Annotated in this window: 44 protein-coding genes and 2 pseudogenes (1 of these 46 running past the window's edge); 28 read left to right on the top strand and 18 right to left on the bottom strand. The window is 60.4% G+C overall.

All coding sequences use genetic code 11. The annotated features are described in order from the left end of the window. A partial coding sequence (locus tag ACEUKI_RS08070; RefSeq protein WP_374156693.1) for a transposase occupies window positions 1–618 on the top strand: 618 nt, incomplete at its 5' end. 142 nt (window positions 619–760) lie between these two features. Beyond that, the gene (locus ACEUKI_RS08075) at window positions 761–1,240 is read left to right on the top strand and encodes a helix-turn-helix domain-containing protein (protein WP_179133573.1); all 480 of its coding nucleotides are present in this window, start codon (window positions 761–763) and stop codon (window positions 1,238–1,240) included. Between the two features lie 69 nt (window positions 1,241–1,309). On the opposite strand, the gene ACEUKI_RS08080 is transcribed toward ACEUKI_RS08075, so the two are convergent. The 3 genes from ACEUKI_RS08080 to ACEUKI_RS08090 form a co-directional block, all read right to left on the bottom strand. Next, window positions 1,310–2,395, bottom strand: coding sequence for a DUF3039 domain-containing protein (locus ACEUKI_RS08080; protein WP_374156711.1), 1,086 nt, complete (start codon window positions 2,393–2,395; stop codon window positions 1,310–1,312). Window positions 2,396–2,535: 140 nt separating this feature from the next. Next, the gene (locus ACEUKI_RS08085) at window positions 2,536–2,712 is read right to left on the bottom strand and encodes a hypothetical protein (protein ID WP_179133575.1); all 177 of its coding nucleotides are present in this window, start codon (window positions 2,710–2,712) and stop codon (window positions 2,536–2,538) included. After that, a complete protein-coding gene (locus ACEUKI_RS08090; RefSeq protein ID WP_374156694.1) occupies window positions 2,709–3,584 on the bottom strand; it encodes an IclR family transcriptional regulator in 876 nt (291 codons plus the stop codon). Before ACEUKI_RS08090 ends, ACEUKI_RS08085 begins: the two co-directional genes overlap by 4 nt. 252 nt (window positions 3,585–3,836) lie before the next feature. On the opposite strand from ACEUKI_RS08090, the gene hutH reads away from it, so the two are divergent. The 4 genes from hutH to ACEUKI_RS08110 all read left to right on the top strand — a co-directional run bounded on the left by hutH (window position 3,837) and on the right by ACEUKI_RS08110 (window position 10,665). Further along, on the top strand, window positions 3,837–5,390 hold the full coding sequence (gene hutH / locus ACEUKI_RS08095; protein WP_374156695.1) for a histidine ammonia-lyase: 1,554 nt from the start codon (window positions 3,837–3,839) through the stop codon (window positions 5,388–5,390). 213 nt (window positions 5,391–5,603) lie between these two features. Then, the gene (clpB, locus tag ACEUKI_RS08100) at window positions 5,604–8,273 is read left to right on the top strand and encodes an ATP-dependent chaperone ClpB (protein WP_374156696.1); all 2,670 of its coding nucleotides are present in this window, start codon (window positions 5,604–5,606) and stop codon (window positions 8,271–8,273) included. A gap of 147 nt (window positions 8,274–8,420) precedes the next feature. Then, entirely contained in the window at window positions 8,421–9,530 is a 1,110-nt protein-coding gene (locus ACEUKI_RS08105) for a glutamyl-Q tRNA(Asp) synthetase (RefSeq protein WP_181896206.1), read from the top strand. Between the two features lie 25 nt (window positions 9,531–9,555). Continuing rightward, a complete protein-coding gene (locus tag ACEUKI_RS08110; RefSeq protein ID WP_144169331.1) occupies window positions 9,556–10,665 on the top strand; it encodes a glycerophosphodiester phosphodiesterase family protein in 1,110 nt (369 codons plus the stop codon). Window positions 10,666–10,860: 195 nt separating this feature from the next. Here ACEUKI_RS08110 and rlmH read toward each other — a convergent pair whose 3' ends face one another. The 4 genes from rlmH to ACEUKI_RS08130 all read right to left on the bottom strand — a co-directional run bounded on the left by rlmH (window position 10,861) and on the right by ACEUKI_RS08130 (window position 15,779). Further along, entirely contained in the window at window positions 10,861–11,340 is a 480-nt protein-coding gene (rlmH, locus tag ACEUKI_RS08115) for a 23S rRNA (pseudouridine(1915)-N(3))-methyltransferase RlmH (protein ID WP_003829688.1), read from the bottom strand. Window positions 11,341–11,387: 47 nt separating this feature from the next. Then, window positions 11,388–12,029, bottom strand: a complete 642-nt coding sequence (gene upp, locus ACEUKI_RS08120; RefSeq protein WP_007053093.1) for a uracil phosphoribosyltransferase — start codon at window positions 12,027–12,029, stop codon at window positions 11,388–11,390. A gap of 171 nt (window positions 12,030–12,200) precedes the next feature. Further along, a complete protein-coding gene (locus tag ACEUKI_RS08125) occupies window positions 12,201–14,735 on the bottom strand; it encodes a TIM-barrel domain-containing protein (RefSeq protein WP_374156697.1) in 2,535 nt (844 codons plus the stop codon). Window positions 14,736–14,789: 54 nt separating this feature from the next. After that, window positions 14,790–15,779 (bottom strand): LacI family DNA-binding transcriptional regulator, encoded by a 990-nt coding sequence (locus ACEUKI_RS08130; protein WP_115770275.1) that lies wholly within the window; start codon window positions 15,777–15,779, stop codon window positions 14,790–14,792. Between the two features lie 211 nt (window positions 15,780–15,990). Here ACEUKI_RS08130 and ACEUKI_RS08135 point away from each other — a divergent pair, with 211 nt between their 5' ends. The 4 genes from ACEUKI_RS08135 to ACEUKI_RS08150 all read left to right on the top strand — a co-directional run bounded on the left by ACEUKI_RS08135 (window position 15,991) and on the right by ACEUKI_RS08150 (window position 21,373). Further along, complete coding sequence (locus tag ACEUKI_RS08135) at window positions 15,991–17,244, top strand: extracellular solute-binding protein (RefSeq protein ID WP_374156698.1); 1,254 nt, start codon at window positions 15,991–15,993, stop codon at window positions 17,242–17,244. Between the two features lie 67 nt (window positions 17,245–17,311). Then, window positions 17,312–18,487 carry a carbohydrate ABC transporter permease gene (locus ACEUKI_RS08140; protein ID WP_115770277.1) on the top strand — a complete coding sequence of 392 codons (1,176 nt, stop codon included), beginning with the start codon at window positions 17,312–17,314 and terminating at the stop codon, window positions 18,485–18,487. Beyond that, a complete protein-coding gene (locus ACEUKI_RS08145) occupies window positions 18,480–19,361 on the top strand; it encodes a carbohydrate ABC transporter permease (RefSeq protein ID WP_115770278.1) in 882 nt (293 codons plus the stop codon). Before ACEUKI_RS08140 ends, ACEUKI_RS08145 begins: the two co-directional genes overlap by 8 nt. 32 nt (window positions 19,362–19,393) lie before the next feature. After that, window positions 19,394–21,373, top strand: a complete 1,980-nt coding sequence (locus ACEUKI_RS08150; RefSeq protein ID WP_374156699.1) for a glycogen debranching N-terminal domain-containing protein — start codon at window positions 19,394–19,396, stop codon at window positions 21,371–21,373. A 459-nt stretch (window positions 21,374–21,832) separates the two neighbouring features. Here ACEUKI_RS08150 and ACEUKI_RS08155 read toward each other — a convergent pair whose 3' ends face one another. From ACEUKI_RS08155 to ACEUKI_RS08165, 3 genes are all read right to left on the bottom strand, one after another. After that, complete coding sequence (locus ACEUKI_RS08155) at window positions 21,833–22,654, bottom strand: hypothetical protein (RefSeq protein ID WP_374156700.1); 822 nt, start codon at window positions 22,652–22,654, stop codon at window positions 21,833–21,835. Continuing rightward, window positions 22,644–23,843: an NUDIX domain-containing protein gene (locus ACEUKI_RS08160; protein WP_374156712.1), complete on the bottom strand. Its 1,200-nt coding sequence runs from the start codon at window positions 23,841–23,843 to the stop codon at window positions 22,644–22,646. The genes ACEUKI_RS08155 and ACEUKI_RS08160 overlap by 11 nt, the downstream gene beginning before the upstream one ends. Before the next feature lie 157 nt (window positions 23,844–24,000). Then, on the bottom strand, window positions 24,001–26,238 hold the full coding sequence (locus ACEUKI_RS08165; protein ID WP_144169328.1) for an RNA degradosome polyphosphate kinase: 2,238 nt from the start codon (window positions 26,236–26,238) through the stop codon (window positions 24,001–24,003). 474 nt (window positions 26,239–26,712) lie between these two features. Between ACEUKI_RS08165 and ACEUKI_RS08170 the strand changes: the two genes are divergently transcribed. Further along, the gene (locus ACEUKI_RS08170) at window positions 26,713–28,116 is read left to right on the top strand and encodes a metallophosphoesterase (RefSeq protein WP_115770453.1); all 1,404 of its coding nucleotides are present in this window, start codon (window positions 26,713–26,715) and stop codon (window positions 28,114–28,116) included. 235 nt (window positions 28,117–28,351) lie between these two features. On the opposite strand, the gene ACEUKI_RS08175 is transcribed toward ACEUKI_RS08170, so the two are convergent. Continuing rightward, window positions 28,352–29,152: an IclR family transcriptional regulator gene (locus ACEUKI_RS08175; protein WP_008783385.1), complete on the bottom strand. Its 801-nt coding sequence runs from the start codon at window positions 29,150–29,152 to the stop codon at window positions 28,352–28,354. A gap of 293 nt (window positions 29,153–29,445) precedes the next feature. On the opposite strand from ACEUKI_RS08175, the gene leuC reads away from it, so the two are divergent. Both leuC and leuD read left to right on the top strand, forming a co-directional pair. Beyond that, complete coding sequence (gene leuC, locus ACEUKI_RS08180; RefSeq protein WP_374156701.1) at window positions 29,446–30,849, top strand: 3-isopropylmalate dehydratase large subunit; 1,404 nt, start codon at window positions 29,446–29,448, stop codon at window positions 30,847–30,849. Window positions 30,850–30,933: 84 nt separating this feature from the next. Further along, window positions 30,934–31,626, top strand: a complete 693-nt coding sequence (gene leuD / locus ACEUKI_RS08185) for a 3-isopropylmalate dehydratase small subunit (protein WP_374156702.1) — start codon at window positions 30,934–30,936, stop codon at window positions 31,624–31,626. Window positions 31,627–31,848: 222 nt separating this feature from the next. Here the strand turns inward: leuD and ACEUKI_RS08190 are convergent, their stop codons facing one another. Continuing rightward, a complete protein-coding gene (locus ACEUKI_RS08190; protein ID WP_260847413.1) occupies window positions 31,849–31,977 on the bottom strand; it encodes a hypothetical protein in 129 nt (42 codons plus the stop codon). A 97-nt stretch (window positions 31,978–32,074) separates the two neighbouring features. Between ACEUKI_RS08190 and ACEUKI_RS08195 the strand changes: the two genes are divergently transcribed. The 3 genes from ACEUKI_RS08195 (at window position 32,075) to ACEUKI_RS08205 (ending at window position 34,792) form a co-directional block, all read left to right on the top strand. Beyond that, window positions 32,075–32,383: a hypothetical protein gene (locus ACEUKI_RS08195; protein ID WP_374156703.1), complete on the top strand. Its 309-nt coding sequence runs from the start codon at window positions 32,075–32,077 to the stop codon at window positions 32,381–32,383. Between the two features lie 201 nt (window positions 32,384–32,584). Beyond that, on the top strand, window positions 32,585–33,625 hold the full coding sequence (locus tag ACEUKI_RS08200) for a CPBP family intramembrane glutamic endopeptidase (RefSeq protein WP_260847412.1): 1,041 nt from the start codon (window positions 32,585–32,587) through the stop codon (window positions 33,623–33,625). A gap of 39 nt (window positions 33,626–33,664) precedes the next feature. Then, window positions 33,665–34,792, top strand: coding sequence for a diguanylate cyclase (locus tag ACEUKI_RS08205; RefSeq protein WP_374156704.1), 1,128 nt, complete (start codon window positions 33,665–33,667; stop codon window positions 34,790–34,792). 204 nt (window positions 34,793–34,996) lie between these two features. On the opposite strand, the gene ACEUKI_RS08210 is transcribed toward ACEUKI_RS08205, so the two are convergent. Beyond that, complete coding sequence (locus tag ACEUKI_RS08210; RefSeq protein WP_374156705.1) at window positions 34,997–36,343, bottom strand: FAD/NAD(P)-binding oxidoreductase; 1,347 nt, start codon at window positions 36,341–36,343, stop codon at window positions 34,997–34,999. A gap of 249 nt (window positions 36,344–36,592) precedes the next feature. Between ACEUKI_RS08210 and murA the strand changes: the two genes are divergently transcribed. Next, on the top strand, window positions 36,593–37,918 hold the full coding sequence (gene murA / locus ACEUKI_RS08215; RefSeq protein WP_144169324.1) for a UDP-N-acetylglucosamine 1-carboxyvinyltransferase: 1,326 nt from the start codon (window positions 36,593–36,595) through the stop codon (window positions 37,916–37,918). 48 nt (window positions 37,919–37,966) lie between these two features. On the opposite strand, the gene ACEUKI_RS08220 is transcribed toward murA, so the two are convergent. The 4 genes and pseudogenes from ACEUKI_RS08220 to ACEUKI_RS08235 form a co-directional block, all read right to left on the bottom strand. After that, window positions 37,967–39,220 carry a MalY/PatB family protein gene (locus ACEUKI_RS08220; RefSeq protein WP_144169323.1) on the bottom strand — a complete coding sequence of 418 codons (1,254 nt, stop codon included), beginning with the start codon at window positions 39,218–39,220 and terminating at the stop codon, window positions 37,967–37,969. A 93-nt stretch (window positions 39,221–39,313) separates the two neighbouring features. Then, window positions 39,314–40,246, bottom strand: coding sequence for a LysR family transcriptional regulator (locus ACEUKI_RS08225; RefSeq protein ID WP_374156706.1), 933 nt, complete (start codon window positions 40,244–40,246; stop codon window positions 39,314–39,316). A 76-nt stretch (window positions 40,247–40,322) separates the two neighbouring features. After that, window positions 40,323–41,369 (bottom strand): annotated as a pseudogene (locus ACEUKI_RS08230) (MFS transporter); the annotation flags it as partial. Continuing rightward, window positions 41,354–41,794: pseudogene (locus ACEUKI_RS08235) on the bottom strand (TetR/AcrR family transcriptional regulator); the annotation flags it as partial. The pseudogenes ACEUKI_RS08235 and ACEUKI_RS08230, both read right to left, overlap by 16 nt. 213 nt (window positions 41,795–42,007) lie before the next feature. On the opposite strand from ACEUKI_RS08235, the gene argS reads away from it, so the two are divergent. The 7 genes from argS to ACEUKI_RS08270 all read left to right on the top strand — a co-directional run bounded on the left by argS (window position 42,008) and on the right by ACEUKI_RS08270 (window position 52,364). Beyond that, entirely contained in the window at window positions 42,008–43,870 is a 1,863-nt protein-coding gene (argS, locus tag ACEUKI_RS08240; protein WP_115770443.1) for an arginine--tRNA ligase, read from the top strand. A gap of 2 nt (window positions 43,871–43,872) precedes the next feature. After that, entirely contained in the window at window positions 43,873–45,465 is a 1,593-nt protein-coding gene (locus ACEUKI_RS08245) for a diaminopimelate decarboxylase (protein ID WP_374156707.1), read from the top strand. Between the two features lie 159 nt (window positions 45,466–45,624). Continuing rightward, window positions 45,625–46,941: a homoserine dehydrogenase gene (locus ACEUKI_RS08250; RefSeq protein WP_374156708.1), complete on the top strand. Its 1,317-nt coding sequence runs from the start codon at window positions 45,625–45,627 to the stop codon at window positions 46,939–46,941. Window positions 46,942–47,047: 106 nt separating this feature from the next. Then, complete coding sequence (locus ACEUKI_RS08255; RefSeq protein WP_374156709.1) at window positions 47,048–48,160, top strand: homoserine kinase; 1,113 nt, start codon at window positions 47,048–47,050, stop codon at window positions 48,158–48,160. Window positions 48,161–48,296: 136 nt separating this feature from the next. Beyond that, on the top strand, window positions 48,297–49,745 hold the full coding sequence (locus tag ACEUKI_RS08260) for a Maf family nucleotide pyrophosphatase (protein WP_374156710.1): 1,449 nt from the start codon (window positions 48,297–48,299) through the stop codon (window positions 49,743–49,745). A 223-nt stretch (window positions 49,746–49,968) separates the two neighbouring features. Further along, on the top strand, window positions 49,969–50,919 hold the full coding sequence (locus ACEUKI_RS08265) for an ABC transporter ATP-binding protein (RefSeq protein ID WP_115770511.1): 951 nt from the start codon (window positions 49,969–49,971) through the stop codon (window positions 50,917–50,919). Beyond that, window positions 50,916–52,364, top strand: a complete 1,449-nt coding sequence (locus ACEUKI_RS08270) for an FtsX-like permease family protein (protein ID WP_144169318.1) — start codon at window positions 50,916–50,918, stop codon at window positions 52,362–52,364. Before ACEUKI_RS08265 ends, ACEUKI_RS08270 begins: the two co-directional genes overlap by 4 nt. On the opposite strand, the gene ACEUKI_RS08275 is transcribed toward ACEUKI_RS08270, so the two are convergent. Continuing rightward, entirely contained in the window at window positions 52,346–53,374 is a 1,029-nt protein-coding gene (locus tag ACEUKI_RS08275) for a LacI family DNA-binding transcriptional regulator (protein WP_144169317.1), read from the bottom strand. The genes ACEUKI_RS08270 and ACEUKI_RS08275 overlap by 19 nt on opposite strands. Window positions 53,375–53,553: 179 nt before the next feature. On the opposite strand from ACEUKI_RS08275, the gene ACEUKI_RS08280 reads away from it, so the two are divergent. The 4 genes from ACEUKI_RS08280 to ACEUKI_RS08295 form a co-directional block, all read left to right on the top strand. After that, window positions 53,554–54,837 carry an enolase C-terminal domain-like protein gene (locus tag ACEUKI_RS08280; RefSeq protein WP_144169316.1) on the top strand — a complete coding sequence of 428 codons (1,284 nt, stop codon included), beginning with the start codon at window positions 53,554–53,556 and terminating at the stop codon, window positions 54,835–54,837. Between the two features lie 140 nt (window positions 54,838–54,977). Continuing rightward, on the top strand, window positions 54,978–55,769 hold the full coding sequence (locus tag ACEUKI_RS08285; RefSeq protein ID WP_115770515.1) for an SDR family oxidoreductase: 792 nt from the start codon (window positions 54,978–54,980) through the stop codon (window positions 55,767–55,769). Window positions 55,770–55,956: 187 nt separating this feature from the next. Beyond that, window positions 55,957–57,219, top strand: coding sequence for an MFS transporter (locus ACEUKI_RS08290; protein WP_144169336.1), 1,263 nt, complete (start codon window positions 55,957–55,959; stop codon window positions 57,217–57,219). 1 nt (window position 57,220) lies between these two features. After that, window positions 57,221–57,671: the 5' portion of an amidohydrolase gene (locus ACEUKI_RS08295; RefSeq protein WP_144169315.1), read on the top strand. 317 nt of this gene lie beyond the right edge of the window; 451 of the gene's 768 nt are visible here — the first part of the coding sequence; it begins with the start codon at window positions 57,221–57,223; its stop codon lies off the right edge, out of view.

Raw genomic sequence — 57,671 nt, forward strand, 5'->3', positions numbered from 1 at the left:
GTCGTCACCGGCGACGGGGCCCGCTGGATCGACCCGTGCGTCGCCGAGCGCTGCCCGAACGCCGAACGCGTATTGGACGGGTTCCACATCGTCTCCTGGATGACCGACGCGCTCGACAAGGTCAGGAAACGCCTGTGGAACCAGGCGAGGCGCGACGGGGACGAGAAGACCATGAAGCGCATGCGCGGCGTCAAATACGCCGTCCTGAAGAACCCCGGCGACCTGACCGGCAGACAGGAGGAGGCGTTCGAAAGCCTGCGGGACACGGACCCCAAGGGCCAGCTCTACCGCGCATGGCAGCTCAAGGAACTCCTGCGCACCCTGCTCAAGCACCCGATCGGCCAAGCCACGACGGAACTGAACCGTTGGGTGTTCCGGGCGTCCCACTCGCGCATACCCGAGATCGTCGAACTCGCCAAGAAGATCCGGCGGCGCCGGCCCGACATCCTGCGCACGATCCGGCTGGGATACTCCAACGCCAGGCTCGAGGCGTCCGACAACAGGATCAAGGTCACCATCCGCATGGCCTACGGCCTCCACCACGTCACCAACCTCATCGCCCTGGTCATGCTCCGATGCGGCGGACCCGACATACGACTGCCACAACCCGCAATCTAACCCACGAAAACAGCAGAAGCCTCTCATATATTTCATCTATATATGCATCTGTCTAATGTACAGATGATTTTTCGCGAAATCTAAGTGTTGAACCAAGCTATATGTTACACTTATTTCAGTTATGAAATGAGGTATGTGCATTATGACTGCAGTAATAGAACGTGAACAGCTTACAGAACGCGATTTGGATCAGGCGAAGGCGTGCCGAGAGCTGGTGCAAAAAGGCTCTGTACTCGCTGCAATTTTGGATGGCATTATTGACGATAATGTACTGGTGGTTCGCAAGGACGAAGAATTATCCCCTGCTCAAGCTGCTGAGATTCTTGGCGTGAGTCGGCCCTATGTGACTCGTTTGCTGAAGTCAGGACTGCTCGAATCTCATATGGTGGGCAGTCATCATCGGATTACGGTACTTGCTTTGCGGACGTACATGGTTAATCGTGATGCGGGACGTAAGGAATACGCCCACGCAATCAATTCTCGGGCAAAGGATATTGCCGATGCGGTTGACGAAGTCGCTCCGGTGTCTGAGACAAGTCGAAATCGTATGCGTGATTTAGTTGCAGAGCATCGCCGTGAAGCGATCAAAGCGAGTAGTGCCGCAGTTTCTCCTGCAGAGTGAGGATTGTCTCAGACGAATCGTAGTGAATCTATTGTCTGTGCGATTTACCCGGTATGCGTCAAGTCATGACTATTGCTCAGGCGTGTAATTGCGTCTCAGATACTCCTTGACTTCCAGTATGTCTTGGCAATCGGGGCATACAGGAAGTCCTGAGTATTCATCTCTGGTTGGCACGAACCATTTCCCGCACAGAGAACGGATGAGGGTGCCTTCAACATATGCGTCGGGCAGAGTCTCTTTGGGTACGCGATGTAGCATAGATTCTGGCTCGGTGTCGCCTATCGTCTTGTATAACGATTCGGAATCATCGAGGAAGTTCGGGCTTGTGATGCGCTTGATGTCGTCTGGTTCCAGCAGCACGAATGCTGACATAGTTGCGCGTCTTTGCTGACCGCCGCTGTATGTTTTCAACGACGTTTCTGCTGGCTGATTGGGGTCTTTGGGCTGGCAGATGGCGTTAAAGCATCTCAAGAGGATGCGGTGAAGTCGGGCGTATGGAGAACTGTTGTCCTGTTCCTCGACCGGAAAATCAAGGGTCAATTCAACGAATTGATTGACAGTTGCTGAGTCGTCATCGTCATCTTGCTGAATCTGAATACTGGCCTTTGCGAGGGCTCCTGAAATCTGATAGGGGATATCCAGCGCTGAGAGGGCTTCGGACTGGGAAGTTGTTTGGCCCGCATAAATTCCTGCACGAATTTTGTTAAGCATCTCCTGAACGACTCGTCGCTCGAAATCCAGAAAATGCTGACGTTCTTCTTCTCGTTTCCGAACCAGATAATCTTCTTCGCTGGGCATATAGTTGCCGGCGTTGGAAGCCTTAATGATTGATTTGCAATTGCCTGAATGGAAATCCCCATGCGATCCGCAATAGACCATCCACGGGTCGCCATATTGGTCAAGAATGACGATGCCTCGCCAGCCGGTTTGCTTGTTCCTTATTTCATAGACTGGGCGCTTTGCCACAGCGCTAAATTCCGAATGCTTGGTGGCAGCGATTTTGTCACCAGCGAAAGCCTGACGAGCCATATTGAGCAGTGTGACGTCGAATGCGGTGAAATCAAGACCTTCGAACGGCGTTGCTGCTTCCGTCCGCATGTTCTGTTCAATGAGTTGTTGAGGGTTCTCTGAGTTGAAGAGATGATTGTCAATCATGCTCAACAGAACTTGAATTGTAGGGCGAACTGGTCTCATGATGATTAACCATAGTCGGTGATGCAGCTTAGTCAGTGATTGATATCACATAGAAGTATTGCTCTTTTTGGCTCCCCTCGTGTCTGGACCCGTAATTCCCCCTACGCTCCCGGCAATACCGCATGCAGCACGGTCGTCACCACCAAGCTGATGATGGCCGTCACTGTCAGCGAGAAGCCGGCGAGCTTGGCGTTGCCGGTCAGCGAATCGGTGAACTTAGTTGAGAAGATCGTGATTGGGGCGAAGGAGCCCAACACGATGATCTCGCGAATCCTCATGTCAAACTGCCGACCGCGCCGAGACGCCGGGACAGTTCCGTGCCGGCAAGCCGCAGCTTGGTCTTAAGCGACCGCTCCTGTTCGGGGCGCAGCGATCCGCTCACGAAAGTGAGAGCCAGCCCGGCGATGGGAAAGTCGTTGTAGTCGCGCACGGCGACGGCGTATGAATCAAAGCCGGGCGTCACGTCGCCGTGTTCCTCGGCAAAACCGATGCGCCGGGTTTCGGCGAGCGTTGCCTCCAGCTCCTTGGGCGATTTGGGGCCGATGCCGGTGCGGTCGGTGAACGCCTGACGATTGGGATATAGCGCGCGGACCTGATTGCGGGGGAGTGCGGCCAGAATGGCCCGCCCGGTGGCGGTCAGATGGCTGGGCAGGCGTACGCCCACGCCTGACACTAGCGGCGGGCGATGCGCGGCGCGCTCCTCAATCACATAAATGATTTCGTTGCCGTGCAGCACGGCCAGATGTCCGTTTTCGCCGGTCTCGTCAACAAGACGCGCCAACACCGGATGCGCGACCTGCGATACACGATGTTGGCGAGAATAGGCCGATCCCAGCTCGAAAGTCTTGAGTCCGATGCCGTACGCGCGCTGCTCGGCAAGGCGGGTGACCAGTCCGTGACGCTCCAAAATCTCCAACAATTGGTACACCGTGGAGCGCGGAATGCCGAGTTCGCGAGCGAGCGTGGCGGCTTGCGTCTGCCCATTGCTCGCGATGAACTCGAGGATGTCGAGCGTACGGTCGGCCGCCGGAGCCAGCGAGACACATGGCGCGGATGATGATGTCTGATGTTCCCGTTCTGATGGCTTCACCTGCGCCCGCTTGACGGTACGTGGCTCGGTGAAGGCGTATTGCTGCGAGGCATGGCTCATATTTCCATCACCTTACATGTCTGAGATTTCAGACACAAGATGGACGAAGTGGCTTATGGCGGGCATCCGACTGAGGTGAAATGGCCAAGGTTTGATTACTCGGGGAGCGATTGGTCGCGTTTGCGTCGCCTGCTGTTGGTGGGCAGGTGCGGTGAGCGAATGCGGGCAGTCGCGGATCCCCGGCGAAGTATATGCCGTATATGCCGTATATGCAGAATGCGGAATGCGGCACATATATAGAAAGGTATGAGCATGGCAGAGCAGACGGTCACCGTAGGTGTTGGAGCGCTGAGCATCGAGGACGTTATCGCCGTAGCGCGCGGCGGTGCCAAAGTGGCGATTTCGGACGAATCGAAGCATGAGATGGCGCTGAGTCGCGCGGTTATCGATCATTTGGCCGACAACACCGTGCCGCATTACGGTATCTCCACCGGATTCGGCGCGCTCGCCTCCACTTCCATCCCCAAGGAACAGCGCGCGCAGCTGCAGAAAAGTCTGATCCGCTCGCATGCCGCCGGTGCTGGGCCGGAAGTGGAGCGCGAGGTGGTGCGCGGCCTGCTGGTGCTGCGCCTGAGCACCCTGTGCACCGGACGCACCGGTGTGCGCCCGGAAACCGCGCAGGTCTACGCCGATATGTTGAACGCCGGCATCACCCCGGTGGTCTACGAATACGGTTCACTCGGATGCTCCGGTGATTTGGCGCCGCTCGCAGCCTGTGCTTTGGTGGCGATGGGTGAAGGCGAGGCCCGCAACGCTGACGGCCTCAAGATCGGCGGCGGCGAAGCGCTGCGTGCGGCCGGCATCACGCCCGTCGATTTGAAAGAGAAGGAAGGACTGGCGCTGGTCAACGGCACCGACGGCATGCTCGGCATGTTGTGTATGGCCATCACCGATCTGCGCCTGCTACTCAAGACCGCGGATGTCGCCGCCGCGATGAGCGTGGAAGGCATGCTCGGCAACGACCGCGTATTCGCCGCCGACTTGCAGGCGCTGCGCCCGCATCGCGGCCAAGGCGATTCCGCCGCGAACATCGCCCGCATGCTCAAGGGCTCTGGTCTGATTGAGGCCGGCCGTCCGGGCTCCACCGTGCGTGTGCAGGACGCCTACTCGCTGCGCTGCACCCCGCAGGTGCACGGCGCCGCCCGCGACACCGTGGAATACGCGGCCTCCGTGGCGGGCGTGGAACTCGCCTCCGCCATCGATAACCCGTGCGTCACGCTGGACGGCCGTGTGGAGTCCAACGGCAACTTCCATGGCGCGCCGCTGGCCTATGTGCTCGATTTCCTGGCGATTCCGACCGCCGACATAGCCTCTATCTCCGAGCGTCGTACCGACCGCTTCCTCGACGTGGCGCGCAACCGCGGTCTGCCGGCGTTCCTGGCTGGTGACCCGGGCGTGGACTCCGGTTTCATGATCGCCCAGTACACCGCCGCCGGCATCGTCTCCGAAATGAAGCGTAACGCCGTGCCCGCCTCGGTCGATTCGATTCCAAGCTCCGCCATGCAGGAAGATCACGTGTCGATGGGCTGGGCCGCCGCCCGCAAGCTGCGCCGGTCGATTCCGGCCTTCGCGCGCGTGCTGGCCGTGGAACTGCTGTGCTCCTGCCGCTCCTTCGACTTCCGCAAGCCGTACCGTCCGGGTGCGGCCGGTGCCGCCGTATACCGCGTGGTGCGCCAGTATGCCAACGAAATCGGTCCCGACGTGCGCGACACCTGGACCACCCCGCAGATTGAGGGCGTGGCCGAGGCGATTCTCTCCGGCGAAGTCCTCGCCGCCGCCGAATCCGCCGTCGGCGCGCTGAAGTAGCGGTGAGCTCCCTCATCAGAGGGAGCTACTGTTCACCCTCCCCACCAAAATCCAAAACTTGAGTCACATGCACTCAAGTTTTGGGAATAGAATGGGTTCCAGGTCGGTTGACCATATCAGACAACGACAAGCTGCGGTTTGCCGCAATGCTCGCAGAGCTTTCGAAGCCTGCGAGCCGCACTGCGCAGACCGCATGATATGGAGGAATACGATATGGAACAGAAGTTCACCACTATGGCCCAAGAAGCCGTCGGCGACGCGATTCAGAGTGCGTCCGCCGCAGGAAACGCGCAGGTCGAGACTCTGCACGTCATGGATGCGCTGCTGCGCCAGGAAAACGGCGTGGCGCGCTCTCTGATTGAGGCCGCGGGCGGGGACCCGCAGGCCATCGGCGCGGCGGTGCGCAACGCTTTGGTCGCGCTGCCGAGCGCGTCCGGATCCAGCACCTCGCAGCCACAGGCCAGCCGCCAGTTGACCGCTGTCATCGCCCAGGCCGAAAAGGAAATGCAGCAGATGGGCGACGAATACGTCTCCACCGAGCACCTGCTTATCGGCATCGCGGCCAGCAAGCCGAACCAGTCGGCCGAAATCTTGGAGAAGAACGGCGTCACCGCAGCCTCCCTGCGCAAGGCCGTACCCGGCGTGCGTGGCGGCGCGAAGGTCACCAGCCCGGACGCGGAAGGCTCGTACAAGGCCCTGGAGAAGTACTCCACCGACCTGACGGCCGCCGCCAAGGAAGGCAAGCTGGACCCGGTCATCGGCCGTGACCAGGAAATCCGCCGCGTGATTCAGATTCTCTCCCGTCGTACCAAGAACAACCCGGTGCTGATTGGCGAGCCCGGCGTCGGCAAGACCGCCGTCGTGGAAGGCCTGGCCCAGCGTATCGTGGCGGGCGACGTGCCCACCACCCTGCAAGGCAAGAAGCTCATCTCCCTTGACCTGGGCTCCATGGTGGCCGGCTCAAAGTACCGTGGCGAGTTCGAGGAGCGCCTAAAGAGCGTGCTCAATGAAATCAAGAACGCGGATGGTCAGATCATCACCTTCATCGACGAGATTCATACCATCGTCGGCGCGGGTGCGGCCGAAGGCTCGATGGACGCCGGCAATATGCTCAAGCCCATGCTGGCCCGTGGCGAGCTGCGCCTGATCGGCGCGACCACGCTGGACGAGTACCGCGAGAACATCGAAAAGGATCCGGCGCTGGAGCGCAGGTTCCAGCAGGTGTTCGTGGGCGAGCCGAGCGTGGAAGACACCATCGCCATCCTACGTGGTCTGAAGCAGCGTTACGAGGCGCACCATAAGGTGACGATCGGCGATGACGCGTTGGTTGCCGCCGCGACCCTCTCGAACCGTTACATTTCGGGTCGTCAGCTGCCGGACAAGGCCATCGATCTGGTTGATGAGGCCGCCGCCCACCTGCGTATGGAGCTCGACTCCTCGCCTGAGGAGATCGATGAGCTGCAGCGCAAGGTGACCCGTCTTGAGATGGAGGAGATGCAGCTCAAGAAGGCCGAGGACCCCGCGTCCAAGGAGCGTCTGGGCAAGCTGCAAGCCGAACTCGCGGACACCCGTGAGAAGCTCAGCGGTCTCAAGGCGCGTTGGGATGCGGAGCAGGCCGGCCACAACAAGGTCGGCGACCTGCGTGCCAAGCTCGACGACCTGCGCGTGCAGGCTGACAAGTTCACTCGTGAGGGTAACTTGGCCGAGGCCTCGAAGATTCTGTACGGCGAGATTCCGTCCATTCAGAAGGAGCTTGCCGCCGCGGAGAGCGCGGATGCTGAATCTGCTGATGCCGGCGCGGCCAACCCGGCCGATGAGCCGATGGTTCCGGACCGCGTGGATGCCGACTCGGTGGCTGAGATCGTCTCCGACTGGACTGGCATTCCCGTCGGCCGCCTGATGCAGGGCGAAAACGAGAAGCTGCTGCACATGGAGGACTACCTCGGTAAGCGTGTGATCGGCCAGAAGGAAGCCATCGCCGCCGTGTCCGACGCGGTGCGCCGTTCGCGTGCCGGCATCTCCGACCCGAACCGTCCGACCGGATCGTTCCTGTTCCTCGGCCCCACCGGTGTGGGCAAGACCGAGCTGGCCAAGGCGCTCGCCGACTTCCTGTTCGACGACGAGAAGGCCATGATCCGCATCGACATGTCCGAATACATGGAGAAGGCTTCAGTCTCGCGCCTGATTGGCGCGGCGCCGGGCTACGTGGGCTACGAGCAGGGCGGCCAGCTGACCGAGGCCGTGCGCCGTCGCCCGTACTCCGTAGTGCTGTTCGACGAGGTCGAGAAGGCCAACCCGGAGATCTTCGACGTGCTGCTGCAGGTGCTTGACGATGGTCGCCTGACCGATGGCCAGGGCAGGACCGTGGACTTCAAGAACACGATTCTGATTATGACCTCTAACCTCGGCTCGCAGTTCCTCGTGAACGAGGACATGGACGCCGACGCCAAGAAGAAGGCCGTGATGGATGCTGTCCACATGAACTTCAAGCCGGAGTTCCTGAACCGTCTGGACGACATCGTCATGTTCCACCCACTCACGCGTGAGGAGCTTGGCGGCATCGTGGATATCCAGGTGGCTGGCGTGGCTCAGCGTCTGACCGATCGCCGCATCACGCTGGACGTCACCGACTCGGCTCGCGAATGGCTGGCCAACACCGGTTACGACCCGGCCTATGGCGCTCGTCCGCTGCGCCGCCTGGTACAGACCGAAGTCGGCGACCAGCTGGCCCGTATGCTGCTGGCCGGCAGGGTTCACGATGGCGACACCGTGCTCGTCGACCAGACCGGCGGCGAACATCTGGAGCTCTCCGCTTGGGCGAGCGACCAGATCGTCTCCGACGATCCGGACGTGAGCGTGGACAACGTCACCGAAGATAAGTGACAATCACTGGCTCCCCTCTCTGAGCGAAGCTGTCAGCGAAGCTGACTGAGGGGGAGTCCGGGCTGGCGAGCTTCACTATATTGGCTCTCCTCTGAGGAGGAGGGCCTTTTCGCTACCATGGTGCTGAACTTCATACGAGGAGGGCCAGTGACTGGACGATTCGCGCCGACGCCGTCGGGGCGCATGCATATCGGCAACGTGTACGCCATGTTGGGTGCATGGCTTTCGGCCCGCTCGCGTGGCGACCGCATGCTGATGCGTATCGAGGACGTGGACAAGCCGCGTGTGGTCGCCGGTGCGGACCAGCTCATGATGGATGACCTGCATTGGCTCGGCCTCGACTGGGATGGCGAACCGATGTTCCAATCCCAGCGCACTGAACGATATGAATACGCTCTCGAATGCCTGCGCTCGCAAGGTGTGCTGTACCCCTGTTTCTGCTCGCGTGCCGACATTCGCGCCGCCTCGGCCCCCAACGAGGGCGACGGCTTTATGGTGTACCCCGGCACATGCCGCCGCCTGCTGCACGACCATCCCGACGAGGTCCGTGCCCGTCTGTCTCGCGGCGACCAGCATTCCATCCGTATCGCCATGCCGAAACCGGCAGTGGGAGAAAAGCAACGTACAGTGCCTGACGATTCCGCTGCGCTGTCGGGAGCCGTGCCGCCGGAACAGCAGGGCGATGCCGGAATCGTTGATGGTGTCGCATGCTTTAACGACCGTGTCTATAGTCCACAGCACTACGATTTGGCCCGCGAGGTAGGCGATTCCGTGATTCGCCGAGCCGATGGACTGTTCGGCTATCAACTGGTCGTGGTCGTGGATGACCTCGATATGGGTGTTGACGATATCGTGCGCGGCCGTGATCTGCTGCGCTCCACCGCGCTGCAAATGTGGATTCGCCAGTGTCTGTTGGCTGGTGGCTTTGAGCCGGAATGCGGCAACACGGAAAAGCCTCTCGCCGAGCACCCCGAGTATGCGCACCTGCCGCTTATCGACAATGCGGCCGGCCGGCGTTTAGCCAAGCGCGAACGTTCGCTAGATATGGGAGCCTTGCGCGCCCGTGGCGTGACCCCTGAACAGATCATCGGATACTGCGCCTGGCTGCTGCGTCTGCAACCCACTCCAATTCCTTGCAAACCCGCCGATCTGCTGACAGATTTCAGCTGGGAGCCACTGCGCGCCAACCACCCGGATCGCGCACTGAGACCGGATGATCCAACCACTCCACAATGGCTGGCAGAAGCGTTAGGCTAGAGGCAGCCCAACAGGAAGGATTCCAATGTCGTCGAAGCTCTGGAGAAACGTGGCGCTGGCAGGCGTGGCCGCCGCCGGTGCTGCCGTGTGGGCCGTGGCCCCGCGCACGTTCAATGACAAGCGTCGTAATTTCGTGCCCTCCATTCCGGAGGTATGGTATGCCCACCGTGGCTTGCATGATGCGGGTTCTGGTTTGGTCGGCTATACCGATATCGCTGATTATGGTGGGGATAATCCGGTTAGCGCCCAAGCCGATACCACTGAGCGATCCATCGCCGAAAACGATGATTATGTGTCGCTTGCCCGTCGCATGGCTGTCAAGGCCGGCTACGGCAGTGCGGATATGACCGGTCCGATTGCTCCTGAAAACTCGCTGGCCGCATTCGCCGCCGCTTGCGAGGCTGGCTATGGCATCGAACTTGACGTGCAGTTTACGCTCGACGACCAAGTGGTCGTGGTCCATGACGCTGATTTGTTGCGCGTGGCCGGCGATCCGCGCCGCATCGAAGACCTGACTTACGACGAACTCACCCGTATTCCGCTCTTCCCGAACGGCAAGTCAGGCGATTTGAAGGCCGCCCCGCTGCCGGGTGCCGACGCGAACCCGCCGCTGGTGGTCACGCCGTCCGCCGCGCCGAAGGGGTACTACCAGCATGTGCCGCTGTTCTCCGATGTGCTGGACGTGGTGGCCGGCCGGGCTCCGCTGATTGTGGAATACAAGTTCAGCAACAACAGGGCTTGGGATGAGCGTAGCGAAGAGCTCATGGAAAAGGGCCACGCCTTGCTTGAGGCGTATGACGGTCCGTACGTGATCGAATCCTTCCACCCGGGCGCGGTGAATTGGTACAAGGAGCATCACCCTGAGGTGTGCCGCGGTCAGCTGAGCTGGCCGGCGAAGCTGAGCAAGAATGGTGCGGCTGAATGGGCCGCCGGCTTACTGGCGCTCGACTGGCTGTCTCGTCCTGATTTCGTGGCTTATGACTGGACCGGTGGCGCTTCGCCGCAAGTCAAGCTCGCTCGTTCGATGGGTGCGATGCCGGTTTCATGGACCGTGCGCAGCAGCGATGAACTCGCCCAGTGCGCCCCCTACTTCGACCGCCACATCTTCGAAGCGTTCGTCCCCAACGCAGTGTGAGGTTGAGGGCGTTATTGATGTGCCCATGGGGCGGTTACAGGCTCATCGGGCGGTAACTTGCCCATGAGGCGGTTTGAAGAATATGTGAAACCGCGGAATTAAGCCATTTTGGCATACCGCCCCATGAGGATTTTGCCGCCTCATGGGGCAATTGCCGCCCCATGGGGGATTTCCCGCCCCATGAGGTATGGCGTTTTACTTGTGATACGGCTCGCCAGCGTTGATTTTATAAGCGCGATAGATCTGCTCCAGCAGAATCACGCGCATAAGCTGATGCGGGAACGTCATCTTCGAGAAACTCAGCAGAAAATCAGCACGACGCAGAATCGCGTCGTCAAGGCCGATTGAACCGCCGATGACCAGCTGAATATGGCTGGTGCCACGCAATCCAAGGTCGTTGATTTTGGCGGCCAATTCTTCACTGGACAGCTGCTTGCCATTGATGGCAAGGGCAATAACAAACGCGCCGTCCTTCAGATGCTTGGCGATGCGTTCGCCTTCTTTGGCCTTGATCTGTCGGTCAACGCCTTCGGAGGCATGGTCAGGCGTTTTCTCATCTGCCACTTCAATGATGTTGAGCTTGCAGTAGCGCGAAAGTCGCTTGGAATACTCGTCAATGGCGTCGCGAAGGTAACGTTCCTTCACGCGCCCCGGCGCAATAATGTCGATTTGCATAAAAAGCCCATCACATTGGCTCCCCTCAGGGAGGGGAGCCAGGAAAATCAGTCAATTACACCATAGAGACGGTCACCGGCGTCGCCGAGTCCCGGCACGATGTAGCACTTGTCGTTAAGACGTTCGTCGACCGCGCACACCACGACCTTGAAGTCGATGGACGGGTCGATGTGCTCCTCGACGTACTTGATGCCTTCGGGGGCCGCGATGATGTTGATCGCGGTCACGTCCTTGGCACCGCGCTCGGCCAAGTAGTGCGTGGCGGCGACCAGCGTGCCGCCGGTGGCGAGCATCGGGTCGATGAGGAAGCACTGGCGGCCGGACAGGTCCTCGGGCAGACGGTTCGCGTACGTCACCTGCTGGGTGGGGTGCTCCTCGTCGCGCTTCATGCCCAGGAAGCCGACTTCAGCAGTCGGAATCAGGCGGGTCATGCCGTCGAGCATGCCCAAGCCAGCGCGCAGCACCGGCACGATGATCGGGCGCGGGGAGGCGAGCTTCTTGCCGGTCATCGGGGCGACCGGCGTCTCGATCGGCGCGGCCACCACGGACAGGTTGCGGGTGGCCTCGTAGGCCTCAAGCATCACGAGTTCGGAGACGAGCTCGCGGAAGGTGGAGGAGGGGGTGTTCTTGTCGCGCAGCACGGTGAGCTTGTGCTCGACCAGCGGATGATTCAAAACATGGAGTTCCATGATTCCCAGCCTAGTCCAAGTTTGCCGACCTGCCGAATTGGAACGGATAATGGCGTGCGTGAGAACCTTGCTGAAAGGTGTAAAACCGGGAACGCGAAAGGTGTAAAACCGGGAATCAATATGGTGCAAAACAAGGGTTGATTTACACCATATTGATTCTCCTTAGGTTGTTCAGCTCTTATTCTCGTCTGGGAAGGAGCCTGACGTTCGCAGCAAAGGTTCGGCAACGGCTTGAATCACAGATTGCGGCATATGGGACTCCTCAAAATCATGACGTGGGAATGCGCCGCTCGTGCGTTCGAGCGTGTACAGCGCGTTCAGTGCGTCTGCACCGTACGCGCGAATCATTGCATTGGCCCGTTCCTTGGTCAGGTAGTTGATTTGCGCGTTATACAGCACGGTGAAAGCATCACCGAGTGCCGGATCATTGGCATAAGTCAGCCCATTCGCCGCAGTGATGGTGATTGAGGCCGTGATCGGCACTAATGGAACCGACACGGACAGGCTCAACGTCGCTTCATCATAAGTGGTATCTGCTGTAATTGGCTCATCATCCACGGTAACGGTGACGGTGGCCGGCGCTACGCCGCGGAAGATGATGCACCATGACCGGGCTACGGGAAGGGCTGATATATTGCCCGTGGCCGGAGCGATGGTGAATGCCGCCGCATCTGCAGAGTTGGTGCCATTTGGTCCCCAGCCCAATGTCAATGTGGTGGACGCGGCTTTGGAATCGTCCGGCAGCGCTTGGTTGGTGCCGTCATCTTCTTTGACGGTGAATGCTCCATCGGCTCCGGGGAACACCATCACCATGACATGGGAGGGGTTGCTGGTGGAGTTCAGTCCGTTGGCATCTAATGGCTGCATAGGCACGATGCCTCCGGCCTTGGCGAACACTGGAATGCCATGTAAATCACGCCAAGCCTCGAAGCTCCTGCCGCTCTTGTATTTCGATTCATACCGACGGCCGGTGAAGAAATCGAACCAGGTGCCTTGTGGCAGCCAGACGTCTGTCTTGGCAAGCTGCACGTCACGGTCAATGGGAGAAGTGACTGGAGAGACCACCAATTCAGTACCGAAGCGGAACTCATGTCCGATTTCGTAGGCCATGGCGTTGTTCGGGTCCTGCCAATACATCGGTTCAACGAGAGGTCGTCCTGCCGCTGATGCGCGCCAGTTCATCGTGTACAGGTAGGGCAGCATTTCGTGACGCAGACGCAATGCGGCATTCATCGCATGACGGATCTCGGCATGGAAGTTCCATGGTTCTTTACCGTTGAACGGGGAATCCGTGGAGTGCAGTCGGTTGATCGGGCTGAATGTGCCGAGCTGGTACCATCGGGCCTCCAATTCTTCGTCGCGGTAGCCGAACATATGTCCGCCGATGTCGTGGCTCCACCATCCATAGCCAATGTTCGAGGCGGTGGCGGTGAAATAAGGCTGGAATTGGAGCGATTCCCATGTCACCACGGTGTCTCCAGAGAACCCGACCGGATACCGGTGAGAGCCTGGGCCGGCGTATCGGGAGAAGGTCAACGGCCAGCGCCCATTGCGTCCGGAATCCAGATAATGCATATGATTGAGCATCCAGAGCGGGTCGAGGCCCTGCTGTCTGGTCACGCCGCCTTGCTGCCAGTCCAGCCACCAGAAGTCAACGCCTTCATCCTCCAACTTGTGATGCAAGTCGAAGTATGTCTCCATGAATCGTGGACTGGTCACATCGAATTCCACCGGTTCCCCGCTAGCTGGATCTATGCCCATGTGCAGGGCGGCCCGCTCATAACCGTTCTCGAAAGCGCGAATGCCATCGCGCGGGTGTACATTAAGCGTGGTCTTGAGACCGTGCTCATGCAATGAGCGGAGGAACCGCTCGGGGTCGGGAAAGAGCTCACGATTCCATGTGTAACCGGTCCATCCGGAACCATACTGAGGATCGACGTCATCCACCAAATGCCAGTCCATATCGATAACCGCTGTGGTAAAGGGCAGTTTTTCATGTTCGAAACGGTCAATCAACGCCAGATATTCCTGTTCGGTGTATCGATGATAACGGCTCCACCAGTTGCCTAGCGCAAATCGAGGCAGCAGCGGTGTCGGGCCAGTCAGGCGGTAGAAGTCCTGTATGGCCTCGATGTACTGGTTCCCGTAGCCAAAGAAATACAGGTCAGTCTCTGGATTGGTGCGTGGCGTGACCCAAACACCGAACGGGTTGGCCTCTCCATTGATGGCATCAGCATCGGTGATGATATTGGAACTGGAATCATCGATTACGGCCCAGCCGTCACGCGAGAGGATACCGGGTTCCAGCTGGGTTGCTCCGTCGACAGTGTCGAGCGTACGTGCGGTGCCGTGCAGGTTGCCGTCTTGTGCATCTCCGTAGTGCCAGGTGTTCATTTGCGAGTTGGCCACTCCTCTCACCACAATGCTGAGGCCCTCCTTGCTGAACGGCTGCATGTCGTAAGTGAGGCGAAGCGTCGGAGTGTCGACGATGAGTAGCTCGTTGCGTACGGTATGGGTGAACTGTGGGGTGACGTCCCAGTTTCGATTCGCGACCATTTGTGTGGCGTGATCTTCGAATACGCCATCATCCTGCCATTCGAGTCGGATAAGCGACTCGGTGATCACGCCGATGCGCCAGCGGTCACCTTGCAGCACAGTATCCGGTCCCATGCTGGGGTTGATGCGCGGTTGGGGGAATGAAGGCATGGGAGCTCCTCTGCTGATTGTGATGCGATGATGAATAGGGACAATAGATGGACGTCAACGTATGACGAGTTGCGGGGGGAGCAGGAGGTGCATTCGGGCGTCTTCGCCGTGAGTGCGCTGCTGCTGCAGAGAATCAAGAATGGCTTTTGCGATGTCGTTAAGCGGCTGCCGAATACTGGAGAAGTTCAGCGAGCGGGATATTGGGGTGTCATCGAATCCGGTGATGGTTATGTCCCCGTGCGTTTCCATGTATACGCCGGCGGCGATGGTATCGCTGATGCAGACCACGGCGTCGAGGTCTGCATTGGATTGGCTCATGATCTGGAACGCCTGTTGCCCTGAGGCGACGTCATCATCAGTGAATACGGTCAATCGTTCGAGTTGCTCTTCGGAGCAGAGCTTGGCGGCCATCATGGCGTCTCTCCATCCGGAGAGTCGATCATGTCCGGTGCTGGATGGAGGCCTCCACCCAACGAATCCGATGTTGCGGTATCCGTTCAGAATGAGGTGTTGGGTGATTCGGCGTGTGCCGTCTCTCCCGTCCACGTCCACCCAGGAAATAGTCGGATCATTGATGTCGGCGCCCCACGGGCGTCCGAACAGGGAGAAGGTCTGATTGTGCTGCCGTAGCCAATCGGGTCTGGGGTCGTCGAAGGTAACGTCAGTCAGGATGAAGGCGTCCACGTCCGATGTGGCGAGCAGTGATTCGAAATGTGAGATCTCGTCTTCTGCGGTGTCAGTCTTGTACAGCAGAATACGCAGGTCTCTCATATCCGTTTCGGCGGTGAGAGCATGAAGGAAACGATCGAAGATCGGCGAATCGGCGGGGTGGATGCCTAGAGCTACGGTGTCGCTGCGGCTGGTGCGCAGCCTTCTGGCCGACGCATTGGGTTTGTATCCGAGTTTCTGTATGGAATGGTGTACGCGGTTGCGGGTGTCCGGACGAACGCGCTGTGGCGTGTTGATGACGTTGGATACGGTTTGCGCGGAGACTCCGGCGTCTTTCGCCACGTCTTTGATGGTGATGAGTCGCGACTCGTCCATGGTGTGCCTCCTTGCTCGGCGCGCTTGTGTTTGACATATTTTCAACGCTGCGTTACATTATAACCAGAATTTGAACGTTAAAAAATAAGACACGCAGAAAATCAATGCTAAAACGACAGTTACTTGACTTTCTGCATGGAAGAAGATTCGAACGTTAAAATTCTCTGGAGATGAACCAGATCACAAAGTAGTGAAAGGTAAGGAGTATCAAATGAAGCGCGGACGACTGACGGCCTGTACGGCAAGCATCGCGGCGGTGGCAATGTTGGCGGCATGCGGCGGCGGAGGATTTTCGGAGGGCGACGCTACCGCCACCAGTGTGGACGAGCTGACATCGGATTCGTCGAAGCCGATGACAGTAATGATCTGGTCTTCGAGTGACGCCGAAGACAATGCGGTCAAGGACGCTGTGGCGGCATGGTCCAAGAAGAGCGGCCATAAGGCGAGCGTGGTGGTGTCCAGTGATATCGGCCAGCAGTTGTCTCAGGGTTTCGCGTCAGGCTCCCCGGCGGACGTGTTCTATCTTTCCCCTGAGCTGGTGGCGGGTTACGCGGCGAATGGGTCATTGCTGGCTTATGGCGACATGCTGCAGGACAAGAGCGACTATTACAGCAACATTCTGCAATCCTTCACCTATGACGGCAAACTGTACGGCGTTCCCAAAGACGTATCCACATTGCAGCTCGTTATTAATACAGACATGTGGAAGCAGGCCGGATTGACTGACGCTGATTATCCGCAGACGTGGGATGATCTGGAGAATGTGGCGGCGAAGCTTACCACGGCAGACCATGTCGGCTTGACCATGAGCGGAGAATTTGCCCGCATCGGTGTATTCATGGAGCAGGCGGGCGGCGGCCTGGTCAGCGATGATGGTACCAAGGCCATTGCCGATTCTGAAGGCAGTGTTGCCGGTCTGACTGAAGTGCAGAAAATGCTGAAGGATGACGTTGCCAAATTTGCCGACGACCTCAACGCTGGTTGGGGCGGCGAGGCATTCGGCCTCGGCAAAGCGGCGATGTCGATTGAAGGCAACTGGCTGACCGGCAGCATGAAGAAGGATTATCCCAATATCAACTACAAGTTCATTCCGTTGCCGGAAGGCCCCAAGGGCAAGAAGACCCTGTTGTTCACCAATGCATGGGGTATTGCTGCAGACAGCCAAAACCAGAAGGATTCCCTCAACTTGGTTGAATACTTAACGAGCAAGGAGACGGTGATGAGTTTTTCCGAGGCGTTCGGCGTTATGCCCGCAAAGAAGAGTCTGACCGATGAATGGAAGCAGCAGTACCCCGATCTCACGGCATTCGCCGATGCACTTGACTATGCGGTTGGCGTGCCCAACAACAAAGATGTGTCGACCGTAATTAACGATTTCAACTCGCAGGTCGGCGGTCTGCAGGACGCCGATGTGCAATCCATTCTCACCAAAACCCAGAAGAGCCTCGAAGCGATTATGCAATAGACGGTATTCCTGGCGAATCGGCCGTGCGACGGATTCGCCAGGAACATCATCGGAACAAGGATGTCTCATGTTGAACGCAACACATCATTCGTCTGATGAGCGGAATGCCAAAAGTATTCGTAGAACATCGGAAGCCATTTCCGGTTGGCTGTTCTGCCTTCCCATCATCATTATCCTTGGCCTGTTTTTGTTTGTTCCCATCGTGATGGCCCTGTGGGTGAGTTTCTCCGATTGGGCTGGACGAGGCAATCCTTTCTTCGGCAATGTCCATTTCGTGGGGCTGGAGAACTACAGGCAAGTACTGACCACGCCGGGACTCTCTCAGAGCGATTTCGGAACGGCTATGAGAAACAACGCATGGTATACGTTGCTGGTCATCCCGTTGCAGACTATGCTCTCACTCGCCTTGGCGGTGATGTTGAACCGGAAGATTCTTAAGGGCCGAGGCATCTTCCGCACGGCGTTCTACTTCCCCTCGGTTACCAGCTCTGTGGCCATCACTGTGCTGTGGATGTTTCTGTTCAGCGCCACCGGTTCTATTAATGCAGTGCTGGGATGGTTCGGCATCAAGGGGCCGAACTGGTTCAATGATCCCCGTGGCATTGTCCAAGTGATACTTGGCTGGTTCGGTGTGCAGAAAGGACCCGCCTCATTGACTCAGCACGGGTTCTTGGGAATTACTTGGTGGGACTGGCTGGCTGGACCTTCCGTGGCCATGTTCGCCGTCATTTTGATGGCCATTTTTACCACTTCCGGAACTTTCATGCTGATGTTTATCACGGCGTTGCAAGCCATCGGTGATGAGACCGAGGAATCGGCCATTATGGATGGTGCCAACGCTTGGCAGCGATTCTGGAAAATAACGTTGCCCCAACTGAGGCCGACTATTTTCACCGTGATCATTTTGGGTGTGGTGAGTACATGGCAGGTATTTGACCAGATTTACACCGGCACCAAGGGAGATCCGGCAAAAACCACCATTACTCCGGCGTATTTGTCGTATTCCGCAGCGTTTCAAAATCAGAAGTGGGGGCAAGGTGCGGCCATTTCCTTCATCCTGTTCGTGGTCATCATCGTTATGGCGGCCGTGGTTCGCTTCCTGCTACGGGATCGAAATATGTCGAAGCGCAAACGCGCCTACTACGCGGCGATGAAAGAAGAAGCTAGAGCCATGTCCCGGGCTGGACTGACCTCTCCGGCAACATATACGGGTTCTACCGTGCAAGGAGGTACCAATGAGTGAGCAATCAATAGAACCGCGGCGGCGGAGCGATGCCCGTCTGTGGTGGAAAACGATACGACGAAACGGAGTGCTGCTATATGTGGTGCTGATTGCCATTGCGCTGATCTACATTATGCCGTTTATCATCCAGGTGAGTACGTCGTTTAAAACGGATGCGGACGCCTCTGCCAATCCGGTGTCGTTGGTTCCACAGGTGTGGACGAGTGCCGCGTACAGCCGATTGTTCCTACATTCCGATTTCCCTCTATGGTTCAAGAATTCGTTGATTGTGACGATTTTTGTCACCATAGGACGGGTGTTCTTCGATTCGCTGGCCGGATATGCACTGGCCCGTCTGCGGTTTCCCGGCCGTAACCTGATCTACCTCACTCTGGTGGCAGTGATGAGTGTGCCGGGAGTGGCGCTTATGATTCCGAAATTCCTGGTTATCAAGAGTCTGGGCATTTACGACACCTATGCAGGCATGATTTTCCCACTATTGGTGGATGCCGGAGGCGTGTTCATCATGAAGAATTTCTTCGAATCGATTCCGCGCAGCGTTGAAGAACAGGCCATGGTGGACCGTGCTGGCACCTTCCGTATCTTTTGGTCGATTGTGCTGCCCATGGCGCGGCCCTCGATTGTGACCATTGCAATCATGTCGTTCCAGGGATCATGGAATGAGTTGTCGCATTTCATCATTTCGACGCAATCGCCATCTATGGCAACGCTGACCAAAGGCGTGGCGACTCTGGCCAGTGGACAGCTGGGTCAGGGCAATCAGTATCCATTGAAACTCGCGGCAGCGGCAGTGATGACTGTTCCGGTCGCCGTGCTGTTCTTTATTTTCCAAAAACGCATTATGAATGTCACGGACGGCGCGGTCAAGGGATGACCGGCCTTCGATGACGATGATAAAGGAGCATTATGCCTGAAACACAAACATTGCAGCCATGGCTTCACGACAAATTGGTGCTGCTGCATTCCCCCTGCCAGCTATGGTCGAATGCCGATGGCTCCATTGATGGAGGTCCGGTGACGGGACTGTATGTGGGAGACACTCGTCTTGTGTCCACAATTGTCACGGATATTGATGGTGATATACCTGTGTCGATTTCGGTTCGTCGTGATAACGCAAGCACGCGAACGATGGTGTCCGTTCCGCGCGCATTGGAGGGACAGACGGCCGACCCACGGTTCCGGGTGCTTACCACTGAGCAGGTGGTGGAGTCAGGCTTTGAGCAACATGTTGCCATTGAGTCTGGCAGAGATGACGATGTTCGGGTAGCGGTTCGTGTGACGATTGTTCCCGATATGTCGACTATGCAGGAAATCAAAGGTGGAGCACGGTCTGAGACGTTACTGCGTGGCGAGATTCGTGCTGCGGTCGAGACCGATGGTCTGAGAATCGAGGATGGTAAGGGCAACGCATTCACGCTCCACGCGCCGGAAGGACATGTGGTGTGGAACGGAAATGAAGCCGTGCTGTCTTGGTGCATTGATGTTCCGGCGAATGACATGGTGCAGCTTGCTTGGAAGCTTTCAGTGGAGTCCACCCATGCCGCTCCTGTCGCCGCGGCGAGGACTCAATGTGGATGGGATGGACTCCGTGCCGTTGCGGCGGATACCCGCGTCTCCCGGTGGATTAATACGTCGCTGGAAGATTTGGCCGCATTGCGTATGATGATTGCCGATGATCCGAATCATGCTTTTCTTGCGGCTGGAGCGCCATGGTATTTCACCTTGTTCGGCCGCGACTCCCTATGGGCTGCCCGATTCATGCTGCCTTTGGACGTCACATTGGCGTTGGACACCTTGCACGTACTGGCTCGATTCCAGACGACCGCGCACGATGATGAAAGCAATGCAGATCCAGGCAAGATTATGCATGAGTTGCGCGGCGAACAGCTTGTCTCGCAAGGCACCTTTGTCGGTACTTTGAGCCTGCCCCCGCTGTACTACGGCACCATTGATGCCACCGAACTGTGGATTATTTTGCTCGCCGAGGCGTTGCGCTGGGGTGCGCCGGAGCAGGAGATTGAGGCGTTGCTGCCGAACCTTGAGGCCGCACTTGCCTGGCTGCGCGATTGGGGTGATTGCGATGGCGATGGATTCTTGGAATACATCGATCGCACTGGTCATGGCCTGAGCAACCAGGGGTGGAAGGATTCGGGAGACTCCGTACGCTGGAACGATGGACGCATTGCCGACGGCCCGATCGCCTTGTGCGAAGTGCAGGGATATGCTTATCAGGCAGCCATGCTCGGCGCGGATGTGCTGGAGAAATTCGGGCGCCCTGGGGCTGAGGATTGGCGCGCATGGGCCAAGCGGCTGAAGACCCGGTTTAACGAGGTTTTCTGGGTTGATGACGGCAATGGCCGCTATCCGGCGATTGCGCTGGATCGAGACAAGAAGCCGGTTGATTCCTTGACCAGCAATATTGGGCATCTGCTTGGCACGGGCATTCTTGATGAACAGGGTGTGCGCGATGTGGTGGCCCGTTTGGTTGGTGATGACATGCTCAGCGGCTATGGCGTGCGTACCATGAGCACACTGGCTGGTGGGTACTGGCCTGAGAGCTATCATTGCGGCTCTGTGTGGGCTCATGACAGTGCCATCGTGATGAATGGTCTTCGTGCAGAAGGCTATGAGGCGGAGGCGTTGCGTGTGGCCGACGGATTGGTTCGCGCTGCGGATGCCTTCGGCTACCAGATCCCGGAATTGTACTCCGGGGATTCGGGGGAGAACGGCCCCTCTCCGTATCCTGCGGCTTGCCATCCGCAGGCGTGGTCGGCGGCCTCCGCCGTGTCGGTTTTGTCGTTGCTGCTTGGACTGGAGCCTGGCTCTACGAAGCCGACCCCATCCAATTCTCCTTTGGCTCGGGGATTACGGCTGAATCGGAACTGAAATGGAGCATTATTCGGCGGGATTGGGGGTTATGCCGTTGCGCGCCGACCTTAGCGGGGCGGACCATTGACTCGGTCGTGGTTTTGCCCCGCTGAGACGGGCTCAGTGGGGTGGTCTTTCGGTTTAATCGTGGTTTTGCTTTGCTGACAGCGTAGAGAATGATGGGGATGCCGTTGTGATTGCATGAGGCATGCATTTTGAGTGAGGGAAAGAAGAGAAGCGCCGAACCGCGAAAGCGCCTGTCGGCGCAAGGGCCGCTCGCGGCGGCAAAAAATGGAGCCCGGGGCTTAAGCACGGTCCGACGCGGGTACTTAGTATAGCTTGCGATGGGTCTCGCCGCGCCGGGGAAGGGGTGGTGTTGGCCGGTAGCTGATTGTTGGGGTGCGGTTGGTGGGTTTCTCCCTCAGTCACGGGCATCGCCCGTGACAGCTCCCTCATCAGAGGGAGCCTGGAGCAGGGCTACTCCAACCGGCCTCTGCGCCAGAGGTTGGCGCCGTGCTGGAAATCCTTGGTGGTGGCCATGAGGCTGCCGGCGGTGTGTATAAGGCGGGCGGCTTTGGTGCGCACCGCCTTTTCGTCGGCATCCGAGGAGAAGCCGCCGTTGGCCTCGGCCCGGGTCACCATGCGCCGCGCCTCCACGCGCAAGCCCAACGCCACCACATCGGTAAACGCCGCCGCACGCTCAAGCGCCACGGCAAAATCGCCCACAAAAGCACCGGAGAGAATCGAATCGGCCAATCGCACGATGTCATCTTCACTGGGAGCCTGATCCACGCCGGCGATGGCGGAGGCGGTAGTGGCCACCGGCTCACCCAAGCGCCACAGATGCGCGATTGAGTCGCGATTCGATCGCATCCACGTACGCAACATATACAGTCGCCACAGCACACCAGGCAGCGAATCCGGCTCGGCATCGCTCCACAGTTCGGCGATTTCATCCACGCCGACCGTCTCCACCAACGTGAGCACCCGCTCAACAACCGCCGGGTCTTCGCTATGGCGCACACGATCCAGCAATGCGGCAGCGGACAGATGGCTCATCTCGCTCAACGCTTGCGGGTCCATGCCGCCGGCCAATCCATCGGCCACAGCCGGGTCGAGCTGAGCCGGGCGCGAAGGACGTGAAGAACCCATGCGAGCAGGTCCGAATGCCGCTCCGGCCGCACGCAACGAGCCGAAGCCTGGGCCCAGACTGCCGGCGGCACCATTGTGCGCGGCATGAGCTGCGGCGGCAGCGGCCGAGGAGTTGGATGAATCAGGAAATACGGGTCTAGTAGACAAGCGGTTGAACCTTCTGAATATCGATGATTTTGGGACCATGAGGCGTCGGAGTGACGAACAGCGCCACCGCCGTGCCGGTCGGCATGAACGGTGTCCTGGCGATTAGGCGTTTGCTCAGAGACGGCGCAACGCACATGCTGCGCAGGTGTTCGAACATACCACCAATCACCGGCCGGTGCATGCATATCGCTATGGGCTGACGGCGCTCAAGTGCGAACTCGATTTCGCTGAGTAGACACTCCCATGCGGTGTCCGGCGCAGCGGCGTATGCATCTTCGGTGAGCGGATCGAGATGAACCATGTCTCGTCCGGTCTGCCACGCGAACATCTCCAACGTCTCCTGGCAGCGCACCCAAGGCGACGTGGCCAGTCGGTTCGGATTGAAACACGCCAGCTCGCGGTTCAGCGCGTATGCCGCAGCCGCGCCGCGCGGCGTGATCGGACGGTTCTCGTCCGAGCCCTTCCACAGCTTGCGCGCTTCTGCCTTGCCGTGGCGCACGATAATCACCGGCACGGCGTCAAGCGCGCCCTCCTGCACTCGGTCAACGAATAGTGCAAGGATGTCCTTATCGGTGGAATGGCTGAGTTTCTTGCGGGCCTCAGCCGGCGTCAACCACAGGATTTCGTCGATTTCGTCGATGTCCGCCCGATGCACCGGGCCGAACGCATGGGTGCGCCGCAGATTGTCGATGGCGCTGATTGGCGTGGCCATCCAGAACTGGATGTGCTTGGTGTCCGCCGACCGATCCTTGGTATGGCGCTGTTTGCTGCCCTCTTCGGACAGCGGGTACTCGATGTCGCCCAGATAGGGACCGAGCTCCACGGACAGGCCCGATTCCTCGCCGATCTCGCGCACGGCGGCATGCCGGTGTGATTCGTTTGGGTCGACCTTGCCTTTCGGCCAGCTCCAGTCGTCGTATTTCGGGCGATGCACGATGCACAGTTCGATGCGGTTGAGTACGTTGTCCGTTGTGGCTGGGCTGTCGGTCTGTGCCGGGTCCGGGGTGGAAGCCGCGTCCGATGCGCCGGGTGCTGCCGTGGTCTCGCCGTCAGAATCCGTGGTGTTCGCGATGATGGTGCCATCGGTGGCAATATTGGATTTCGCTGATGGAGATGATGCCTGCGTCGGCTCGGCATCATCCTTCCACCGGTACAGAATACCGCCGGCGGCTTCCACGATTCGTCTCATACTGTTCGTACCCATCTCTTGTATTGTAGGTCACGTTGGACCGCTGCTACGTAGTTTTTGCGCGCTGAACAACGATGCCCGGCATCCTCTCGAAAGAGGAGCCGGGCATCGTAACCACCCTCAGTCAGCTTGCGCTGACAGGGAGCATCGAGTGAAATCAGTTATGCGAATTGGGGCGACGCTGGTGCTTGCGAATCAGGTATTCCTGACTATCGACCAGCGGGCGGCCCTCGTCGTCCTTGGTGTGCAGCACATACGTGCCGTCGGGCTGCATGTGCCAGCTCATGGTGGAGTCGGCCATCTGCAGGTCCACGTACTTGATGAGCTCGTCAATCTGCTCCGGGGCGGTGACGCGCACCAGAGCCTCGACGCGGCGGTCAAGGTTACGGTGCATGAGGTCAGCCGAACCGATGTAGACCTCCGGGCCGGAAGCCGGGCCCTCGCCGATCTGCGGGCCGTCCGCATTGCAGAAGGCGTAGATGCGGGAGTGCTCCAGGAAGCGGCCGAGAATCGAACGTACGCGGATGTTCTCGGACAGGCCGGGAACGCCGGGCTTCAGAGCGCAGATGCCGCGTTCGACGATGTCGATCTTCACGCCGGCCTGAGAGGCACGGTACAGGGCGTCGATGGTCTTCTCGTCCACGATGGAGTTGACCTTGATCTTGATCCAGGCCTCCTTGCCGGCGCGTGCGGCGTCCTCCTCGCGGCGGATGCGCTGGATCAGACCGGTGCGCACGGTGCGCGGGGCCACCAGCAGACGGTGGAAGCTGGACTTCGGCGCGTAACCGGAGAGCTGGTTGAACAGACGAGTCAGATCCTGGCCGACCACCGGGTCGCAGGTCAGCAGACCCAGATCGGTGTACAGTCGCGCGGTCTTCGGGTTGTAGTTACCGGTGCCTACGTGGCAGTAGCGGCGTAGACCGTCCGCTTCCTGACGCACGACCTCGATGAGCTTGCAGTGGGTCTTCAAGCCCACGATGCCGTACACCACGTGCACGCCGGCGCGTTCGAGCTTGCGGGCCCACGCGATGTTGGCGTCCTCGTCGAAACGAGCCTTGATCTCCACCAAAGCCAGCACCTGCTTGCCGGCATGAGCGGCGTCGATCAGGGCGTCGATGATTGGCGAGTTGGAGCTGGTGCGGTACAGGGTCTGCTTGATGGCCAGCACCTTCGGGTCCGCGGCGGCCTGCGCAAGGAAGGCCTGCACGGAAGTGGAGAAGGAGTCATAGGGGTGATGCAGCAGGATGTCGCGCTCGCGGATGGCGGCGAAAATATCCTGTGCGCGGGAGGACTCGACCTCGGCGATCTGACGGTTCGTGGTCGGCACGAACGGACGGTTCTTCAGGTCCGGGCGGTCCACGCTGCCGAGCTCAAAGAGCACGGTCAGGTCCAGCGGGCTAGGCAGACGGTATACCTCGTCCTGGCTCACGCCGAGCTGGTCGGCGAGCAGCTGGGAGAGGAAGGGGCTCGTGGTGTCCGTGATCTCCAGACGGATCGGCGGTCCGAAGCGGCGGCGCAGCAGCTCCTTCTCCATGGCGTTGAGCAGGTTCTCGGCGTCATCCTCTTCCACGTCGATGTCCTCGTTACGAGTCACGCGGAAGGAGCGGGCCTCCTTGATGATCATGCCCGGGAACAGGGATTCCAGATGCGCGGCGATGAGCTTTTCCATGGCGATGAAGCCGTAACGCTCGTCCTTGGACTCCTCATCGGTCATGTCGTCCACCGGCACCAGACGTGGCAGGTTGCCCGGGATCTTGACGCGGGCGAAGTGCGACTTGCCGGAGGCCGGGTTCTCCACAATCACGGCCAGGTTGATGGAACCGCCGGAAATGTAGGGGAACGGGTGGGCCGGATCCACGGCGAGCGGCGTCAGGACCGGGAACACCTGCTGGCGGTAGTAGCGCGAGAGGCGCTCCTGCTCGGAGGATGTGAGCTTGTCCCACGTCAGCAGGACGATGCGCTCCTCCTCCAATTCCGGCAGAATGGTGTCGATCGCGTAATGTGCGTGCTCGTCTTGCAGACGGTGTGCGGTCTCGCTGATCGCGCGCAGCTGCTGACGCGGGCTCAGGCCGGCGGCAGACGGCACGGCAATGCCCGAGTCGATACGGCGCTTCAGGCCGGCGACGCGGACCATGAAGAACTCGTCAAGGTTCGAGGCGAAGATCGCGGCGAAGTTGGCGCGCTCGAGCAGGGGCATGTCTTCGTTCTCCGCACATTCGAGCACGCGCTGGTTGAACTTGAGCCAGCTGAGCTCGCGGTCGAAGAAACGGTCCTTGGGCAGCGGTGCCTCGCCTTCCTGATCGACGCGGCGGTCGTTGTTGTCGTTTTCGGCAATATGCTCTGCGATTTGGCTGCGCAGAATTGCCTTCGAAGGTGCGTCAAATATCTGTGCCATAGCTTATATCGTAAGCTTTGGCGTGGCCGGAAAGCGACTGAACGCGCCAGAATTCAACGGGTGTTCATGTTAGTTCGGTGTTGGTTGGTTTTGAGTGTGCTAGCGCCGCTCGCGACACGCCGTGAGCGGCGGTGAAACGAACGAAATCGAACATCGGACGGGTTCGATGTGAACGGTTCAGCTCGTTTTCCGATAGCCAGAAAGTGCGATTGAACAGTTGTGATAAAAAACGCACAACGACTCTCTGCAGGTTGCGAGAAACGGGAGTGATGAATAGATTATGAGGTACAAGAACAACTGAACAGAGCAGAGCTCACAAATAGTGTATGGTCACGAGGACTGTTACGTTGGACGGGCATTGGAAAGACTTACCGTTACAACGATGATGTTGTGCAGAGATTCTGCTCCAGTAGTTGAACTTGTAGAAAAGGCCCGCTCCGGCGGGCCTTTTCGTTTGTGTGTACAGTGGAGGGCATGACGGAAACACAGCGTACGCCAGAGGGGATGTCGTCGAAACCCCGTATCAAGCCGGCCGATGCCGAAGACGGCCGCTCGGTCTCTATCTCTGCGCGTCTCGGACGACTGCAATTCCACTATTCCGGCAAGTTCCGCGTGCTGCAGATTGCCGACATTCAGGATGGGCCGAAAGTCTCCAAAGATACCATCGCCCTGATTGAGGCCAGCCTTGATGCCACACGGCCTGATCTGGTGATTTTCTCCGGCAACCAGATCGCCGGCTACGATCCGGCGTTCGCCGATTCATTCCGTAAACGTCGCTGGTGTGACGAACCTATTGCCGGATCCGCACTGAACCATACCCGAGCGCTGGTGCGCAAGGCCATTGGCCAGTTCACTGAGCCGTTGGCGGCGCGCGGCATCCCGTGGGCTGTGACGTATGGCAACCATGATTTCCAATGCGGGCTAAGCAATGCCGAACTGGACGGTATCTATCGTGAGTTCCCCGGTTGTGTCAACCCGCCAAGCGAGACCTTGCCGAACCAGATTGCATACACCTGTGGAGCGGGTGGCGCTGTGCAGACGCTGTCTGGTGCCACTGGCTCCGGTGCGGGGGTTACTGCGAAGGCTGATACGCTGGGCGTCGTTGATGATGCTGGTGCCGATGCTGTTGTGCCTTCTGCTGTGTCTTCCCCCGCATCCGCAGTGGGTTCCGGTGAACCAGGCACCTTCGCGCTGCCGGTTATGGACGTTGACCATACGCGCAATGTGCTGGGTCTGGTCATTCTTGACTCCGGTGATTACGTGCATGGCGGCGGCTTCGGCACACCATCGCCCGAAGCGCTCGCCTTCCTGAACGCCGTGCCCGACCGTATCGGTGCGAGATCAATGGTGTTCCAACACATGCCGATGCCCGAGTATTACAACGTGCTGAAGCCGGTGGCGGCCAACGCGGCGTTTGCCATGCAGGGCTATCGTTCGCACGCCGATACCTACTACGTGCTGGACGAATTGCAAACCCAGCCCGGCGGATATTTGGGAGAAGGCATATCCTGCCCTGATACGTCAGACGAATTCGAATTGCTGCGCGAGGGGTATTTCGGCATCGTAGCTGGTCATGATCATCGCAACGGTTTCGTCGGCGAACATGAGGGTCTGTTGCTTATCGCTACGCCAACCTGCGGATTCAATACGTACGGACCGGCTCCGGCCAAACGTGCCACGCGATTGATCGAATTTGATATCCGTCACCCTTACGAACCGCGTACGCAATTGCTGGAGTTTGGCGAACTGGTGGGCAAGCCCAGTTCCAAACGCGCCTACACCTATGCGGTGAACCAGGCCGCGCCTGGCGAGGGTGAGGGCGATGATTTGCTGCGCAAGCCGTCGCTATGGAGTCAACTGTCCGGTTTATTCAGGTAACCCGGTTTATTCAGGTAACTGTTCCTGATAGAGGCGGAAAGCGGCGCGAAGTATTCGAGGTTTCGGGGGCCTTCCGCTGTGTTGGACGATTAGTGGCAGAAATCCCGCGTCTCGACGGATACCTCGCGGGATTCCTGCCGTTTCAGGCCGTCAAAACGGCAGAAATCACGTGCCTCTTTCGTTGTGACGCGGGATTTCTGCCGGTTGGGCTATCGGTTGGATTGACTGGTATGTTTCAGCGAACGGCTTTGACCAGTGCTTCGGTGAGGTACTTGCCGGCGGCCATCACCAGCGGCGCATAGCGGCGTCCGGGAGCGGCGCCCATGCGGCCGGTCGGCCCAGAAATCGAGATGGCGGCGATGACCTGGCCGGAGGCGTTGCGGATCGGGGCGGAAATCGAGCACACGCCCTCTTCGCGCTCGTTCACGGACTCGGACCAGCCGCGCTTGCGTACGGCGGCCAGCTTGGTGGCGGTGAACTTGGCGTGACGCAATCCCTGGTGCAGACGGTCGGAATCCTCCCAAGCCAGAAGAATCTGGGCGGCGGAACCGGCTTCCATCGACAGCATGGCACCCACGGGAATGGAATCACGCAGGCCGGAGGTGCGTTCCACAGCGGCGATGCACACGCGCTGATCGCCCTGGCGGCGGTAAATCTGCGCAGACTCGCCAGTGCGATCGAGCAGGGTCTGCAGGATCGGGCCGGCGGCGGTCAGCAGACGATCTTCGCCTGCTGCGGCGGCAAGTTCGGCGAAACGGGAGCCGAGTACGAATCGGCCATGCTGGTCGCGCAGTACGAAACGGTGGCGTTCCAGTGCAATAGCCAAACGATGTGCGGTCGGTCGAGCGAGACCGGTGGCGGCCACAAGCTGTCCCAGCGTGGACGGGCCGGACTCCAGTGCGTCAAGAATCTTTACGGTTTTATCAAGGACGCCAACGCCGGAATGGATTTCCCCATCGTCCTTGGCGGTGGTGTCTTCGACCGGCTCGGACTCGGTCAAGCTGTTGTTCAATGGCTCTTCTTGGGAATCAGTCATAATAAGGGCGATTATGCCATCTCACATAGTGAAATAGCAAATCGGGGAAGTGTCTCACAGGGTGGTCATGAAGTTGAAGCGGCGTTCCTGGACGCCGAAGAGACATCTCTGGAGTGGAACCGAGTCATGCCTAGGTCATGTTCGAGTCGTATCCGAGTCATATTGAGGCCGTCATTTGACCGTATCTCAATATCCGGCATGCTCATGGCCGGGCCCATCGCAAGCACATAGGCTAATACCACGAACAAGGCGCGAACACAATACCTCGCGCGGAATATTTTGGAGGAATCACTATGGGAACGACACTGGCCGAGAAGGTCTGGGCCGATCATCTGGTGCGCAAGGGCGGCGACGGAGCTCCTGATTTGCTGTACATCGATCTGATGCTCATGCATGAGGTCACCAGCCCGCAGGCGTTTGAGGGCCTGCGCTTGGCCGGCCGCAAGCCGCGTCACGTGGATCAGCTCATCGCCACCGAGGATCACAACACGCCGACCGTTGATATCGATCGCCCGAACCCGGACGAGACGAGCGCACTGCAGCTGACGACTTTGGAGAAGAACTGCAAGGAGTTCGGCGTGCGCCTGCACCCGCTGGGCGACGCTGATCAGGGCATCGTCCACGCGTTCGCCCCGATTCTGGGCCTGACCCAGCCGGGCATGACCATCGTGTGCGGTGATTCGCATACGTCGACGCACGGCGCGTTCGGCGCGCTGGCGTTCGGCATCGGTACTTCCGAAGTCGAGCACGTGATGGCCACGCAGACGCTGTCCCTGAAGCCGTTCAAGACCATGGCCATCAACGTCGAGGGCAAGCTGCCCGCGGACGCGACCGCCAAGGACATCATTCTGGCGATTATCGCCAAGATCGGCACCGGCGGCGGCCAGGGTTACGTGATCGAATACCGTGGCGAGGCGATTCGTAACCTCACCATGGACGAACGTATGACCGTGTGCAATATGTCCATCGAGGCCGGTGCGCGTGCCGGCATGATCGCGCCGGACGAGACCACGTTCGAGTACCTGAAGGGCCGTCCGCACGCGCCGGAAGGCGAGCTGTGGGATCAGGCCGCGGCGTACTGGAAGACGCTGAAGACCGATGACGATGCCGTATTCGACAAGGTGGTGGATATTGACGCCACCAAGCTCGGTCCATATGTGACGTGGGGCACCAACCCCGGCCAAGGTCTGCCGATCACCGCCTCCGTGCCGGAGCCGGACAAGATCGCCGACGCCACCAAGCGCGCCGCCGCCGAACGTGCGATTACATACATGGGTTTGAAGCCGGGCATGCCGATCAAGGACATCGCCGTGGACACCGTGTTCATTGGTTCGTGCACCAACGGTCGTATCGACGATTTGCGCCAGGCCGCCGCGATCATGAAGGGCCACCACAAGGCCGAGAACATTCACCGCGTGCTCGTGGTGCCGGCCTCCTCCCGTGTGCGTCTGCAGGCGGAGAAGGAAGGCCTCGATAAGGTGTTCAAGGACTTTGGTGCCGAATGGCGTAATGCCGGCTGCTCGATGTGCCTGGGCATGAACCCCGACAAGCTGGTACCGAATGAGCGCTCGATTTCCACTTCGAACCGTAACTTCGAGGGCCGCCAGGGCAAGGGCTCGCGCACGCATTTGGCGTCGCCGGCCGTAGCCGCCGCCACCGCCATCCGCGGCACAATCTCGTCCCCCGCCGATCTCTGAGTCAATACACATGAGCCCCCTCTGACGAGGGGGGCTGTCAGTCGAAGACTGACTGGGGGAGAGATCCCCGAAAGGAAAATTGTTATGGAAAAACTCACCACACTGACCGGCGTGGGCGTGCCGCTGCGCCGCTCCAACGTCGATACCGACCAGATCATTCCCGCTGTGTTCTTGAAGCGTGTGACCAAGTCCGGCTTCGATGACGCCCTGTTCTACGCATGGCGCCGAGACCCGAACTTCGTGCTCAACAAGCCGGAATGCGCCGGTAAGGGCCAGATCCTAGTCGCCGGCCCCGAATTCGGCATCGGCTCTTCCCGCGAGCACGCCGTGTGGGCGCTGCACGATTACGGTTTCCGCGTGGTCATCGCGCCGAGCTTCGCCGACATCTTCTACGGCAACACCGCCAAAAACGGCGTGCTGGCCGCGATTATGCCGCAGGAGTCCGTCGAGCTCCTGTGGAAGCTGCTGGAAGAAGAGCCTGGTCGCGAGATGACTGTCTCGCTGGAGACTCGCACCGTCACTTGCGGTGACGTGACCCTGCCGTTCGAAGTGAACGATTACGTGCGTTGGCGTCTGATGAACGGCTACGACGACATCGATCTGACGCTGCAGTACGAGGACGACATCGCCGCCTACGAAAAGATGCGCGCCGAAAAGTTCCCCTTCAAGCCCAAGACCATTCCCGCCAAGCACTGGCCCGAAGAAAAAATCGAGTCCGCCCGCGAGCCGGAGGACGCAGACTGGACAGGGCCGTTGGCCGATCGCGGCATTATTTAGCCGCGATCGGCCTGCTGAAAGCCCGGTGGGCTTTCGGCAGGCCCTGTGCCGAGCTGCGACAGCAGCGAGGCCAGCATTGAGCCTCGCCGAAAGGCGAGTCCATAATTGCAGGCCCAGGGCCGTTGGCTCTGTGTCTGATTGAGATTATTGGGTCGCTCGCATCGCATCAAACAAAGGTCTCACTGGTTTGAACCAGTGAGACCTTTTACGTATAGGGTCACTTCACGCAATCGTCTGGTTCCAATGCGGCAACTCGTTTAGCATCCCAAATACTTCCACCAACAACGCCATACGGTCGTTATCCACCGCAGCCACCAACACCGGCGTGGCGGCGCTTTTCCCAACACTCATGAACTCCATCCTAGCGTTCGGAATACTGTGCCTGAATTCGTACACATTTGTGGACATAATCACGGTTCATCCAGTAATGACGGTTAGGCTGAGCATCATGACCATGAATGACATGAATCCGTCGAACGATTCCGATACGGCTCCGGCGCAATCGCTGTCAGCGCAACCGTTGCCACCTCGACCGGCACCGCAGTCTGCGGCACAGTCACAGACGCCGATGCCGCAGACGCCACAGTATGCCCAGCCTGGGCCGAGCATGCAGCCGCAATATGCGGGCCAGCCGGAGGCATGGGCACAACCGCTACCTCCACAAGGTGTTTCACAACCTGTGCCGCAGGCCGCAATACCTGCTGTGCAGCCTGCACAATACGCCGCGCAGCTCGTATACCTGACATATCCCGTCTAACCTACGTATCCTGCCCAGCCGATGTATCCCACGCAGCCAACGTATCCGGCGCAATCCGCCTATTCCACATACCCGGCGCAACAGTCGGCTCCGCAGCCCCTCGCTCATCCGTACTACGCTCAACCAGTGGGCTATGCGCCACAACCCTATTCCGCTGCGCCGCAACCATTCGTGCAAACGGCTCCGGCAATGCCCGTCACAATGCCCAACGCAATGCCTGCCACGATGCCCGCAGCAATGCCCGTGGTCGTGCCGATCGATCCTCGCCGTGCATGGCGCACGTGGCGTCGCAAGGTGGTCAATCGTGTAATGGGACTGACTCTCGCCTATGAAGGCATGATGCTCTTGGGTGCAATGGTCGCCACCATTATCGTCGGCGTAATAACCGCGAGCGATTTGTCCGGCGTGCAGTGGGATGGCATCATCAGCCTGATATCGGTGTTCGTCGCGTTCGGATTTCTGCTGCTCATGCGCCACCGTGACATCTTCACCCGCGAATTCTGGCTTGGTGGCCAGCATCGCGACTCGTACGGGGAGCCCAATCAGCTTGGTCACATCAGCCAATATGGCGGCGGACGCATGCAGCCTCTCTGGGCGTTGATGTTCATCGTGCTGGGCATGGGCGTGCAAGGCATCGTTATGTTGGTGCAGGTCGCTTGTTCCATGCTGGGCATCGATCTTGCCTCTCCCACGTCAGACAGCATCGCCGAATCCAGCGTCACCGTAAGCATGTGGCTGTACGTTGGGCTGGTCGCTCCGATTTGCGAGGAAGTACTGTTCCGCGGCGTACTGATGAAGGAGCTCAAGCCGTTGGGCAAGAACTTCGCCATCGTCACCTCGGCAATGGTGTTCGGCCTGTTCCATGACGACGTAGTGCAAGGCACATTCGCGTTCCTTTTTGGCCTGATTCTGGGATTCGTGGCCATGGAATACTCGTTGGTTTGGTCGATCGCACTGCACATCTTCAACAATGCGATTCTTTCCGGCGCCATCGATACCCTTGCCGGCAACTATCTTGATGGCAACGCATATTTGATATTCTCATTGTCGTTGTCTGTAATCGGCGTGATCGGATCGATCATCATATTCGTGATATACGGTAAAGAGCTGCGCCAATATCACCGTACGAATCGTAGTATTCCAGACACGTACTTTGGCTGGGCAGCTCCGACGTTCATCATCTTTGTGGTAGCCAATGCCGCTTTCGCCATTATTTCGTTTGCCGGCGCGATGATGGGTTGAGTGTGCGTGTGCGCATGCAGGTTGGCTTATCGTTGAAGCATGAGTGATTTTGAGCCGTTTTACGATGTCAGCCGCAGCTACGAAGACAACTATGAGCAAGGGCCGTTCGGCGCGTTTGCCGAGGCGCTGAAGGATAGCAACGGTGCCGATGCCGCCGGAACCACCAGCGAGGGTGCCTCCGAGGGTGCCTCGGCCTCCTTCCTGGGCCAGCCGGTCAACCTGCCTTTCGGCATTCCCGCAGGCCCGCTGCTCAACAGCCGCTTCACCACGGCCGCCTTCCGCATGGGCTTCGATCTGGCGACCTACAAAACCGTGCGTTCGCGCGCCTGGGGCTGCAATCCGTTCCCGAACGTGCTCGCCGTACACCCCAAGGCGGCGGACGGTTCACTGACGCCGGGCAGCGCCGAACTGGACGAGGGCGTGCTCGCCGACACCAATTACGAGACTTCGATCTCCATCTCCAATAGCTTCGGCGTGCCCTCGCAAAGCCCGGATGCCTGGCAGCCGGACATGCGCGCCGCCATCGAGGCCGCCGGCCCCGGTCAAGTGCTGGTCCCGAGCTTCCAAGGCTCGCGTGTGGAGGGCATGAGCGAGGAGGAATACATCGCCGACCATGCCACTACCGCCCGCCTGGTCAAGGAGACCGGTGCCAAGCTTATGGTGATGAACACCAGCTGCCCCAACGAGGGCCACAACCGCCTGCTATGCCACAATCCGCTGCTCGTGGGCCGCATCACCGAGGCCGTGAAGCAGGAGATCGGCGACATCCCGCTGATGGTCAAGCTCGCCTACATCCCCAGCGACGACGACCTTGAACTCATGGTGCGTTCCACCGTGGGCCATGGCACGGTTCAGGGATTCAGCACCATCAATACGATTTCCGCCAAACTGGTCGATGCCAATGGCAATCAGGCCCTGCCCGGTGCAGGCCGCGATCGCTCCGGCGTGTGCGGCAATGCGATTCGTGGCGCCGGCCTCGACATGGTCGCCCGTCTGGCCGCGATCCGCGAGGAGCTCGGTCTTGATTTCAAGATCAATGGCGTGGGCGGCGTGGTCTCGCCCGCCGACTATCAGGCGTACCGTGACGCCGGCGCGGACTCGGTGATGTCTGCCACCGGCGCGATGTGGGATGCCGAACTGGCCCGCAAGATCAAGGCCAGCCGGTAAATCGGCTCCAAAAACAAAAAACAGCCTGTACGGGCCGTGATTCCCAGACGATTCCCAGCCAGTGCCCACGTTGCATTGAAACTGGTGTTGTTATATGTAATCGCGGCCGAGCAAGCTGCATAACTTAACCTCTTTCTTCTTCTCTCCTTTCTCTCCCCGGCGCCCATCACGCCGGGGTTTCTTTTTGCGGTGAGTACAGCCGTCTTATTCGACGGCCGCCTTCATGGCCACGGCGCCGACGTAGTAGACCGGCTTGTCGAAGTTCGGCTGGAACAGGAAGTCCACGTTGGCGAGCTGGTCGATGGTGAAGCCGGCCTGAATCGCCATGGAAATCACGTTTGCCGCGCCGGAGATATCGGCCTTGGAGCAGAACTGGCCGCCCTTGACCTTGCGGGTTTCCGGGTCCCAGGTCAGAATCGACGTGACTGGGGTGGTGGTGAGCATGAAGTCCGGGCGATAATCCTCGGTGAGCGAGGTCTCGCGGACCGTGAGCCCGCGGCGTTCGGCACCCGCGCGGGTCAGGCCGGAGGTGGCGAGTGAGAGGTCGTACAGCTGCACGGCGGACGTGGCCTGTGTGCCCATGTACTTCACGGTCGGCGTCTCGATGTTGCGGCCCACCAGCAGACCCTGGCGCACCGCGTTGGTGGCCAGCGGAATGTAATCGTGCTGACCGGTGGGGTTGTAGAACACGGTGGCGGAGTCGCCGGCGGCGTACACGCCCGGCGCGGACGCCTGCATGTAGTCGTCGACCACGATCGCGCCGTTCGGCAGCATGTCCACCTTGCCCTTGAGCAGGTCGGTGTTCGGCAGGAAGCCGACGGCCAGAATCGCCATTTCGGCCGTGTACTCGCCCTTTTCGGTGACCACGGTGACGGTGTCGTCGTCATTGTCGCGGAACTCGACCACCTTCTGGCCGAGCGCAAGCGTGACGCCGTGCTCCTCGAACGCGGCCGCCACCTGATCGGTGATGGTCTTATCGAAATTATTGGCCAGCGGGCGATCAAGGCCGTCGACCAGCGTGGTCTTGACGCCGGTGACGCTGAACTGCTCGGCGATTTCCGCGCCGATATAGCCCGAACCGATCACCACTGCGGACTTGGCGGTTTTCGCCTTTTCCTTGATGGCGATGGCGTGATCCCAGTTCTTGCACAGCAGCACATGCGGGCTGTCGATGCCGGGGCTCGGCGGGATGACCGGGCGCGAGCCGGTGGTCACGACCAGTTTGTCGAAAGCGAGGGTCTGTTCGGCGGGGTCTCCGGCCTCGTCCAGCGCGCGGTAGGTGAGGGTTCTGGCGTCGAGGTCCACGGACGTCACGTCGGTGCGCATATGCATGGTCGCGCCGGCTTCGGCCAGAGCGGCAGGGGAGGAGTAGAACATTTTCTTCGGGTCGGACACGTGGTCGCCCACCCACAGGGCGATGCCGCAGGAGAGGAAGGACAGCGTACCGTTGCGCTCGAAAACATGGACGGTCCAATCGGGGTGCTCGGCGAGAATCGAGGTGGTGGCGAACGTGCCGGCGTGCGTGCAGCCGATGACGGCGACTGTGGTCATAGATGCTCCTTTGCTTGTGGCCATGGCGTCTGATGCCATTGCCCTGAATCGTAGCGTAGAAGTATGGAGAACACCGTGGCGGCAAATATGAGAAAGGTCACGTTATTGGTTTGATTCGACGGGGGTATGGGGTCCGTTGTGCATAGTGATCAAAGTTCGGCTGGGGGCGCATTTCACGGAGTCGGCACATGGCTTATGGCAAACTGGACGGTAGCATTTTTTGAATCTTGATTGATTGAGGAGAGTGGCGTGGCTGAGAATCCGGATGACGTGTTGCATGTCGAGGGCGGCAAGCCTTTGAATGGCACGATCAAGGTGCGTGGCGCGAAGAACTTCGTGAGCAAGGCGATGGTCGCCGCGCTGCTGGCACCGGGCAAGTCGGTGCTGAAGAACGTGCCGGAGATCCGCGACGTGCATGTGGTGTCCGATTTGCTGCGCCTGCATGGCGTGGACGTGGATGTGGACGGTGCGAACGGCATTGTGACCATCGACGCCTCGCGCGTGCAGCTGGCCGATGTGGCCGACGTGGATACACTGTCCGGTTCGTCGCGCATCCCGATCCTGTTCTCCGGCCCGCTCGTGCACCGTTTGGGTGAGGCGTTCATTCCCGCGTTGGGCGGCTGCGCGATTGGCGGACGTCCGATTGACTTCCATCTGGAGACGCTGCGCAAGCTGGGCGCCACGGTGGACAAGGAACATAAGGACGGCATCCACATCACCGCGCCCAACGGCCTGCACGGCGCGAAGATTCACCTGCCGTACCCGTCCGTGGGCGCCACCGAGCAGACGCTGCTGGCTGCCGTGCTGGCCGAGGGCAAGACCGAACTGTCGGGCGCGGCCACCGAGCCGGAGATCATGGATCTGGTGTGCGTGCTGCAGAAGATGGGCGCGATCATTTCTGTGGACGTTGATCGCACCTTCCGCATTGAAGGCGTCAAGGAGCTGCAAGGCTACACGCACACGTCGCTGACCGACCGTATCGAGGCCGCGTCCTGGGCGTCCGCCGCGCTGGCCACGCACGGTGACATTTTCGTCAAGGGTGCCACCCAGCCGGAGATGATCACGTTCCTGAACGTGTTCCGCAAGGTGGGCGGCAAGTTCGAGGTGACGGACAAGGGTATCCGTTTCTGGCATCCGAGCGGGGACTTGAAGCCCGTGGCGATCGAGACGGACGTGCATCCCGGGTTCATGACCGACTGGCAGCAGCCGCTCGTGGTGGCTCTGACGCAAGCCAATGGCCTGTCGATTGTGCACGAGACCGTGTACGAGAACCGCTTTGGCTTTACCAAGCCGCTGGTCGAGATGGGTGCCACCATCCAGCTGTACCGCGAGTGCTTGGGCTCGCTGCCGTGTCGTTTCCGGCAGCGCAACTACAAGCATTCCGCCGTGATCTTCGGACCGACCCCGCTGACCGGACGCGACATCGACGTGCCGGACCTGCGTGGTGGGTTCAGCCATCTGATCGCGGCCTTGGCCGCGTCAGGCCCCTCGGACGTGCACGGCATCAGCCTGATCGACCGAGGCTACGCCGACTTCCGCGGCAAACTCGAAGCGTTGGGTGCCGACTTCGATTAATTCGGCCGTTCCTCGGCTCCCCTCTCTGAGGGGAGCCACAATTTTGTTCTACAACAGCCCGTCCGCCTCAAGTGCGGCGGCCATGCGGTCGAAGCATTCCTCCAGTAGCGGGTAGGGCATGGCAAAGTTCATGCGTACGCATCCATGCCCGACCTCGCCGCATTCGCGGCCGTCCGTCAACGCCACATTGGCTTTCTTGAAGAAATAGTCGGCCGGGTCGTCAATGCCCAGTGGCGAGAAATCCAACCACGCGATATACGTGCCCTGCGGCTCCACATAGCGCACCTTGGCGAATCTCGTGCGCATCTGCTCGTTGACCAGCGCGATGTTGCGCTCGATGTACGCCATCACGCCCTCGAACCATGCCGCGCCGCCGTCATAGGCCGCAGTGGTGGCGATGGCGCCGATGGTGGCCGTCTGATGTTCGGACCATTCCGCGTTCCTCATCCACAGTTCCAGATCGTCCGGATTGGTGAGAATCACCTGCGCGCACTTGGTGCCGGGAATATTGAACGACTTCGAGGCTGAAGTGGAGGTGAACGCCTGCATGGCCGTCTGCCGGTTGATTGAGGCGAATGGCACATGCGTGTGGCCTTGGTAGACGAACGGCGCGTGAATCTCATCGGAGAATATACGCACGTCGTACTTGGCGGCCAGGTCGGACAATCGCAGCATTTCTTCGCGCGTCAATACCTTGCCGATCGGGTTGTGCGGGTTGCACAGCACGAAGGCATGGCAGCCGTTCGCGAACGCCTGCTCAATGGCGTCGAAATCGAACAGCCATTCATCATTGCGCCCGCTGCTCTCGCCAGCGCCCGCGCACAGCATCGGAATCTCAAGAACCTCCACGCCATACAGACGCGGCACACTTAGGAACGGCATATAGGCCGGAGTCGGTACCACGATGGAGTTACCGGCGCGCACGATCTCGCGCAGGAACACTTCGAACGCCTCCAGCACGTCCGGCACCGGGCGGATGCACGTTGGATCCACCTCCCAGCCGTAGCGGCGTTGCCATGCGGCGCACGAGCGGGCGACCTCCTTCTTCCACGGGTCGGGAATGTAGCCGAGCGCGCCACGTTCGGTGGCCTCTTCGATGGCTTCGGCCACGCACGGTGCCAGACCGTAATCCATCTCGGCGATGAATGCGCCGATGCAGCCGGGGTAACGGGTCCATTTATCCGAACCGACCTGCTCCAGATCCTCGATGGTCGTCACGTCGATGTGATTGGCATCAAAGCAAGAGGCGCCGGCGGTTGCGTTGCTCAAAGTCGTTGACTGGGGAATGTTGTTCATGCTCATAACATGTCATTGTTCCCGGTGCAGAAGGGCTGCTCAACGGTCTGGCTCCCCGAAATCGTGATGGCGCTCGCAAGCTTGCTTATCGCTGTGCGACTACTTGGCACTCAAATATTTGAGTGACGTGCGCTCGAGCTCCTCGAGCAATGAACCAAGCGCGGGGCGATGGTCGCCGGCACGAGTCACGATGCCGACCTCGCGCACCGCAAAATCGTCGGCAATGGGACAGGCCACCAGATCGCCCTGCAAGTTGATATGCGTATCGAGCGCCGGCACCAGCGAGACGCCCATACCAACCTCGACCAGGTTCTGCGTGGCCCAGTAATCATCCGTGCAGTGGCGGATATCCGGCTTGAATCCGGCACGGGTGGCCAGTTTCACCAAATTTGCGCGACAGGTGGGGCAGCCGGCGATCCAATGCTCGTCTTTGGCGGCGGACAGCGGCACGGGTTCGCCGGTCTCCTCGAATCGTTTGGCGATGTCGCTGGAGCGGCGGACCAGCAGTCGCATCGGATCGTAACCCAGCGAATGGAAGGTCAGGTCGTCGCCGATGTGCAGGAAGTTCGGGATGCTGCTGTAGCGGAACACGGCGGCGGCATCGGCCTTGCCTTGGGAAATCAGACCGATTGCCTCCGGCGGCTCCATCTGAATCAGGCTCAGCTCGATGTCCGTGAACATACTGAGCTTGACCACGGTACGGGCCGCGATAGTAGAGCAGATTGACGGTGGGGCCACCAAATGCAGGTGAGCAAACCGATGATGCCGATAATCCTCGACCTCACGGGCCGCCCGCTCCAGCCGATCGGCGATGGCCTCGCCGTGGCGGGCGAGCATCGAACCGGTGGCGGTGAGTTCCACACCATGCGAGGTGCGTTGCACCAGAGTCGAACCGCACTGTGCCTCCAGCTTTTTGATCTGCTGGCTGATGGCCGGCTGCGACCAACCCGTGGCCTTGGCCGTGGCGGAGAACGAACCATACTGTTCGATCTGCCACAACGTGACCAATGATTGGGGGTTGAGCGCGGCCATAGGTACCTCTTTCGTGCCTTTTCGTGCGGTGATTCAATTATGGCCGGGCGGCGGGATGTGGCGTGCGCGCCGATCGTCAGTCCTCGAACTGCTTGGCGAGCGGAACCATCAGCACGGTGAGCACGGCGAACAGGGCGGTGGTGATGAACAGCACGATGGCGACCGGCATTTGGTCGTAGGCCCAGCCGTACACCATCTGGCCGAGCGGCTGGGCACACATGCTCACGGCCGCGGCCATGGACATCACTTTGCCGGTCATCGCCTCGGGCGTGCTGAGCTGGATGGCGGGCACGGCGATGAGATTCGTGAAGCAACTGGCAACCATTGTGCCGCAGGCGAAGACAATAAGCACCACGAGTTTGGTCCATGCGTCGACTGGCAGCAGGAACACAATGCCCTGTGGGACCATGGCCAGCGTAAGCGTCGCCATCAGCCCCGGCATCCAGTGCATCGTGAGTCTGGCGGCGAACAAGCCGGCGATGAATGCGCCCGCCACGCCGGAAACGCCGATCAGGCCGTCGGCGATGCCGTAGACAGTGGCGTCGAAGCCGAGCACTGTACGAATCGTGTACGGGAAGCCGACGCCGGAATAGCCGATAAGCACAAAGTTGAGTGCCGCCGCGAACAACAGCAGTCTGAATACATTCGGCCGGTCCTTGATGAGGAATCGCACGCCTGCCTTGAGGTCTTCAAGTGGGGTGGGCAGCTCCTCGTCGCCGCGATCCGGGGCACCGAGGCGGATGAAGCATTCGAGCGCGGCTGCGCCGGCGAAGCTTGCGATGGCGATGATCATCATGAGACGGATGCCGAACATCGCATACAGCACGCCGCCGAGGAAGCTCGGCAGCAGACTGCTTAGTTGTTGGACCTGATTGATCACGGCCATGCCTTGGCGCATGGTGGCCGGGCCGTACTGCCGGAACATCTGGGGGAGTGCGGCCTGCACAGTCGGGGTTTCGAAGGCGCCGAGCACGGCGAGCAGCACCTGCATGGTGGCGATGGCTACGATATGGAAGCCCGTGGTGGCGAAGACGATGGCGCTCGCCAGCACGAGCACGGCGGAGATAGCGTCGAGCGCCACCATGATGGTGCGGCGGTTGACGCGATCGGCCAGCACGCCTCCGAGACGCCCGCCTCGATCAGCGGCAGGAAGCGTTCGGGCAGATGCTTGCTCCATACCTGCATATTCGCGGCGAACGAAACCGGATCACTCAGCATCGGCATGGCGGCTCGCATGATCTGCACGTGGTCTTGCTCGGTCATCGAATGCCGCCATAGCACGCGGAACTTTTCGAGGGCGGTAAGGTCAGTGCGATTCATGACGGATTCGTTGAAGTCGTCCTGCGCATTGTTGTCTCGGTTGGTGAGCTCTTCGAGGATGTCTTCCTTGGATTTGAAGTGGTGGTAGATCGCGCCTTTGGAGAGGTCGCCGAGCTCGTCCACGATGTTCTGGATGGAGGTGTGCTCATAGCCCTTGGCCATGAACAGCCGTTGTGCGGCGTCGAGGATGCGGGTGCGCGTCACCTCGGGGTGAGCGTTACGTGCCATGGTGGCCTCCCTACTGTGCTTGATGTTGCAGATCACTATAGATACCGACCGACGGTATGTATAGCGGTTTCGGCGAGCCTCCAACGATTCCGGAGATTGTCGCCTACCCTTTTTCGCTTGGTATCTTTCGGCTGTGTGCTTGCCCCCGCCAGCAGGGGCAGCATATAGGCATACCAGGGTGCAAGTGTCGCCGTTCTCAGTATCCTTAGAAGAATGAGTCCTGAAGCCTTAAGTGAACTGATTTCCAGCATTGCCCACAACCTCGTCGCCGCAGGCCAGGCCGGCGCGTTGACCGACGAGCTGATTCCGCCCGTCGACAAGCTCGCCGTGATGCGCCCGAAGGACCGTGCGCATGGAGACTGGGCCTCCAACATCGCCATGCAGCTGGCCAAGAAGGCCGGCATGAAGCCGCGCGATCTGGCCGAGCCGTTCGCCGCCGCGCTCGCTGAAGCCGACGGCATCGCCAAGGTCGAGGTGGCAGGCCCCGGCTTCATCAACATCACGCTTGACTCCGCCTCGGCCGCCGCCGTGGTGGACACCGTACTCGCCGCCGGTGCCGTGACCGACGCCGACAAGCATCTCAACAAGGTCAACGAATACGGCCGCAACGCCCATCTGGGCGGCCAGACCCTGAATCTCGAGTTCGTCTCCGCCAACCCCACCGGTCCGATTCACATCGGCGGTACCCGTTGGGCTGCCGTCGGCGATGCCATGGCCCGCGTGCTCGAGGCCAACGGCGCCAAGGTGGTGCGCGAATACTATTTCAACGACCACGGCGAGCAGATCAACCGCTTCGCCAAGTCGCTGGTCGCCGACTGGGCCGAGGCCAATAACTTGGGCGACGCCGGCTACCAGACCGAAACCCCGTGCGACGGCTACAAGGGTGCCTACATCAACGAGATCGCCGCCCGTGTTCAGGCCGAAGCCGAGTCCGACGGCGTGGACCTGACCGCACTGGCCCACCAGGATCAGGGCCTGAACGATGACGGTGAACCGCTCGGCGAGGCCGATACCGAAGTGCGCGAGGAATTCCGCAAGCGCGCTGTACCGATGATGTTCGACGAGATTCAGAAGTCCATGAAGGACTTCCGCGTGAACTTCGACGTCTGGTTCCATGAAAACAGCCTGTACGCCGACGGCAAGGTCGACGCCGCCATCGAAGAGCTCAAGTCCCGCGGCGACATCTTCGACAAGGACGGCGCCACTTGGTTTGAATCCACCAAGCACGGCGACGACAAGGACCGTGTGATCATCAAGTCCAATGGTGAGTTCGCCTACTTCGCCGCCGACATCGCCTACTACTGGGACAAGCGCCACCGTGCCGAAAACCCGGCCGACGTGGCCATCTACATGCTTGGCGCCGACCACCACGGCTACATCGGCCGCATGATGGCCATGTGCGCGGCCTTCGGTGACGAACCCGGCAAGAACATGCAGATTCTCATCGGCCAGCTGGTCAACGTGATGAAGGACGGCAAGCCCGTGCGCATGTCCAAGCGCGCCGGCAACGTCGTGACCATCGACGACCTGGTCTCCGTGGTCGGCGTGGACGCCGCCCGCTACTCGCTGGCCCGCTCCGATTACAACCAGAACTTCGACATCGACTTGGCCCTGCTCGCCTCGCACACCAACGACAACCCGGTGTACTACGTGCAGTACGCGCACGCCCGCTCCAAGAACGTGGACCGCAACGCAGCCGCCGCCGGCATCAGCTACGAGGGTGCCGACCTGGCCCTGCTCGACACCGAGGCCGACGGCGAAGTGCTCGCCGCCCTCGCCCAATTCCCGAGCGTGCTCGCCACTGCGGCCGACGACCGCCAGCCGCACAAGGTGGCCCGTTACCTCGAAGAACTGGCCGCCACCTATCACAAGTGGTACAACGTAGAGCGCGTGGTGCCGATGGCCCTGACCGATCCGGAAACCCGTGGCGACGACGAGGCTCGCAAGGCCTTGGAGATTGCCAAGAACCCGGAGCCGGCCCGTGCCGCCGCCCGCCTGAAGCTCAATGACGCCGTCCAGCAGGTCATCGCCAACGGCCTCGACCTCCTCGGCGTCACCGCCCCCGAAAAGATGTGATTATGCCTATTTCTCCAATTTGGCCGGCCGCTACGGCTGTGAATGCCGAAGGCTCCATCGAATTTCATGGTCGTACCGCCGAATCGCTGCTTGACGAGTTCGGCTCGCCGCTCTATCTCATCGACACTGATGAAGTAGTCGCACGTGCTAGGCACTTCGTGCGCACTGCCGCCGAAGCATTCAACACCTCCACTACGCACGTGAGCTTTGCCGGCAAGGCGTTCTTGTCCAAAGAAGTCGTGCGATTGGTCACCGAGGCCGGCATGTTTGTGGACACTTGCACGATGGGCGAGATGAAAATCGCCCTCGCCGCTGGCGTTCCCGGACGTCGTCTGGTGCTGCACGGCAACAACAAGTCCGATGAGGAAATCGCGCTGGCCATCGAACAGGGCTTCGCCAAAATCGTGATCGACGAGCCCGACGAGCCGGAGCGCGTTGCTGCCATCGCCCGCAAGCTCGGCAAACGCGCCCGCGTGATGCTGCGCGTCACCGTCGGTGTCCACGCCGGCGGCCACGAGTACATCTCCACTGCTCACGAGGACCAGAAGTTCGGCGTGCCGCTGCTGGCCGCCGGGGCCGACGCCGCTGTGCTCGACGTGCTGAACGACCTCAAAGACGTGACGCCTGCCGCTACCAACGCGCGTATCTCTGCGACGCATTCCCCGGAAAATGGCGCGGAAAAGACCGAGAAATCAGAGCGCGAGCTGCACTACGACGTCAAGTACCCGTACGACCTGAGCCACGAGGAAGTCTCCGACACAGACAAAGCGCTGGCCGCCGCGATGGAAGCCATTGCGGACGGTCCGTCCATCGCCGTGCTCAAGACCATCCTCGCCAACCAGGACGTACTCGAACTGGTCGGAGCCCACTCGCACATCGGCTCCAACATCCACGATGCGGACGCCTTCATTCACGCGGCCAAGCGCATGATGCTGCTGCGCAAGACCCTGTGGGCCACCGACGCCTACATCCTGCCCGAAATCGACCTCGGCGGCGGCTACTCCGTGGCCTACACCGATGGCGAAGATTCAATGGACATTGACGTGGAACTCACTCGCTTGGCGGATGCAGTCAACAGCACCAACCGTGCGCTCGGCATGCCCGCCCCGGCCATCAGCTTCGAGCCCGGCCGCTACATCGTGGCGCCCGCCGGCGTAACCCTGTACCGCGTGGGCACCATCAAGCACGTGCACTTGTCCGATGCCAAAGACAGTGACGGCAACCCGATTGCCGAGCGCGTGTATGTGTCTGTGGATGGCGGCATGTCCGACAACATTCGCCCGGCACTCTACGGTGCCGACTACACCGCGCGTCTGGCGAACCGCACCGGTTCCGCTGAAACGATGCTTGCCCGTGTGTGCGGTATGCATTGCGAATCCGGCGACATCGTGGTTCACGAGGTGCAGTTGCCCGCCGATTTGAAGCGCGGTGACATTCTCGCCGTGCCGGTTACCGGCGCATACGGCCGCACCATGGCCAGCAACTACAACCAGGCGCTGATTCCGGCGGTGGTTGCTGTCAGCGAGTCCGGCGCGCACGTCATGCTCCGCCGCCAGACCGTAGACGACCTACTCAACCTCGACGTCAGCGAGTAATCAGCGTGCAGAGGTGAGCGCCTGACAGTCTGTAATGTGCGGTCAAATCCGTCATAATACGAAAAGGGCCGTCAGCTTGATGAGTACTTTCGGTCTGCTGTCGGAAATAATCCGTAAAATAGGCGTGGGATATAGAAAACTTTTTGGAAGGACCCTGAATTGGCTCACAACAGCGAAACCCCGATTCGCGTAGGCCTGCTTGGTGCCGGCACCGTCGGCTCCCAGACCGCCCGCCTGATTGTCGAGCAGAAGGACGAACTGTCCGCTCGTGTCGGCCGCCCGATCGAACTGACCGGCGTCGCCTGCCTCGACCCGAAGGAAACTGAGAAGTTCCCGTGGATCGACCAGTCCATCGTCACCACCGATACTTTGAGCGTGGCCACCAACTCGGACATCGTCATCGAGCTCATCGGCGGCACCACCGTGGCCCGCAAGTTCGTGCTTGCCGCCATCGAATCCGGTGCTTCCGTGGTCACCGCCAACAAGGCGCTGCTGGCCAAGTACGGCCCGGAGATCTACTCCGCCGCCGAGGCCAAGGGCGTCGACATCTACTTCGAGGCCGCTGTGGGTGGCGCGATTCCGTTCCTGCGCCCGCTGCGCGAGTCCCTGGTCGGCGACAAGGTGACCAGCATGCTCGGCATCGTCAACGGCACCACCAACTACATCCTCGACGAGATGACCACCAAGGGTCTCCAGTTCGACGACGTGCTCAAGGACGCCCAAGCCAAGGGCTACGCCGAAGCCGACCCGACTGGCGACATCGAAGGCTACGATGCTGCCAACAAGGCCGCCATCATGGCCACCCTCGGCTTCCACACCTCCGTGACCATCGACGATGTGTCCGTTGAAGGCATCACCAAGATCACCGCCGACGACATCGCCGCCGCCACCGCCGAACACAAGGTCATCAAGCTGTTCGCCGTGGTCGAGAACGGCGAGGCCGGCGTTTCCGCCCGCGTCTACCCGGCCCTGATCGACGAGAACCACCCGCTGGCCTCCGTGCATGGCTCCTTCAACGCCGTGTTCGTCAAGGCCGAGGCCGCCGACGACCTCATGTTCTACGGCCGTGGCGCCGGCGGCGCTCCGACCGCCTCCGCCGTCGTGGGCGACGTGGTGACCGAAGCCCGCCACATTGCTGCTGGCTGCACCGGCCCGTCCATCCCGCTGTACAAGAATCTGCCGAAGGCTCCGATTACCGCCTCCAAGGCTGCATTCGCCGTGCGCTTCCTGATCCACGACAAGCCGGGCGTGCTGGCCGCCATCGCCGCTGAGTTCGCCAAGAACGGTGTCTCCATCAACGGTGTGAACCAAGATCTGAAGCCCACCATGACCGACCCCGGCTACGACGGCGAGATTCAGCAGTTGCGCATCGTGACCCACCTGACCGACGAGGAAACCCTGCGCAACACCGTCAAGGCCGTGCAGGCGCTCGACTTCGTCACCGGCGACCCGTCCATCCTGCGCGTGCTGGACTGACACCGTCTAGGCTCCCTCTGATGAGGCGGTCGAATGGCTGCCCGTGAGTTGAAAGCTGAATACCCAAGCTCCCCTGACAAGGGGAGCTCCTTTTTAAGGAACAACCATGAACCCAATCTGCAATAGCGTTCACGTGCGCGTGCCCGCCACGTCCGCCAACCTCGGCTCCGGCTTCGATACCGTGGGTCTGGCGCTCGACTACCATGACGAGGTCACTTTCACGCTCAACGACGACCCGAACGACGGCATTGCCCACGTGATCATCCACGGCGAGGGTGCCGACACCCTCCCATGCGACGAAACCCACCTCGTGGTCTCCACCTTCCGCCGTGCCTGTGCCACGTTCGGCCTCGGCCGACTCGGCTTCACGCTGGAAGCGACCAACAACATCCCTCAGGCTCGTGGCATGGGCTCTTCCGCCGAGGCCATTGTGGCCGGCATCGCCGCCGCCGCGGCCTTCGCCCAGACCGGTGACCTCAACCGTCCGGCCGTCTTCGATATGGCCGCCCAGATTGAAGGACACCCGGACAATGTGGCCCCGGCTGTGTTCGGTGGCCTGACCGTCTCTTGGGACTTCGAAACCGCGGAAGGCGTCGGCTCGGTCGCCGTTCCTGGTGGTGAACCGCTGCACGGCGGATTCCACGCCGTCAACTACCCGGTGGACCCGTCCATCACCGCCGCCGTGTTCGTGCCCGACTATGAGCTGTCCACTGAGAAGGCCCGTCAGGCGCTGCCTAGGGAACTGCCATACAAGGACGCCGTCTACAACGTGTCTCGCGTGGGTCTGCTGCCCGCTGCGATGAATCCCGTGGTGCTGGCTCAGGCCGCCCAGCAGGGCAAATCCGGCGTCGCCGCTGTCCCGGCTCAGGATGCCGATACGTGCGCTTGCGCTGGCGGAACCCGTGAATCGGCGTTCGCCGACGAGCTTGCGGCCGCTCAGGCCCAGTCCAACGCGCTGCTGTTCACCGCCACGCAGGACAAACTGCACCAGCCGTATCGCGGTGCCCTGATGCCGCCGTCCACCGAGCTCATTGCGCTCTTCCGCTCCAAGGGCTATGCCACCGCAGTCTCCGGTGCCGGCCCCTGCGTGCTCGTGCTGCATTACGGTAACGCCCGCGAAGCCATCGACCAGATCGCATCGGAGCAGCTTGCTTCCGGCCATTGGCGTGTGCTTCACCTGCCCATCAACACCGCCGGCGTCGAAATCGAGCGTCGCTAAGTCGAGGAGAAGGCTCCCGCTGGCGGGAGCTGGCCGCCGCAGGCGGTCTGAGGGTGGTCCGCCATACCGGCAGAGACCACCCTCAGTCTCACTTCGTTCGACAGCTCCCGCCAGCGGGAGCATAAGGACTTAAGTCATGTCCATTCCGCTAATTCTTGCTTCCAAGTCCAAGCCTCGCCGTGACGTGCTGTATTCGGCGGGTATCTGCCCCACAATTCGCGTCTCGCACGTGGATGAGCCTGCTGCGCTGGAAGCGACCGCCCGTGAAGAAGGCGTCACCGTCGACGATCTGAGCATCAAGCAGCGCGTGATGATTCTGGCCGCGGCCAAGGCCGAGGCCGTTCATCGTGCGTATCGTGATGTGGCCGATACTGCCGCCGCCGCGACCGGTGACCGCGTGATCGCCTACCCGCTCAAGGCCCAGGAGATCAAGGATTCGGAACGCGAAGCTGCCGTCGAAGACTTGCGTGAAGCCGCCGCTGGCAAGCCCATTGACTATTCCAAGGCGGAAATCGCCACCACGCGCGACTTCTCCGGCATCGATATGCCGACCGTCACCGAACCCATCGCCACCGCTATTGCCGGACAGCCGGGACTGACCGAGGCGACAGTCGGCCCGCTGATTCTCGGCTGTGATTCGATGTTCCTCTTGGACGGCGAATGCTACGGCAAGCCGCACAGCGAAGCCGTGGCCCGCGAACGACTGAAGCGCATGAGCGGCGCGACCGGCGAACTGTGGACCGGCCACTGCCTGATCGATTTCGCGACCGGACGTACCGTGCGCGGCGCAAGCCACGCCAAAGTCCATTTCGGCGAATTCGCCGATGCCGACATCGAACGGTACATCGCCACTGGCGAGCCGCTGGAAGTCGCCGGATCGTTCACGCTGGAAGGCTTCGGTGGTGCGTTCATCGACAGCATTGAGGGCGACCCGCACGGCATCATCGGCCTCAGCTTGCCGCTGGCCCGGCATCTGGCCGGCGAACTGGGCATCACGTGGACTGACCTGTGGAATGTCGGCCGTGGTGAACTGGAGCCGGAAAGCAAGGCATCGGGCAACCAGCACGCTGGCATTCTGCCGCCGGTCGAAAACGTACACCAGCCCGGCGATGGCTGGGTGGACTGCGCCTGCGGCCGCAAGCATTGGGGTACCAACGGTGCTTCCGGTATTCTGCTGGCTCGCCGCGACCCGGTGAGTGGCAAGGTGACCCACGTGGTCATGCAACATCGCGCCGCGTGGAGCGCCGAAGGCGGCACGTGGGGTATTCCCGGCGGTGCCACCGCGGACGGCGAATCGCCCATCGAGGGCGCGCTGCGCGAAAGCTATGAGGAAGCCAACATCACTCCCGAAGACATCGAGGTAGTCGGCTCCTACCGCGAGGACCACGGCCCGTGGGCCTACACCACCGTGTTTGCCTTCGAAAAGCCCGGCTACACCGTCGAGCCCAAGGCAAACGACGACGAAAGCATGGAAATCTGCTGGGTCCCGATTGCCGAGGTGCCTAACCGCAAGCTCCTCACCGCCATGAAGACCGACTGGCCCCGCTTCGCCGCCCGCCTGGACAAGCTGGCTGCCGCGCAATAATGCGCTCAGTGTGTAGAAACCAGCCAGCATACTGACGCCATTTCTTTATGCAAATGTGAGTTTGAATGCACATGTTATTACATAGATGCAGGTATATAAAAATGTATTGTCGCGTCGACTGCGTATCTCTAATCCTTGCGGATGAGGGGCGGGCCGATAATCCAGAAAGGTTCATACCACAGCCCGATGGTCGGCTGGGCGTTCGCTCCGTACGCTCGGGAGTATGAATACAGCAGCATCGCAATTGCAGCAGCCTCAGCCGGCGTCGGGACCGGCGGCTCAGCCTCAGCAGTCTCAGCAACCCCAACAGTTCCAGCAGCCGGCATCGCACACCCAGCAGTGGGCCCCGGTCATCGAGGCGCACGACCTGGTCATGGACTACACCGCCAGCATGGCCCGCGCACAGGCCGGGCACGGCGTCACCGGCGTGATGCCAGCCGGCACGGGAGCCGGCTATGCGTCGGCGAATCCCGCTGCGGCCGGACCGGGTGCCATTCAGGCCGGCCAGCCATCCCAGCCAGCCCAGCCCGGCTTCGCCATGCCGACCATGCACACGCTCGCCCTGAACCATGTGAACTTCACGCTCCGGGAGGGCGAGACGGTAGCCGTGATGGGCCCGTCCGGCTCCGGCAAATCCACTTTGCTGCACGCGCTCGCCGGCATCATTAAGCCGACCGCCGGCACCGTCATCTTCCGTGGTGCCGACCTGAGCCGCATGAGCGACGCCGAGCGCACCAAACTGCGCCGCAACGCCTTCGGCTTCGTCTTCCAATCCGGCCAGCTGCTGCCCGAACTGCCGGCGGTCGAAAACATCGCCCTGCCGATGATGCTTGACGGCATGCCCTACCGCACCGCCACCGACACGGCGATCCTGTGGCTGGAACGCATGGGATTGCGCGCGCTCGCCACGCACCGGCCGGGGGAGATGAGCGGCGGCCAGATGCAGCGCATCGCCATCGCCCGCGCCCTTGCCGTCAAACCTGCCGTGGTCTTCGCCGACGAGCCGACCGGCGCACTTGACCAAGCCACCGGCCGCGAGGTCATGGGCATTCTCATGGCCGCCGCGCGAGACAACGGTTCCGCTGTGGTCGTCGTCACCCACGACCCCAACGTCGCCGCGTTCTGCTCGCGCACCGTGACCATGCAGGACGGCCAGCTGGGAGGCGTACGATGAGCACTTTCGCATTGTGGCGATTGTTCCATCGCCCTGGCTCGCGTGGCAGTGCGGGCCATACTTCGGTGTTGGCCATCATTGCTTTTGCCGCAGCCACCACTATTTTTCTCACCGTTTTGGGCGGCGTGCATGGGTTCATGTGGCGCGCCTCCGCCGACCACACCATTGGATGCGCAATCAATCTCGACGCTTGCAAACCCGGAACAGCGGAAATCTGGAAGCAGCGTATCGCCAATCCCCACAGCCTGGATCAATACGCCACGGCATACGTCGTGCTGGCGTTCTTTGCCTGCCTGCTGCTGATCGTGCCGTTCGTGGCGCTTGCCGGTTCCGCCGCGCGATTGGCTGCGTCCCGTCGTGACGCTCGGCTCGCATCCCTGCGCTTGGCAGGCGCGACCACGGGCCAGGTTATTCGCCTTACGGCGCTTGATGCGGCTGGGCAGGCGTTGGCGGGGGTGCTGATTGGCATCGCGGGGTACTGCGTGTTGATCCCCCTAATCATGTTGCTGCATTTCCAGAATCAGACGTTTACGTTCGAGCAACTGTGGGTGGGGCCGATTGCCTTGATCATTACGCTTGTTGGCGTGACCGTGTTGGCGCTGATCTCTTCGCTGGTCACGCTTCGGCGCGTGGCCATCACGCCACTCGGCGTCACTTCACGCGTTGCGACTGCGCTGCCGTCCGGCTGGCGTGTGGTGGTGTTCGCCGTCATTATGGTGATTGCCGTTCTTCTGTTCAAGAATCCGATGGTGCTTGCTCAGGCCGGTGAAGTAGTGATGTACGGCGTGATCATCGGTTTCATGCTGCTGTGCTTCGCGCTGGTGAACCTCGCGGGCTCCTGGGTGGTCACCGCTCGCGCCAAAGCCAAGGCCAAGGGCCCCAAGGACGCGGCCACGATGATCGCCATGCGCCGTATTCTCGACAATCCGAAGCGCGCCTGGCGCAACGTGTCCGGCATCGCGTTGGCCGTGTTCATCGCCGGCATCACCTCGATCTGCGGATTCTTCGGATCGGCCGCCGTGGTCGGTGACGCCAACGACCCGTTCACCGTGTTCATTCGCGACATCGGCACCGGCGGCATTCTGACGCTTGTGTTCGCCGCTGTGCTTGCCGCGGTCAGCTCCGGTGTGATGCAGGCCGGCAGCGTGTACGATCAGGCCGGCGAATATCGCATGTTGGTGTTGGAGGGCACTGATGTCAAGACCTTGAACCGTGCGCGATTCATCGAGGTACTCACCCCGCTCAACATCGTGGTGATCGTGGCCGGCGGCTGTTCCATGCTGCTTATGGCCCCTCTGTTCGCCGCTTCGATGACCGAACCGGCCACGCTGGCCAGCTTCTTCGGCGGGCTTGTGCTGTGCTATGCGCTGGTTTCCATCGGCGCGTTCGCGTCCAATCGTGTGGCGGCCAGCTTGAATCTGGCCGATTATCGGGCTGATGACTGAGGCGGTACGGTACTTTCCCGGATGACGACGCTGGTGGGAAGGATGACGTGCATATCGCCCGGATTGTCATTGCGGTTGTCGATGATCATCTGCACGGCACGTTGTGCGATTTCGCTGAACGGCTGGTGCACGCTGGTCAGGGAAGGCATGAGCTGATCAGCGGGGAAAATGTCGTCAAGCCCCATTACGGACAACTGTTTGGGCAACAGAATCTTATGTTCACGTGCCGCGCGATACGTGCTTACCGCCGACAAGTCGTTGCAGCAGAAAATCGCGGTGGGTCGGTCGGGGAGTTCCAGCAGCCGGCAGGCTGCTTCATAGCTTGTTTCGGCGGGAAAGTAGTCGCCCTGTTCGATATAGGACTCCGGCAGATCCACCCCGGCCTGTTGCAGAGCGGCGGTGAATCCGCTATAGCGCGCGATGCTGGTCTGTAGGTTCGCCGGCCCCCGGATAACGGCGATGCGTCGATGGCCGAGCGACAGCAGGTGTTTGCCGGCCTGGTATCCTGCGGTCCAGTTATCGATGGACACGCTCATCACATCCGAATCGACGGTATCGATTGGGTCGATGATGACCACGGGAATACTGCGTGATTTCAACAAAGACTTCGCTTGAGTGGTCAGACCGCCCATCTGCTGCATGATCACGCCCTGCGGATTGCGGTCGATGATGCCGCGGAAGCAGCTTTCGGTGGCCTCGCCGTGATTCGTCTGCGTCACCGTGATCGCGAGACCGGCCTGCTGTGCCCAGTGCGAGGCGTGTTTGATGAGTTCCATCGTGCCGTTGTGCGCGATGTACTCGACGACGAGTTCGATGGTGGGGGAGAGCTTGGTGCTCACCAGCGGGCGCGAGTAATCATGCTCGCGCAGCACCTGTTCGACCTGACGTCGCGTCTCGTCGGAGATGCCGGGCCGGCCGTTGATCACCTTGGAGACGGTCGAAGGGGAGACACCGGCGATCTTCGCCAGATCACCGACCTTGAGCTTATGCGTGGGATTGTCGTTGGCCATCACCGCTCCTCTCTGCCATTGCCTCTGTTCACCATTATGGCCCATAACGCCGCATTTTTTCGTGGTTTTCCTTACTTCGCGTGTTCTGGGAGAAAAATTTTCGTAATCGGGTTTGCAAATTTCTAAATCAAGGGGTATGCTGAAGGTAATGGTTCACCAAGGCGAAGGAGCCCGAACACATGAGTACCATCACCCAAGTCAAGACGTATGACTTCCGTTTCCCCACCTCCCAGACGCTGTCCGGTTCGGACGCGATGAACCCCGATCCCGACTACTCCTCCGCACTGGTGGAGATCTCCACCAGTGCGGATGACGATATCAAGGGCGTCGGCTTCGTGTTCACCATCGGCCGCGGCAACGATGTGGTCTGCAAGGCCATCGAATCGATGTCGCAGGTGCTGATTGGTCGCAACGTGGAGGAGCTGCTCGACAACATGCGTATCGCATGGGATCTGTTCGTGCATGATTCCCAATTGCGCTGGCTCGGCCCTGAGAAGGGCGTGGAGCATATGGCCATCGGCGCTGTGCTTTCCGCGCTGTGGGACATCAAGGCCAAGCGTGCCGGCAAGCCGTTGTGGCTGCTGTTGGGCGAGATGGAACCCGAGGAACTCGTCTCCACGCTCGACTTCCGCTACATGACCGACGCGCTCACGCCCACCGAAGCCGTTGAGATCCTTCGGGAAGGGCAGAAGGGCAAGGCCGAGCGTATCAAGCACCTGCTCGAGGTCGGCTACCCCGGCTACTCCACCGCCCCCGGCTGGCTCGGCTACTCCGACGAGAAGATGGTCGCGCTCGCCAAGGAGGAGACGCAGGTCAAGGGATTCAAGCAGATCAAGCTCAAGGTCGGCCAGAACATCGACGACGATCTGCGCCGCCTGGCCAAGGCCCGCGAAGCCATCGGCCCCGACGTGCGTCTTGCCGTGGACGCCAACCAGGTGTGGGACGTGCCCACCGCCATCGACTGGATCAACAGGTTCCACGACTTCGATCTGGCTTGGGTGGAGGAGCCAACCAGCCCCGACGACGTGATCGGCCACGCCACCATCGCCCGCGCCATCAACCCCATCAAGGTGGCCACCGGCGAGCAGATGCAGAGCCGCATCCTGTACAAGCAGTATCTGCAGGCGAACGCCTTCGGCATCATGCAGATCGACGCCACCCGCGTGGCCGGTCCGCAGGAGATCGTGCTCGAATACCTGCTCGCGAAGAAGTTCAACAAGCCTGTCTGCCCGCACGCCGGCGGCGTGGGCCTGTGCGAGGCCGTATGTCACTTCGCGATGTTCGATTACGTGGCCGTGTCCGGCACGATGGACGGCCGTATGATCGAATACGTCGATAACCAGCACGAACATTTCGTCCACCCGACCGAGATCAAGGACGGCAACTACGTCGCTCCGACCGCTCCGGGCAACGGCACCGAAATGACGCTGGAAACCGTCGAGAAGTACCTGTATCGCGGCTGACCGCAACTGGAAATTCATAACTGAACAACACAACTCAACACAACAACACACAACCACTCCGGCTGGGGCGCCGAAGCCCCGGCCGGGCGTGACATGGAACACCCATGAAACGCAGAATAAGGATGGACGAAGGAGTTCCCATGGATCTGCATCTCGAAGGCAAAGTCATCATCATCACCGGCGGCTTCAAGGGCATCGGCAAAGGCATCACGCTGCAACTGGCCCAGGAAGGCGCGATTCCGGTGGTGATCAACCGTTCGGACAGCGCGCTCGAGGAGTTCAAGAAGGACATCGAGCAGTACACGACCGAATACGACGTGCATCTGCTTGATCTGAACGACACCGACAAGATCGCCGGCATCGTCGAGGAGACCTACAAGAAGTACGGCCATATCGACGGCATCGTGAACAACGCCGGCAAGAACGACAACAAGGATCTCGAAACCACCACCTGGCGCGAATTCGAGGAATCGATCCACGGCAATCTGACCCACTATTATGAGCTGGTTCACGCGGCCGTGCCGTATCTGAAGGAAAGCCATGGCGCCGTCGTGAACATCTCCTCGAAGACCGCGCTCACCGGTCAGGGCAAGACCAGCGCCTACGCGGCCGCGAAGGGCGCGATCCTGGGACTCACACGCGAATGGGCCGCCGCTCTCGTCAAGGACCGGGTGCGTGTCAACGCCATCGTCGTCTCCGAATGCTGGACCCCGCTGTACGCCGACTGGATCAAGACCTTCGGCGATGAGGCCGCACAGAAGGCGCGCCTGTCGGTGATCACCGACAAAATCCCGCTGGAGCACCGCATGACCACCACCGAGGAGATCGGCAACGAGGCGGCGTTCCTGTTGTCCGACCGTTCCAGCCACACCACCGGCCAGTGGGTGTTCGTCGACGGCGGCTACGTCCACCTCGATCGTGCGCTGAGCTGACAACCAGCCTTTTCCCGAATATTCGCGCGGCAATCCCGGAGCCTTGATAATCGCTCCCTTCCCCCGCACTCGCGTATGCCGCCCGCATCACCCGCGCTCTGGGCCATCCGTTTACCAACATGGCCCAGAGCGGTCCACTTCTCATCAGGCCATATCGGGGGAAACTCGCATCACTAAGGAGTCAATGATGACATCCAAAAATACAACCGGTTCCAAGGCGACAATCGCCATTGTGCTGGTGACCTCACTGTTCTTTATCTGGGGTTTGACCATGAACCTCGTGAATGCGCTGAACTCGCCGTTCGCAAACTACATGGAACTCAGCAGCACCGAGGCGTCATTACTGCAGGTGGCCTACTACGGCGCGTACTTCGTCATGGCCATTCCGGCTGGGTTGATCGCCAAGCGTTTCGGTTATAAAGGCGGCGTCATCTCCGGCCTGTTCCTATTCGCTCTTGGCGCCTTCGTGGTTATCCCGGCCACCAGCATGGCCAGCTATGGCCTGTTCCTGTTCGCCATGTTCGTTATCGCGCTCGGCGCGGCATCGTTGGAAACCAACTGCAATCCGTATATCACCAAGCTGGGTGACGAGAAAGGCGAATCGTTCCGCCTTAACATGGCGCAAAGCTTCAACGGCGTCGGCAATATCGTCGGCCCGCTGATTCTCGGCCAGATTCTTGGCGCCACCATCGCGCCGGGCAAGTCCGGCTTCGAAACCGCCAAGACGCAGTTCCTGAGCGATACCCGCATGATGTACATCGTGATCGGCATTGTGCTGGTCGTGGTGCTCGCCGTGTTCGCGCTGTTCAAGCTGCCCACGCCTCCGGGCGACGAAGAGGAAGCCGCGGGCGGTGCATCCACCGAGAACGGCTCCTTCTTTGGCCTGCTCAAGCGTCCGTACTTCGCATTGGGCGTGCTTGCGGAGTTCATCTTCATCGGCCTGCAGGTGGCCGGCATGGCGGTCTTCTCCGCCTATGCGCTGAAGCACTGGGGCGCGGGCATCACCGCCGGTACCGCCGCGATGATGCTTTCAGGGCTTTCCCTGCTGTTCACCATCGGACGCTTCTCCACCACGCCGTTGATGACCAAGTTTGATCCCGCGAAGATTCTTGGCGTGTACATGACCGTTTCGGCTGTGCTGATGTTCGTGGTGTTCCTTGGTCTGGGCAAGGTTTCCGTCATCGCGTTCATGGTCGCTTACCTGTTCATCTCCATCGGTTACCCGACCATATTCTCGCTGACGTTGAAGGGCATCAAAGGCTCCGCGGCGAAGACCGGTTCCTCGGCACTGGTGATGAGCATTGTCGGCGCCGCGCTTATCCCGCTGCTGCTTGGTGTGGTCCAGGATGCAGCTGGAATCGAAATCGCGGTTCTGGTGATGGTTCCAGGCTTCCTGTACGTGGCATGGTACGCGTTCTGGGGCTCTAAGATCGGTCTGAAGGAGGCCTGACATGACGCTCAACGTAATCGATTCCCACTTCCATATCTGGGATCCGGATGCGCAGGATCTGCCATGGCTAGCAGGGTTGCCCTCACTGCAGCACCGGTACACGGTTGACGACCTCGCCGCGGAATACGCCAAGTTTGGCGTGAATTTCCTCGGCGGCGTATACGTGGAGGTTGACGCGGCCGACCACGAGCTTGAGGACCGGCTGCTGTACGAGAATGCAAGTCCTCTGATCTTGAAGCGCATGTTGCAAGGACGGGTAAACCCTTGGATGCGTGTCCCGATTAATGCCGATGGCATCAGGGAACCGCTGCATGTGGATTCCGAGCCGCGGGGCCGTGCGCTCGAACCCGAATTCATCGCCGGTCTACGCGCGATGGCCGCCAAGGGATTGCCATTCGAGCTGTGCAACCGTGGCCCGGAACTGGGCGACATGGCCAAGGCGTTCGCGCAGG

This window comes from Bifidobacterium sp. 2450 (genome assembly GCF_041900695.1).
GTDB lineage: Bacteria > Actinomycetota > Actinomycetes > Actinomycetales > Bifidobacteriaceae > Bifidobacterium > Bifidobacterium longum.

Bases quoted from the DNA above. Each gene is read 5' to 3' on its own strand.
- ACEUKI_RS08075 (WP_179133573.1), top strand. From the start codon at position 761: ATGACTGCAGTAATAGAACGTGAACAGCTTACAGAACGCGATTTGGAT.
- ACEUKI_RS08080 (WP_374156711.1), bottom strand. From the start codon at position 2,395: ATGATTGACAATCATCTCTTCAACTCAGAGAACCCTCAACAACTCATT.
- ACEUKI_RS08085 (WP_179133575.1), bottom strand. From the start codon at position 2,712: ATGAGGATTCGCGAGATCATCGTGTTGGGCTCCTTCGCCCCAATCACG.
- ACEUKI_RS08090 (WP_374156694.1), bottom strand. From the start codon at position 3,584: ATGAGCCATGCCTCGCAGCAATACGCCTTCACCGAGCCACGTACCGTC.
- hutH (WP_374156695.1), top strand. From the start codon at position 3,837: ATGGCAGAGCAGACGGTCACCGTAGGTGTTGGAGCGCTGAGCATCGAG.
- clpB (WP_374156696.1), top strand. From the start codon at position 5,604: ATGGAACAGAAGTTCACCACTATGGCCCAAGAAGCCGTCGGCGACGCG.
- ACEUKI_RS08110 (WP_144169331.1), top strand. From the start codon at position 9,556: ATGTCGTCGAAGCTCTGGAGAAACGTGGCGCTGGCAGGCGTGGCCGCC.
- rlmH (WP_003829688.1), bottom strand. From the start codon at position 11,340: ATGCAAATCGACATTATTGCGCCGGGGCGCGTGAAGGAACGTTACCTT.
- upp (WP_007053093.1), bottom strand. From the start codon at position 12,029: ATGGAACTCCATGTTTTGAATCATCCGCTGGTCGAGCACAAGCTCACC.
- ACEUKI_RS08125 (WP_374156697.1), bottom strand. From the start codon at position 14,735: ATGCCTTCATTCCCCCAACCGCGCATCAACCCCAGCATGGGACCGGAT.
- ACEUKI_RS08130 (WP_115770275.1), bottom strand. From the start codon at position 15,779: ATGGACGAGTCGCGACTCATCACCATCAAAGACGTGGCGAAAGACGCC.
- ACEUKI_RS08135 (WP_374156698.1), top strand. From the start codon at position 15,991: ATGAAGCGCGGACGACTGACGGCCTGTACGGCAAGCATCGCGGCGGTG.
- ACEUKI_RS08140 (WP_115770277.1), top strand. From the start codon at position 17,312: ATGTTGAACGCAACACATCATTCGTCTGATGAGCGGAATGCCAAAAGT.
- ACEUKI_RS08145 (WP_115770278.1), top strand. From the start codon at position 18,480: ATGAGTGAGCAATCAATAGAACCGCGGCGGCGGAGCGATGCCCGTCTG.
- ACEUKI_RS08150 (WP_374156699.1), top strand. From the start codon at position 19,394: ATGCCTGAAACACAAACATTGCAGCCATGGCTTCACGACAAATTGGTG.
- ACEUKI_RS08160 (WP_374156712.1), bottom strand. From the start codon at position 23,843: ATGAGACGAATCGTGGAAGCCGCCGGCGGTATTCTGTACCGGTGGAAG.
- ACEUKI_RS08165 (WP_144169328.1), bottom strand. From the start codon at position 26,238: ATGGCACAGATATTTGACGCACCTTCGAAGGCAATTCTGCGCAGCCAA.
- ACEUKI_RS08170 (WP_115770453.1), top strand. From the start codon at position 26,713: ATGACGGAAACACAGCGTACGCCAGAGGGGATGTCGTCGAAACCCCGT.
- ACEUKI_RS08175 (WP_008783385.1), bottom strand. From the start codon at position 29,152: ATGACTGATTCCCAAGAAGAGCCATTGAACAACAGCTTGACCGAGTCC.
- leuC (WP_374156701.1), top strand. From the start codon at position 29,446: ATGGGAACGACACTGGCCGAGAAGGTCTGGGCCGATCATCTGGTGCGC.
- leuD (WP_374156702.1), top strand. From the start codon at position 30,934: ATGGAAAAACTCACCACACTGACCGGCGTGGGCGTGCCGCTGCGCCGC.
- ACEUKI_RS08190 (WP_260847413.1), bottom strand. From the start codon at position 31,977: ATGAGTGTTGGGAAAAGCGCCGCCACGCCGGTGTTGGTGGCTGCGGTG.
- ACEUKI_RS08195 (WP_374156703.1), top strand. From the start codon at position 32,075: ATGACCATGAATGACATGAATCCGTCGAACGATTCCGATACGGCTCCG.
- ACEUKI_RS08200 (WP_260847412.1), top strand. From the start codon at position 32,585: ATGCCCAACGCAATGCCTGCCACGATGCCCGCAGCAATGCCCGTGGTC.
- ACEUKI_RS08205 (WP_374156704.1), top strand. From the start codon at position 33,665: ATGAGTGATTTTGAGCCGTTTTACGATGTCAGCCGCAGCTACGAAGAC.
- ACEUKI_RS08210 (WP_374156705.1), bottom strand. From the start codon at position 36,343: ATGACCACAGTCGCCGTCATCGGCTGCACGCACGCCGGCACGTTCGCC.
- ACEUKI_RS08220 (WP_144169323.1), bottom strand. From the start codon at position 39,220: ATGAGCATGAACAACATTCCCCAGTCAACGACTTTGAGCAACGCAACC.
- ACEUKI_RS08225 (WP_374156706.1), bottom strand. From the start codon at position 40,246: ATGGCCGCGCTCAACCCCCAATCATTGGTCACGTTGTGGCAGATCGAA.
- argS (WP_115770443.1), top strand. From the start codon at position 42,008: ATGAGTCCTGAAGCCTTAAGTGAACTGATTTCCAGCATTGCCCACAAC.
- ACEUKI_RS08245 (WP_374156707.1), top strand. From the start codon at position 43,873: ATGCCTATTTCTCCAATTTGGCCGGCCGCTACGGCTGTGAATGCCGAA.
- ACEUKI_RS08255 (WP_374156709.1), top strand. From the start codon at position 47,048: ATGAACCCAATCTGCAATAGCGTTCACGTGCGCGTGCCCGCCACGTCC.
- ACEUKI_RS08260 (WP_374156710.1), top strand. From the start codon at position 48,297: ATGTCCATTCCGCTAATTCTTGCTTCCAAGTCCAAGCCTCGCCGTGAC.
- ACEUKI_RS08265 (WP_115770511.1), top strand. From the start codon at position 49,969: ATGAATACAGCAGCATCGCAATTGCAGCAGCCTCAGCCGGCGTCGGGA.
- ACEUKI_RS08270 (WP_144169318.1), top strand. From the start codon at position 50,916: ATGAGCACTTTCGCATTGTGGCGATTGTTCCATCGCCCTGGCTCGCGT.
- ACEUKI_RS08275 (WP_144169317.1), bottom strand. From the start codon at position 53,374: ATGGCCAACGACAATCCCACGCATAAGCTCAAGGTCGGTGATCTGGCG.
- ACEUKI_RS08280 (WP_144169316.1), top strand. From the start codon at position 53,554: ATGAGTACCATCACCCAAGTCAAGACGTATGACTTCCGTTTCCCCACC.
- ACEUKI_RS08285 (WP_115770515.1), top strand. From the start codon at position 54,978: ATGGATCTGCATCTCGAAGGCAAAGTCATCATCATCACCGGCGGCTTC.
- ACEUKI_RS08290 (WP_144169336.1), top strand. From the start codon at position 55,957: ATGACATCCAAAAATACAACCGGTTCCAAGGCGACAATCGCCATTGTG.